Below are 57,671 nucleotides of genomic sequence, written 5' to 3'. Positions count from 1 at the left end.
CAGCGTGTCACCGCCGTACCAGTCCATCCTGCCCGACGGCTCGACCACGTTGTCGCCGGCCAGCGCCGACATCGGAATGGCGGTGACGTCGGCGACACCCAACTCGCCGGCCCGCTCGGTGAACTCGGCGACGATCGCGGTGAAGACGGACTCCCGGTAGTCGACGGCGTCCATCTTGTTGACCGCCAGCACGACGTGCGGCACCCGCAGCAGCGCCGCGATCGCGCAGTGCCGCATGGTCTGTGCGACCACGCCCTTGCGCGCGTCCACCAGGATCACCGCGAGGTCCGCCGTGGAGGCGCCGGTCACCATGTTGCGCGTGTACTGCACGTGCCCCGGTGTGTCCGCCAGGATGAACCGCCGCCGGGGCGTGGCGAAATAGCGGTAGGCCACGTCGATGGTGATGCCCTGCTCCCGCTCCGCCCGCAGGCCGTCGGTGAGCAGCGCCAGGTCGGGGCCGTCCTGCCCGCGCCTGCGCGACACCTCCTCGATGGCCGCCGCCTGGTCGGCGAGGACGGACTTGGTGTCGTACAGCAGCCGTCCGACCAGGGTGGACTTGCCGTCGTCGACCGATCCGCAGGTGGCCAGCCGCAGCAGGCCGCCCGAGAGCCGGCCGGAGGACTCGGTCCGGTCTACCGTTTCCGCGACGCCCGTTGTCATGTCTAGAAGTACCCTTCTCGCTTGCGGTCCTCCATGGCGGCCTCGGACAGCCGGTCGTCGGCCCTGCTCGCGCCGCGCTCGGTCACGCGGCTCGCCGAGATCTCCGCGATCACGGCGGCCACCGTCGAGGCCGACGAGTCGACCGCGCCGGTGCAGGACATGTCGCCGACCGTGCGGTACCGGACCTGGCGCTCGCACACGGTCTCCCCGTCCCGGGGACCGCCCCACTCGCCGGGCGCCAGCCACATGCCGTCCCGCTGGAACACCTTCCGCCGGTGCGCGTAGTAGACCTCGGGCAGTTCGATGCCCTCCTGCTCGATGTACTGCCAGACGTCCAGCTCGGTCCAGTTGGACAGGGGGAAGACGCGAACGTGTTCGCCCGGCTGGTGGTGGCCGTTGTAGAGCTGCCACAGCTCGGGCCGCTGCCGGCGCGGGTCCCAGGCGCCGAACTCGTCCCGCAGGCTGAAGACCCGCTCCTTGGCGCGCGCCTTCTCCTCGTCGCGCCTGCCGCCGCCGAACACCGCGCCGAAGCGGCCGTCCCGGACCGCGTCCAGCAGGGGCAGGGTCTGGAGCGGATTGCGGGTGCCGTCCGGCCGCTCGCGGAGCGTGCCGTTGTCGATGTAGGCCTGCACGGAGGCCACGTCGAGACGGAGGCCGTGCTTCTCGACGATCCGGTCCCGGTAGGCGAGCACCTCGGGGAAGTTGTGGCCGGTGTCCACGTGCAGCAGCGAGAACGGCAGCGGTGCCGGGGCGAACGCCTTGAGCGCGACGTGCAGCATGACGATCGAGTCCTTGCCGCCGGAGAACAGCAGCGCCGACCGGTCGAACTCGCCCGCCACCTCGCGGAAGATGTGCGCCGCCTCGGCTTCCAGCATGTCGAGGTGCGTCAGCGGGGACACCGCCGGGGAGCGCCGCGGGTCGGTGCCTCCGTCCGGAGCGGCGACCGCGGTACGAGTGGCAGCGATCATGACAGACCTCGCTCGGTGAGCAGCGCACGTACCTGCTGGACCGACTCGCCGACGGTCTGCTCCTGCGTGGGGATCCGCAGGTCGGGATCGATCGGCGCCTCGTAGGGGTCGTCAGCGCCGGTGAGGCCGGTGAGCTCGCCGGCCGCCTGCTTGGCGTAGAGGCTCTTCACGTCCCGGTCGGCGCAGACCTCCACCGGGGTCGCCACGTGCACCTCGATGTAGGGCAGGGACCGCGCCGCATGCAGTTCCCGCACTGCCGCGCGGGACACCGCGTACGGGGCGATGACCGGCACCAGCACGGTGACGCCGTGCTCGGCGAGCAGCCCGGCCACGTAACCGATCCGCCGCACGTTGGTGTCCCGGTCCTCCTTCGAGAAGCCCAGTTCGGCGGAGAGGGCCGCCCGGACCTCGTCGCCGTCGAGCACCTGGACCCGGTGTCCCTCGGCCCGCAGTCGCTCGGCGAGGCGCACCGCGATGGTGGACTTGCCCGCGCTCGGCAGCCCGGTCAGCCAGACCGTGCCGCCCTGCCACACGGCTGGTTCCTCGTTCGGCTCGGTCATGTGTGGATCTCCCTTTCACGTGAGCTGTGGACCGGTGCCCCGGCGCAGGAGTGGTGCACCGTGCTGCCGGCCCCCGCGCGTGCTCGGCTGACGGGTTCGGGTACGTCGAGGCGGATGCCCGCGGCGTCAGCGGCCGGATTGCGGCCGCAGGTGACGACGGTCGGCGGATGGGTGGTCACGATCTCTCCAGTCGGCCGGTCTACAGGGGATGGAGCCCGGGGAAGGCCAGGCCGAGGGCCTCGGGTCGGCCCATGCGGATGTTGAGGCACTGGAGGGCGTTGCCGGCGCCGCCTTTGACGAGGTTGTCCAGGGCGGCGATCGTGGTCAGGCGGCCGTTGTCCTCGTCGACCGCGTAGCCGACGTCGCAGTAGTTGGAGCCCAGGAGGATCTTCGGGTCGGGGTAGCGGAAGATGCCGCGTTGGTGCGCGACGATGCGGACGAACGGTTCCGCGGTGTACTGCTCGCGGAAGGCCCGGCGTACGGTCGGCATGTCCACGCCGGGGCGCAGCGTGGCGTGGCAGATGGTCTGGACGCCGCGGACCGCTTCGACGCCGGTGGCGGTCATCGCGGCCGACAGGCCCAGATGCCGGGAGATCTCGGCTTCGTGGCGGTGCCCGGTCGGCGCGAACACGCGCATGGCTCCGCTGCGTTCGGCGTGCAGATTGGCCGGGCCGGCCGTGGCGCCCGAGCCACTGGAACCGGTGCGGGCGTCGAACTGAGCCCCTTGCTCCAGATCGATCAGGCCACGGGCCACCAGGGGGTACAGGGCGAGGACGCCGGCCGTGGCCATGCAGCCGGGCACACTGATCAGGTCCGCGGTACGCAGGCTCTCGCGGTGCAGTTCGGGAAGGCCGGGCACGAAAGCGTCCAGCAGGTGCGGGGCCTGGTGCTCCTCGCCGTAGTAGCGCTCGAAGACGTCGGTGTCATCGAGCCGGAAGTCCCCGGTCAGGTCGATGACGAGCTTGGACCGCTGGGCCCAGTGGTCGATCTGGGTCATCGCCACCCGGTGCGGCAGCGCCAGGAACACCGCGTCGCACTCCCCGACCTCCTCGGCCGAGCAGAAGGTCAGATCGGTGGCGGACCGCAGATTCGGATGCACACCGTCGACCCGTTTCCCCGGGAAACGGGACGAGACCGCGGCCACCACCTCGACCTCGGGATGTCCCAGCAGCAGTCGCAGCAACTCCCCGCCGATATAACCGGCCGCACCGGCCAACGCCACCCGTATCACGAGCACACCCCCCGTACCGAACTCCTCCGGCCCACCACCACGACTCCCTCCAGTCCGGAACAACCACCCATGCGGAAGAAAACTACGAACCCGCCGGCCTCATTCGCGTCCGCGACAAACACATGCCGAGGGAGACACCGGGCTTATATTCCGGTGGCGCGACTAAGTACTTCGATTACTCGATGTGGACCTCACCTGCGCCAGCCTTGAATTCGACCGGTGCCCGGAAATGTGCCGTCACCGATCGGGAAAAACCCGCTCCGTCGAGGCGTGCGCCAGGAGACCGAACGCGTGGCGACCGGGCATCCAGGGCGACCGAAGCACCCGCACTCCGCGACGCCGGCAGGTGTGGCAGATTGATGGCGTCAGCGGCCACCAAGTCACCTAGAGAGACGGACCAGATGAGGGTCACCCAGAATCTCGACTTCCGGCGGCTGCGGGCCGCGCAGGGCGTCAGTCAGATAGGCAGCCAGATAGGCATCCTGGCGCTGCCGCTCGCCGCGCTCCAGGTCCTGCACGCCAGCGCGTTCGAGGTCAGCGTGCTCACCGCCGCGCAGGTCGTGCCCTTTCTGCTGATCGGTCTGCCGGCCGGGGTCTGGGTCGACCGCCTGCCCCGAAGACCCATCCTGATCATCAGCGACCTCATGCGTGCGGTGCTGCTGCTCACCGTCCCGCTGGCCTACGCGCTGGACCTGCTCACGCTCGGCCAGCTCTACGTGGTCGCGTTCGGCCAGGGCGTCGCGACCGTGTTCTTCGACGTGGCCTACCAGTCGTACCTGCCGGACGTCGTCGAGCCCGACCAACTGACGGACGGCAACGCCCAGCTGGAGCTGGCGCGGTCCGCCTCGCAGTTGATCGGCCCGAGCGCGGGCGGCTGGCTGATCTCGGTGCTGAAGGCCCCGGTCGCGCTGTGCGCCGACGCGCTGTCCTTCCTGTTCTCCGCGTTCATGGTGTCGCGCATCCCGCGCGACCGGGAGAAGCCGGTGGCGAGGGGCGGTCCCCGGGCGAGCTGGTCGGTCCTGCGGAAGGAGATCGGCGAGGGACTGGCCTTCGTGCGTCGCCACCGCCTGCTGGCCCCGGTGGCCGGCGTGGGAGCGCTCCTCAACTTCTCCTACGGCATGGTCGCCGCCATCTTCACCACCTATGCGGTGCGTGAACTGGGCTTCTCCGCCGCCAAGCTCGGCACCCTGATGGCGATCGGCGCGCTGGGCGTCGTCCTGGGTGCCTTCGTGGCCCGCGGGTTGTCACAGCGCCTGGGGACCGGGCCGAGCATCGTGCTGGGTGCGCTCCTCAACGGCGTCGGTCCTCTCTGCTCCCCCGCCGCGCCCGCATCGGCCACCGAAGTGGTCATCACCTGCGGTCTGTTCCTGCAGTCGTTCGGCGTGGTGCTGTTCAACGTGAACCAGGTCAGCCTGCGTCAGAGCATCACCCCAAGACCGCTCATGGGCCGCATGACCGCCACGATCCGGTTCGTCATGTGGGGGACGCTGCCCGTCGGGTCGCTGTGCTCCGGTGCGCTGGCCTCCGCTTTCGGCCTGCACCGTGCCTTGTGGATGTCGGCCGCGGTCGGCGCCCTGGCGTTCCTGGGGGTCCTGTTCTCCGACGTCCGGACGGCGGGCACGAGGAATTCTCCGCTGACGCCCGTGACGACCGGCACCGCGGCCGCCGGCGTCCCGAGCATGGCGGACGCCCCGGTGGAGAGCTGACCTCGGCGATTCCGCCGAATTCGGCTCCGGTGGCGAAACGGCAGAACGGCACGGACGCGCCGACACCCCGGGGTACGCGAGAATTGCATTCACGAAGACACATCTCGCTGTCCCCTTCTTCCACGGCTAAGCATTTCGATTACCTCGACGCAACCTCCGCCCGTGCCACTCTCAAGGCTGGTCCAATTTCTGTTGTCAGCCCCGAGTTTCCCTGGAGGTTGCGGCGTGGAATCCGTACTCATCCTCTCCAAATGGAATGCTGGAGCTGTGGCCCTGGCCGCCGAACAGCTGAGATCCCGCGGTCTTCGTTCGGTATTGATCTCCGAACTTCCCGACAACCGCCACCGCGACAAGTGCGATGCCCAGGTCCTGGTGGACTGGGACAGCGAGAACCTGTCCACGCTCATCGACCGGCTCGACCGGCGCGGCGTCGTCCCCGTCGCCGTCGTCAACCTGATCGAGCCGTTGCTCCCCTGGCAGGGCGGCCTTGCCGCGCACTACGGACTGCCGGGTGTCGGCCCCGGCCTCGACGTACTGGCCAGCAAGACGCTGGTCCGCGACCGTATGCGGGCCCTGGGACTGTCCACCATCGGCTTCAGCGACGACCCGGTGGAGGTGGACTTCTTCCCCGCCATCGTCAAGCCGTCGCGGGAATCCACGGCCTCCCGGCTGGTGCGCAAGGTGCACGGCCCGGCCGAGCTCCTCGCCTACCGGCGCCACCTGGCCGAGCGCGGCTTCGGCGACACCGAGATGATCATCGAGGAGTATCTGCCCGGTGTGGAGTTCTCCGTGGACGGCCCCGTCGTGGACGGCCGCTTCCATCCGGTCCTGGCGGTCGAGAAGCCCGACCACGACGAGGTCAGGCATCACGACGCGGGGCTGCGGATCCATCCGCCCCAGCAGGATCACGTGCGTGCCGCGGTGCCGGTCCTGACCGAGATGATCAGCGCGTTCTGTGCCGACCTCCGCCTCGACCAGATCTGGCTGCACGTGGAGGGCCGGGCCGACGAGAACGGCCGGACGGAGCTGGTGGAGATCAATCCCCGGTTCGGTGGCGGCATGTATCCCACAGCGATCCAGGAGGCCGGCGGGATCGACCCGGTGGCGGCGGTCGTCTCCATGTCGCTGGGCGAGTTCACGCCGGCGCAGCTGGGTCCGGTGCGCGACCAGAAGATCATCGGCTGGGTCGATGTGGAGGCGACGGAGCTCGGCCGCGTCGAGATCGACGCCACCGAGGAGGACCTGTGCGCGCTGCCGGGCGTGATCAAGGCGGTGGTCGTCGACGGCTACCAGGTCACCGACCTGGAACAGGAGAACTACTTTCTCCGTTTCGCGCTCACCGCCGATTCCGTGGACCAGTTGCGTGCCCGCGCGGAGCACGTCCTGAACACCGCCGGCAGCTACCGGATCATATGAGAGGACGTTCCGAGGGTGGGGCGTGAGGCCGCTGCCTTCCGCCGGCGGGGCCCGAGAGCGGGTCCCGCCGGCGGCCGTTTCCGGCTCCGTCAGCAGAATTCCAGGAAGAACATGTCACGGTGCCCCTCGGCAGCCGCCGGAGCCACCTGCACGGGAGTGACGGAATGCTTGCTCGTGCGGTCGTCCACGAAGATGTAATCCCCGGGATTTCTGAGGGTGTGGGTCAGCACCGGCGACTCGGCATTGTCGTAGAGCGTGCTGACCCCGCCGGTGATGTCCTTGCGCGCCACCAGCATCATGACGATGTGCTCGACACCGTCCCGGTGGATGCCCTCCGGGGTCGGATTGCCGAGTTCCCGGTCGGTGGCGACGATGCGGTGCTGATGGATGTTGATCCGGCGGACCGGCGCCACGGGTTCACCGTCGGGCGCGTCCGCTGTGATGCGTGCGACGAAATGGGCCAGCATCCGCCGGAACACGGCGGTGTCCAGCAGTGCTTGGTCGACCGGTTCGAAGCGACGGGTGATGCCGCCGTTCAGTCGGTTTATCTCCTCGCTCTGGAGGAAACCGTCCTGGTCGATGACCCGAACGCCGCCGTCGGCCACGTCATAGGAAATCGCGGAGTACTTGCGGCGGCGATACGTACCACCGTCGCCCATGTACGGGTCCAGCGGCAGGTTTTCCCAGAACTGACTGAACTTGTCCCAGTCGTCACCGCCCCGGAGCAGGTCGTCACGGGCATTGCCAAGCGAGAACTTCGGGCCACCCATTCTTTGGTTCTCCTCTGGTCAGGGTCGTCAGGTCACTGGTCGACACGGTGGCGGGACGTGGGGGCGCCACCGTGTTCCTCCACCGCACCCGGGATCGCCGAGGCGGCGCGTACCGTTCCGGCCCCCCAGGTCAGGTACTCGGTTCTTCGGCTGTGGCGGCCGGAGGACGGAGCCGCAGACTGAGCTGGGCACACACCAGTCCCAGCACGCCGACCAGAATCCACAGCAGCCACGGCGCGAACGCGTACAAGGCGCCGCCGATGACCGGCCCGGCGCCCGTACCGACCGCGTATGCGGCGCCGTACGCACCCTGGTACCGCCCGACCATCCCCGGCGGCGTCAGACTCGCCAGGTGGGCCTGGACGATGGAGGAGTACGCCATCTCACCGAACGTCCACATCACCACCAGCGCCGCCAGCAGGACCATCCCGGAGGAGAACCCGGACAGTGCCAGGCCGACGCAGGTGAGCAGGTTGGCGATGGCCAGGACGTGCTCCGGCCGGTACCGGGACATCACGCTGGTGATCGGCAGCTCCAACAGCACCACCAGCAGGCCGTTGAGCGCCATGAGGAAGCCGAAGTCACGCGGGGTCAGGCCCACGTCGTTGACGTGCAGCGGCAGGCCGACGGAGGTCTGGATGTAGGCGAACATGGAGAACACGGTCATCAGCAGGAAGCGCACCAGGGTGCGGTCGCTGAGGACCTGCCGGTACCCGACCCCCCGGCCCGCCGCCGTTTCGGTGGTGTCGGCGTCGGCCTTCGGCAGGGCCGCGTCCCCGCGCAGCAGCACCGCCGCGATCATGCCGAACACCAGCAGGGCGGCGGCCTCCAGCAGGAAGAGCCCCGGATAGGAAATGGTGGCCACCACGCCACCGAGCATGCCGCCCAGGGTGGAGCCGATGTTCTGGGCGAACCGGAGCACTCCGAAGGCGGCGAGCCGCTGCTGGGAGGACGTCACGGAGTCGACCAGCACCGCGGCCATGGCCGGCCGGTAGATCGCCGACATCACGCCGATGAGACCGACCACACCGATGATCAACAGGAGCGGTCCGATGAACGGCACGGTCGCCGTCAGTCCGGCGGTCACCACGACGGACAGCAGGATGGACCAGCGTCGGCCGATGGTGTCGGTGAGGTAGCCACCGATGACGTTGCCCAGCACTCTGCCCAGACCGGACGCGCCCAGCACGAACCCCGCCGCCCCGACGGAATGGCCGCGCTGGGTCACGTAGAGCACGATGAACACCGGGAGGAAGCTGCCGACCTGCAGGACCAGGTTGCCGAGGCTGATGATCCAGACCCGGCGGGGCAGGCCGCGCAGCGCATCGCGGAAGCGCTGCTCGTCGGCGTTCGACCGGTCCGAGGTCGTGGCACTCACGACGCCGGCTCCTGCGGGCGCGCGGCGTAGAGGTGGTCGCGCTCCAGCTCCCGGATCTTCCGGTAGTCGGCGCGGAGCTGCTCCGGGTCCTCGGAGATCAGAATCACGTAGCCCGGCTGGGTCGCGACGTCGACCGTCCGGGGAAGCGGGGTCCCTGCCGGGTGCATCGTGACGGCGTGGGCGTAGGACGGGAGCGCGCGGATGGCGGCCATCGCCTCGTCGGACGGCGCCACGCCGTGCTCGTCCGCGTTGACGAGATGCACGTACCGCACACGCCGCAGCAACTTGTAGGCGGTGGTGGGCAGTCGGTGGAACGCCTCGGGATCCGCCACGGCCAGGGCGATGAGATCGACCTGGTTGGTGCCCAGACACCGATCGATGATGTCCGGCACCTGCCCCCCACCGAAGCGTGCGGCACACTCGACGAGCACCGGGCCTCGGGCGGTCATCATGATCTCGGTGTGACTGGCCCAGTTCCGCACCTCCAGGGCGTCGAGCACCTGGTGGGTGTAGGACTCCAACGCCTTGGCGTCCGGATCGTCCGGCGCCAGGGGCTCGTTGTAGTCGTAGATGATGTTGCCGCCGGGGAGCCGGGTCTTGTAGTACCGCCAGATCTCGACGGTGTGGTGCTCGCCGTCCCGGCTGACCGTGTTGACGAAGTACTCGTCCCCGTCCAGGAACTCCTGCGCGAGCACGACCGTGTTGGGCTTGTCGTGCCGGTCGTTGCTGTTCATGATCTTCTCGTGGACGGCGCGCACCTGTTCCGCGGAGGAACAGGCCACGACGTTGTCGGTGGCGGAGCTGGCCACCGGCTTCAGGACGACCGGGTAACCCGCCGTCTCCTCGGCCCACTCGACGATCTCGTCGGCGTCGGACGAGACGATGGTGGCCGCGTGCGGCACGCCCGCATCGCGCAGGGCCAGGACCATGTCGTACTTGTTGCGACGGGACGTCGGCCGGCTCATCCCGTTGCCGGGGGTGCCGAGTTCGGCGGCGAGCCGGTCGGCCAGCTCGACGCCCGACTCCCCGGAGGAGAGCACCCAGTCGACCCCGAGCTCACGCAGCGCGGACGCCGTGGCCGCCACATCGCCGTGGTGCCGCACATTGGCCACGAAGCCGTCGGGGAACGGCAGCCGGGCCATGTGGACGTCGGGATGCGGCGACTGGACGTGCACGCACTCCAGGCCGAGCCGGCCCAGCGCGGGCAGAAGAAGGCGTCCCATCGAGAACGCGTCGACGAACGCTACGCGCTTGCTTCGCGCTCGGGAACTGCTTGGCATCGTCAGCTACTCCCCTGGAGAGTGGGTTACTTGGCGGCCGAAAGGGCCTGGTCGAGCCGGTGCTCGGAAGGCGAGCCGATCGTAACCGCGGTGCCGGATCCGGCCAGTGCGTGGCTGACCGGCTCCGGCACCCGCCCGTCCGCTATGCAGACCGACGGCACCCCGCCGGTCAACGCCTCCCGTGCCGCGACGAGTTTGAGCGCCATGCCACCACCGGCGAACCCGCCGGGCGCACCGGTCGCGGGTACTTCGTAGGTGCTCAGCACGCTGGTCTCGTCGGTGGGGTCGGCAAGCACCCCGGGTGCGCCGGTCAGCAGCACCAGCCGGTCCGCGCCCAGCGCCGCCGCGAGCGCGGCCGCGACCCGGTCGGCGTCGACGTTCACCGGATGGCCGTGCTCATCGATCGCGGGCGGCGAGACCACCGGCACGAAACCGGACCGCAGCAGGGCTTCGGGGAGTTCGGTGCGTACCTCGCCGAGCCGGCCGCTGTGGTTGTCCCGGACCAGGGTCGTCCGGCCGTCCACGACGGATCGCACGGCGGACTTGCGGCGGGCGCGGAGCATGCCGCCGTCCAGGCCGGTGAGGCCGACCGAGGCCACCCCCAGCCGGGCCAGCTCGGCTACGATCTTCGGTTTGACCCCGCCGGCCAGCGCGAGGACGACCACCTCCAGCGTCGCCGGGTCGGTGTACCGGGTGGACACGTTGTCCGGGGAGACGAGGGTGCGTTGCGGGACACCGAGCCTCCCTGCCAGTCGTGCGATCTCGCCGGAGCCACCGTGCACCAGGAGGACCGACTGTCCTTCACCGGCGAGCCTGGCGACATCGGCGCAGATGCTCGCGGCGTCGACGGACGGGTTGCCGCCGCACTTGATGACCGTCAGCGGTCCGGTGGTCACGGTGTCTCCAGTTCGCCGGGGTGTGAATGGAATGAATGCGACCCGGGGAAGGCCGGCCGCCGTGGGGCGGACCGTGGCCGAACCCCGGTGAATGCCGCGTGCCTGCGTGCGACCGCTACTCTCCCCAGTCCTCTTCGACCTCGGGGGCGCGGGCGAGGACCATCGGGCTCAGCGCCACGATCTCCAGTTCGCTTCGGCAGCCGGCACAATCGATGATCTCGTTGAGCCGTGCCGATTGGCTGATCTGCACCTCGTCCTCGCACTCGGGACAGGCCTGCATGGTGGGCATGTAAGGAATTCCCTTCAATAGGTGGTTCCGGAACGGACCGCCGGTCTGCGTCGGACAGTGACGGTACGACCGGGCCGGCGCCAGGTGCGTCCGCGACGAATGCAATCGCGGGCGCACATGGTGTGCAGATCTCGCTCCCGCGGTTAAGCGGCTCGCTTACCCCGACGCGGCCGAGCACGCCCGACGGCAGCGTAGGAATAGTGCGTAGGAATGGGCCACGACACAGCCGCCGACAGGTCGGGTAAACACCACGCGCAGGCGCACGGGCGAGGAATCCACGCAATATCTCTTCGCGAATGAGTTTGCCGCGGACGCACCCGCTACCGGTGTCTTCGTAGCGTCCTTCTCACACGGCAGACCGGTCGGGGTCGACGCTGTTCGAGCGAGAGGAGAAACAGTCGTGAAGGTGCTGACTGTTCTGCGTTCCCGCATTGCGCGTCGACAGGCTGCTGAAAAACCCGATGGAGTGGACGACCGCTCCGCCTCCTGCCCATGTGCTCCGTGGTCAACGGATGATCCGCAGACGTCAACGGACTGGGCACGGCGCGGATATCCGTCCTCGTGCTGGTCGTGTCGGTGCCCGTGATCGGCACGTTCGTCGGCGTCCCCCGGCGCGCCGGCCGGACGCCCTGAACAGGTAACCCTTGGCCTTCATCGATCGGAGAACCATGCGTACCCCACGCCTCTTCGGCTATCAGCAGCTCCACGAGGGATCCGTCCTGATCACCCGGCAGTGCCGCACCGTCAACGTCGTGCGCGGCAAGGAGCAGGTGTCCGAGCTGCTGTCGGCGCTCGAGAACGAGGACACGCAGGCGGTGCTGTCCCGCTACGCGAGCCGTACGCGCGGGACGAGTACGTCGGGCCGGGCCGGCGCGTGACCCGTACGGGGACGTGACGTGCCGCTGCCGGCCGCCCGCCGCTACGCCTGCGAGCCGGTGCGCGGGTGGCGCGACTCCCGCGCCACCCGCGTACCGACCGATCCGGCCTACGCCTTGCCCGGAGGCCGCAGCCGCAGGCCGTGCATGCCGTTGTCCACGGCGAGCACCGTCCCCACCGAAGCGCTCGACAACGGGCTCGCCAAGTAGGCGATCGCGCCCGCCACCTCGTCGGCCGTCACCAGCCGACCCGTGGGCTGGAACGCGTCGAGCGCGGCCCGGGCGGCCACCGGATCCGGCGCCTGCTCCAGCGACCTGCCGATCCACGGGGTGTCCGCCGAGCCGGGGGCGACGCAGTTGACCCGGATGCCCTCGCGGACATGATCCGCCGCCATGGCCAGCGTCATGGCGTACACCGCCCCCTTGCTGGCGGAGTACAGCACCCGCTTCTCCACGCCGGCCCACGCCACGATGGAGGAGGTGTTGACGATCGCCGCGGCGGGTGAGCGCCGCAGGTGCGGTACCGCGTGCCGGGCGACCCTGACCATCCCGACCACGTTGACGTCCAGTACGCGCGACCACTCCTCGTCACCGTTCACGGTGACGTCCCCGACGGCGCCGATCCCGGCGTTGTTCACCACGACGTCCAGCCTGCCGAACCGCTCGACCACGGCGTCGACGGCGGCTTTGACCTGGACGTCGTCGGTGACGTCGACCTGGACGCCCATGATGTCGTCCGGCAGCCCCTCCGGTTTCAGATCGAGAGCGGCGACCTGGGCTCCCCTGCCGGCGAGCAGTTTCGCCGTGGCCAGACCGATCCCCGACGCACCGCCGGTGACGATCGCGACCAGTCCTGCGAAGTCACTCATGAATTCTCTCCAGTCCACTCGATGGTCAAGTCGGCCCGATGCGGAACGGGGAGGTCGAGGCCGGCGGCTGCGTGCGGTGGGCCCACACGGAACCGCTTCGGCCTCGACCTCCCTTTCCGGCACGGGCGTCGGGCGAGTGCTCGGGTCAGGCCAGCACGTCGGCGATCATGTCGACGCCGAGGTCGATCTCCTCACGGGTGACGACCAGCGGGGGCGCCACTCGAAGGTGCCCCTTGGCCTCCTTGCACAGCAGGCCACGCTCGGCCAGCGCCTCGGTCACCCGACGCCCGGCCACCCGCTCCTCGGAGATCTGCACACCGGCCCACAGGCCCCGCCCACGGACCTCGGTCACGCCGTCCAGCTCGTTGAGGCGGGCGTGCAGGTGCGCACCGAGCTCGCGTGAGCGCTCCTGGAACTCCCCGGTGGCCAGCAGCCGCACCGTCGCGCGGCCGACCGCGCACGCCAGCGGGTTGCCGCCGAAGGTCGAGCCGTGGTCGCCGGGCGTGATCACGCCGAGGACGTCGGCGCGACCGATCACCGCGGACACCGGCAGGAGTCCGCCGCTCAGGCTCTTGCCGAGGGTGTACATGTCCGCGCGGACACCCTCGTGGTCCAGCGCCAGGGTCGTGCCGGCGCGGGCCATCCCGCACTGCACCTCGTCGGCGACGAACAGCGTGTTGGTCTCGTCGCACAGCTCACGGACCTCGCCGAGGTATCCCTTGGGCGGCACCACCACGCCGGCCTCGCCCTGGATCGGTTCCAGCAGGACCGCCGCCGTGTTCTCGGTGATCGCCGAGCGCAGCGCGTCGATGTCCCCGAACGGCACCACCTTGAAGCCGGGCGTGAACGGGCCGAAGCCGGCCTGGTGGTTGGGGTGCGTGGAGAACGAGACGATGGTCATCGTCCGGCCGTGGAAGTTCGCGCCCGCGACGATGATCTCGGCGGCGCCGTCCGGCACGCCCTTGACCTGGTAGGCCCACTTCCTGGCGATCTTCACCGCCGTGTCGACGGCCTCGCCGCCGGAGTTGGAGGGCAGCACCATCTCGGTGCCCGTCAATTCGGCCAGCTCACGGCAGAACGGCGCGTACTGATCGTGGTGGAACGCCCGGGTGCTGAGCGTCAACCGGTCCAACTGCGCCTTCGCCGCAGCAATGAGGTCGGGGTGCTGGTGGCCGAAGTTGACCGCGGAGTAGCCCCCGTGGAAGTCGAGATAACGCCGGCCGTCCAGATCGGTCATCCAGGCGCCTTCCCCATGGGTGAGCACCACGGGGAACGGCACGGAGTCGTGCGCCCCCCAACGCTCGGCGAGGGCCATATGGTCCTGGGCGGAGAGGACGTCCACAGTCATGGCGATGCTCCTTTTACAGGCTCCCTGAAGGGGCCGTTTCGTAGGGACAGTCACGCTCGATCTGCGCAGCTTCAACTGGTCGGCGACGTCGACCTTTCGAATGCCTTGAATTCACTCGGGTCGCTGGGCACACGAATCGATGACGTGGCAGCAACTGGTATGCCATGCGTCGCATTCGACCGGCTGCGCTACGGGCATGTCGCGGGCTGCATGACCTCGGTACGACCGGTCGCACTGTGTACCTCAGGGGCGTCGACCAGCTGGTGGGGGAAGGACTCCACCGTCCCACCCATAGGGAAACTACGAACCCGCCCCCACGCCACGCGTCCGCGCCAAACGCATTCCGTAGGACGCGCCGGGCTGACTTTTCCCCGCGTGGCTGCGCACACCGATTACTCGGCTCGAATCCGCGGCGCCCCGGCCGGGCCGATGCCCACCGGGCCCGCGCCTGCCGGCCACTGCCGACCACGGCCGGCTGCGCGCCGGCGTAAGCGAGCTGCTTAGCCGCAGGTGAGAAAGGTCAACGGAATGTGTCACCGGGACTGACATTGTCGCGGACGTCCCCGGTGTCGGCGTGGTCGTACGGTCCTTCTCGGCGCGGCAGACCGGTTGAGTCGGCCGGTCGATCAGGTCCTACTGGGGAGGTTACGTGTCAGCAGTGTCGACGATTGAGTGGACGGAAGAATTCGCCCGGGCCGTAGACAGGCTCATAGACGTCTCCGTCGATGACTACTACAACCCGTACCGCACCTTCGAGTGGCCCGAATCGATCGCGCCGAACGACCTGTGGATGAGCCGCGAGCTGCTCTCCGTTCACGGCACCGCCGCGGAGAAGGAACTGAGCCACGAACAGCTCGTGGAGCTCTCCCGCTGGGAAAGCGTCAACCTCTACAGTCTGATCGCCCACGGCATCAGGGAGCTGCTCATCGAGGTGATGCGCCGCATCCACACGCCCGGCTATGAGATTCCCACGCCGTACTTCCACCACTTCATCGGTGAAGAGAACGAGCACATGTGGTTCTTCGCCGAATTCTGTCTGCGCTACGCCGGTCGCATCTACCCGGACCGGCGGATGGTGTTCCCGACGGATGAGCGTGCGCCGGAGATGAACAACTTCATCGTCTTCAGCCAGATCCTCATCTTCGAGCAGATCGGTGACTACTTCAACGCCAAGATGGCGGCCGACACGGACCTGCCGGAGACGGTCCGGGCAGTCAACCGCATCCACCACCGCGACGAGTCCCGACACATCGCCTTCGGCGGCAAGCTCGTGAAGGCGCTGTTCGAAGAGGTGCGCCGGACGCACTCCCCCGAAGAAGTCGAAGAGGTCGGCCAGTACCTGCGTGGCTACATCGATCTGATCATCCAGATGCTCTACAGCCGCGACGCCTACCAGGATGCCGGTATTCCGAATCCTACGAAGTTCCGTGCCGCCGTCATAGCCGATCCGGCGAGGGCGCCGATCACGGCCCGCATCACCGAACGCACCAACAACTTCTATCGACGCATCGGCCTGTTCCACTGACGGGAGATCTCATGCCGACATTTGTCGCACCTGGAATAGCGGTCCTCGGATCCGAAGAGGCTGCCCTGTTCGACGCCCTTGAGGGCCGCTTCCAGGACATCGCCGACGCTCTGGGCGGCCGACCGGTGGCCGGCCCGGCATTGCTCCCCGAGACGGACCTGGCGCGCCTCGACTTCTTCCGCAACTTCCCCCACCTCGCGCAGCCGGTGGCCACCCTGACGGACCGGTCCCGGGAGGAACTGGCACAGGGGGAGGCCACGACCCCGTCCCCCGAGCACCCGCTCGTCTCGACCGGCTGCTACCTGCCGACGGCGACGTGCTACGGCCTGCTGGTGTCGCTGCAGGAGCGCAGCATCGAGACGCCCGAGGTCATCACCTCGATCGGCCGCTGCTTCAGGAACGAGGACCACTACGACGGCCTGCGCCGACTCCGCGCCTTCCACATGCGTGAGGTGCTCCACGTCGGCAGCCAGGAGGGCGTGGTGGACCACCTGAGCCGGTCGACCGAGCTCGTGCTGGGCCTGGCCGACCAGCTCGGGATCAAGGTGCGCAAGGAGGGCGCGACCGACCCGTTCTACCTCGGTGACGGCTCGCGGTCGCTCCTCAACCAGTTGGACCCCGTGAAGTTCGAGTTCCTGTCGGACGACGGGACCGCCATCGCGTCGGTCAACCGACACCGCAACTTCTTCGGTGAGCGGCTGGGCATCTCCTTCGCGGCGGAATCCGCCTACAGCGGGTGCCTGGCGTTCGGTGTGGAGCGCTGGGTCCATGCGCTCCTGCAGGTGCACGGCGACGCTCGGCGGGCGCTCGTCGCGATCAACGAATCGGCAGCTTAGGAAGGAATGGGCATGCAGGAAATCATCGACTGGATCCGCTCCAAGAACCCGGAGCTGGAGGGAGAGATCGCCGGGGACACCGACCTCATCGAATCCCGGCTCATCGCGTCGGTCTCGTTCCTGGAATTCATCGGCCTGCTGGAGGAACTGTCCGGAAAGCAGATCGACGTCACGTCGCTGAGCGTCGCCGACTTCCGCACCATCGACCGGATCAACGAGAACTTCCTCGCCCCGGTGGCCTGACCGACCAGCCTGCTCGAAGAGGAACGGAGGAACGTCGTGGACGTGGTGCCCGAGATGCCGGCTGCCCGAGCCGCAGGCTCCGCAGCGGCGAGCGTGGGGGTCTCGGGAGACGTCCTTGTTCCGTACGCGGACATCGACGAGACGAAGGGCCGGACCGCCGGGGGCGGCGCCGGAGCCGGGCCCGGCGATCCGGGCCGCGTGGTGAAGCAGGGCGCCCGTGGCTGACGTCTGGTACGTCGGCGTCGACCAGGTACCCGAATCACTCGCCGTACTCCTGGACGGGCGCGACCGCGCGCGCCGCCGGCAGATCCTGCCCGCGGCGGACCGGAACCGCTTCCTCGCCGCATGGGTGCTGGTACGACTCGTCCTCGGCGAGAAGCTGGGCCGAGACCCGGCCGCCCTGCGCTTCGATCGGTCCTGCACCCACTGCGGCGCCCCGGGGCATGGGAAACCGGTCGTGGAGGCCGGTGCCCCGGGCCTGGACTTCTCGCTCTCGCACGCCGGAGGGCTCGCCGTGGTCGCCGTCTCGGACCGGGCCGTCGGCCTCGACGTGGAGGACAGCACGGCCGGGGAGCAGCCACCGGCCTCGGCGCTCACGGAGCGGGAACGCGCCGCCTGCGGGAGCTACGCCGACTTCGCACGACTGTGGACGCGCAAAGAAGCCGTGCTGAAGGCCGTCGGCAGGGGGCTCGCGATCCATCCGCAGCGCATCGAGGTACTCGGCTCGACGCTCCGTGCGCTTCCCGAGGAACTCGGCCGCCCGGCGGACTACTCCCTCTCGGACCTTCCGCTGCCCGCCCCGTACGTGGGGTCGCTCGCGGTGCTGGGGCCCGAAGCCGCTCCGTCCGTCCGCAGCGGCACGGACCTCGTCGGCGACGCCGCGCGGGTGCTCTCGTCATCGTTCCCCCGCCCCCGAATCCACCGGTAGTACCTCTGCAATTTCATTACTCAATCCGTGAAACACAGGGAGAGTTCGGGTTCATGCTCAGCCGTCACCAGAACGAGGACCGCTATCAGAAGTTCCCGCTGACCGAGATCCAGTACGCGTACTGGGTCGGACGGGGATCCAACTTCGTCCTGGGCAATGTGGCACCGCACGCGTACTTCGAACTCGAAGGCCGCCGCCTCGACCCCGAAGTCCTGTCCCGGGCCTGGCGCCAACTGATCGAGCGCCACGACATGTTGCGCGCGGTCGTGGGAGAGGACGGACAGCAACAGGTCCTTGCGACGGTGCCGGCGTTCCAGGTGCGATGTACCGACCTGCGCTCCGCACCCGAAGAGGAAGCGGAGCGCAGACTCCTGGAGATCCGCGACGAGATGTCGCACCACGTCTACACGGCCGCCGACTGGCCGCTGTTCGACATCCGCCTCTCCCGCCTGCCCGACCACGACCGCCTCCACATCAGCCTCGACCTGCTCATGGTCGACCTGGCCAGCCTCACGCTCCTGTTCAGCGAGTGGAGTGCCCTGTGCCAGGACCCCGACCTCCAGCTCCCGCCCGTCGATCTGACGTTCCGCGACTACGCGCTCGCGCTGGAGCGCGGCTCCCAGGCGCCCCGTCACCGGAAGGCGCTGGAGTACTGGACCTCGCGCGCCACCACCCTCGCGCCGCCGCCGGACCTGCCGCTCGCCAAGTCCCCGGTCAGCGTGCACAAGCCGCGTTTCACGCACCGCGAGTTCCATCTCCCGCAGGACGAGTGGAAGCGGCTCCAGGCACGGTGCGAGGAGCGTGGGCTGACCCCCACCGCGGTCCTCGCGACGATCTTCTCCGAGGTGCTGGCGACCTGGAGCGGCACCCGCCGCTTCACCCTCAACCTCACCCTCTTCAACCGACTGCCGCTGCTCCTGTCGCAGAGCGCGGCCGGAAAGCGGACCGTCCACCCCCACCTGCGCCGCATCGTCGGTGACTTCACCTCCATCTGCCTGCTGGAGATGGATGCCTCCGCCGGCCGGCCGCTGGACGCCCGCGTCGAGGCCACGCAGGCCCAGCTCCAGAAGGACCTGCGGCACCGCCACGTCAGTGCCCTGCAGACCCTGCGCGAGCGGCGCAGGCTCGGCCTGCAGAGCGGTTTCGAGACCATGCCGGTGGTGTTCACCAGCGGGCTCGGCACCGCGGCCGACGTCTCCGGCTCCATGGACTACTTCGGCGACATCTCGTACCGGGTCAGCCAGACCCCGCAGGTGTGGCTCGACCACCAGGTCGTCGACATCACCGGGACGCTCGACCTGACCTGGGACTGCGTGGAGGAGCTCTTCCCCGAAGGGCTGCTCGACGACATGTTCGCCACGTACTGCGGCATGGTCAGCCGGCTCGCGAACGACGACACCATGTGGGGCGAGGACCTCACCGTGCCGCTGCCCGCGCAGCAGCTCAGCGGACGGGAGCGGAGCAACGCCACGGCAGGCACCCGCCCCGCGGGCCTGCTCCACGAGCCGTTCCTCGCACAGGCGGCGAAGACCCCCGACCGGCCCGCCGTCCTGACCGCGACGCGGACCGTGACCTACGGCGAACTGGCCGCACAGGCCGGCGCCATCGGCGCCGCCGTCGCCACGCAGGTCGGCAGCGACCTGCCCTTGCGCGACCGGCTCGTCGGCGTCGTCCTGGACAAGGGACCCGAGCAGGTCGCCGCCGCCTGCGGGGTGATGCTGGCCGGCGGCGCCTACCTCCCGGTCAACACGCAACTTCCCGACCAGCGCAGGACGCGTATCCTGCAGGACGGCGACGCCCTGGCGGCTGTGACCGACCAGACGCTCGACACGGCACTGGGATGGCCCGACGGTCTCCCGCGCATCCTCGCCGACCAGGTGCCGCCCGCGCTCGTCGACCACGGTGCAGGCTCCTCCGGACCGGCGGCGGCCGAGGACCTGGCGTACGTCATCTACACGTCCGGGTCGACCGGCGCGCCCAAGGGCGTGATGATCGAGCACCACGCAGCGCTCAACACCGTCGTCGACATCAACGAGCGCTTCGGCATCGGCGCCGACGACCGGGTCTTCGGCCTCGCCGACCTCGGCTTCGACCTGTCCGTCTACGACATCTTCGGCACCTTCGCCACGGGCGCCGCCCTCGTGCTGCCCGACCCGGACATGCGCTCGGAGCCCGCGCACTGGGCCAAGGTCATGGGCCGACACGGAGTGACCGTGTGGAACTCCGTCCCCGCCCAGATGCAGATGCTGGTGGAACACCTCGAAGCAGGCGGCGACATACCCGAGCAGCTGCGTCTGATCATGCTCAGCGGCGACTGGATCCCGGTCGACCTGCCCGACCGCATCCATGCCCTGTGGCCCGATGCGGAGATCATCAGCCTGGGCGGTGCCACCGAGGCGTCGATCTGGTCCATCCACCACCGCGTCGACGAGGTCCCGCCGGGCGCGAAGAGCATTCCGTACGGCACCCCGCTGCGCAACCAGACCTTCCACGTCCTCGACGAACAGCTCCGGCCGTGCCCGGTGTGGACCGCCGGCGAGCTCTACATCGGCGGCGTGGGCCTGGCCCGCGGCTACTGGGCCGACGAGGAGCGCACCGCCGCGAGCTATGTGACGCATCCGCGCACCGGCGAACGCCTGTACCGCACCGGCGACTACGGCCGCTATACGGCGGACGGCACGATCGAGTTCCTCGGCCGTCGCGACGGCCAGGTCAAGATCAACGGTCATCGCGTGGAGCTCGGCGAGATCGAGGCGACCCTGTCGGGCCACCCCGGTGTCGACGCCGCCGTGGTGGTGAAGTCCACCGACGGCAGTGGCGCCGCCCGCGTCCTGGGCTACGTCGTGCCGGCGAAGGAGGACGACAGCCTCTTCGTGGCCGAGCACGCCGACCCGGACGTGTCCCGCGCCCAGTGGAAGGCGCTGTGCTCGGTGGCGGGCCGACCGGCCGAGGGGCCGACGCCCGACCGGCTGCGGGCCGCGTGGGAAGCGCTCAACGAGGTCTACGTCACGGCGACCGCCGTGGGCTTCCGCGCCCTGGGCATGCCGCACACCACCGGAGCACGGTTCGACTCCGCAGCCCTGCGCGGCGCCGGCGTCGCGCCCCGCTACGAGCGCTGGCTCACCCGCGCCGTGCAGGCCCTCTGCGACGACGGCTATCTGCGCGCCACCGGGGACGACCTGGAAGTGGTGCGCGAGCTGCCCGGAGAGCTGCCCGCCGAGCTCGGGGCGCGCGTGCGTACCGTCCTCGCGGACGTCCTGGAGATTCCCGCGGACGTCAGCGACTGGATGCTCTCCCTGGCCGGAAACCTGGCCGACGTGCTCACCCAGAGCGTCCACTCCGCCGAGCTGTACGCCTCCGACCGCACCCCCGGCGTGTACAAGCAGCTGTTCGGCCCGACCTACGCGGCCGCGACCGATGCGGTGCGCGAGATGGTCGGTCAGTGGCCGGCGGACCGCCCCCTGAAGGTGATCGAGGTCGGCGCGGGCTACGGCTCGCTGACCCGGCACCTGCTGCCGCTGCTCCCGGCGGACCGCACCGAGTACGTCTTCACGGACATCTCGCGCTACTTCATGGACAAGGCGCAGACCGCCTTCGCCGCCCACCCCTTCCTGCGCTACGACCTCTTCGACCTCGATCTGCCGCCGGCCACCCAGGGGTTCGACGGTCAGGCCGCGGACCTGGTCATCGCCGCGAGCGTGATCCATGACATGCGGCAGGTCCGGCGCACCCTGCACAACCTGCGCTCCGTCCTCGCCCCCGGCGGCGTTCTGCTCATGGTCGAGCAGACCACGTTCCACCCCTGGTTCGACCTCGTCATGGGCCTCCAGCAGGGCTTCGACAACTTCGAGGACACCGACCTGCGCACCGGGCACTGTCTGCTCGACCGCGACCAGTGGCACCGGGAGCTCGCCGCCGCGGGCTTCGATGAGGCCGCCGTCCTCACCACCGTCGGCGGCCCGGCCTCCGTCGGCTTCGATGTCATCGTCGCCCAGGCCCCGGGCAGCCGCCGCCGGTTCAACCCCGAGGAACTGCGCGCCTACGCCGCCGAGCACCTGGCCAAGCACATGGTGCCCGCGCACCTCTACGCCCTGGACGAGCTGCCGCTCAGCGCCACCGGCAAGGTGGACCGTGCCGCGCTGGCCAAGGCGGGTGCCCGCGGTTCGACCCGCAGCAGGCCGGCCAAGCCGCCGCGCACCGACCGGCAGCGCAAGCTCGTCGACATCTGGCGCGAGGTGCTCGGCCTGAACAAGGTGGACCTGGCCGACGACTTCCTGGAAGCGGGCGGCGACTCGCTGCTCGCCGCCCGGCTGGTCGCCAAGCTGCAATCCGCGTTCGCCGTGGACATGCCGGTCAGCACGGTCCTGCAGTACACCACCGTGGAGGCGCTCGACGCTCATCTCGAGACGCTCCTCGGCCCGTCCGAACTCATGCCTGCGGAGTAGTGAGCAATGAATCGTGCACCTCAGTCGAGCCATGCCGAGATCGTCGAATGGCTCGTCGACTTCCTGGCCGAGATCCTCGACGTGCCCGCGCACGAGATCGACCCGGCCACCCCGCTGGACGCCCTCGGTGTGGACTCGGCGACCACGTTGGTGATCTGCGCTCGGGTCCGCGACGAACTGCACGTACCGGTTCGCCCGCGGGACGTCCTCGACCATTTCACCGCCGATGCCCTGGCCCGCCATCTGACCGCACCGCTCCCGGCCCGAGTGTGAGGAACCCATGAACGTCGCCACGTCGCCCCGCTGGTTGATCAGCGGGGCGCCGCGGCCTGCCGCCCCCAAGCTCTACTGCTTCGCACACGGGGGCGGCTCCGCCGCTGAATATCTGCGCTGGGCCCGCGACCTGCGCGGCGCCGCACCGCAAGCCGTCCAGCTGCCCGGCCGTGGGTCTCGGGCCGCCGAACCGCCCCTCACCTCGATGGACGAGCTCGTCGAGGCGTTCCTCGCCGGTGTCGCATTCGACAGCGCGCCCTTCGCGTTCTTCGGACACAGCCTCGGCTCGCTCGTCGCATACGAGGTCACCCGCAGACTGCGCGCGACCGGCGGCCCCCTGCCCGCCCGCCTCGTCGTCTCCGGCCTGCCCGCTCCCCACCTGCACAGGGCGGGCGGCGAACTGCATCTGCTGCCGGACGCCGAGCTGCTCGACGCGGTGGCGCAGCGACACGGCGGCATCCCCGCAGAGGTCCTCGCGACGCCGGAGTTGGCGGCGCTCACCATCGGGCCGCTACGGGCCGACTACGCCGTACTCGAAACGTACGAGTGGCGGGCCGAGGAGCCGCTCGACCTGCCCATCACGGTCTTCGGCGGCGCCGACGACCGCGTGACCGCGGAGCAGTTGGCGGCCTGGCAGGAACACACCACGGGTGAAGTGACCGTACGCCAGTTCCCCGGCGGCCACTTCTATCTGCGCGAGCGACCCGCCGTGGTGCTGCGGACGCTGGCGGGCGCCCTCCGCACGCTCGGCGCCCACGAGGGGGCTGCCACGTGCTGACCTTCGCGGCCGCGTCCCTGGTCCTCATCATGATCCCGGGACCGGACCAGGCCCTGATCACCCGGAACTCACTGGTGTCCGGCCGCAGGGCCGGATTGCTCACCATGCTGGGCGGGGTGCTCGGCCTGAGCGTGCACGTCGGCGCCGCGGTGCTCGGCATCTCCGCGGTGCTGCTCGCCTCGGCGACCGCTTTCACCGTGCTGAAGGTCGTCGGCGCGGTCTACCTGGTGTGGATGGGCATCGCCACCCTGCGCAGTGCCCGACACACCATGAAGGAGAGCACGGACGGCGACGCCTGGGACCGCGGGGCGAAGGGCAGGAAGAACCTGCGCCACGGCTTCCTGTCCAACGCGCTCAACCCCAAGGTCGCTCTGTTCTTCGTGACCTTCCTGCCGCAATTCCTGCCGACCAGGGGCAGCGTCATGCTCAAGGCGCTGCTGCTGTCGGCGGTCTTCGCCGCGATCTACCTGATGTGGTTCAGTCTGTACGTCCTCACGGTCGACCGCCTGGGCAGGTGGCTGCGCCGGCCACGCGTACGGGCCCGCATCGAGCAGACGACCGGCCTGCTGCTCATCGGTTTCGCGGCCAGGCTGGCTTTCCAGTCGCCCTGACCCTCGACCGACTTCACAAGAGGCCGGCCGCCGTCGGGTGTCTCCGACGGCGGCCGGCCTCTTGTCTTTCCTGCCCCCCCCGGGCTCAGATCTTGCGACCGACTCCGCCGTAGATGGCCAGGTCGGGTCCGTCCCCTGCCGTCTCCTCGCTGCCGCGCCAGTGAGGTGCGGACACCACACCGGGCGCCACCAGTTGAAAATCGCCGAAGAAACCGGTGACCTGCTCCTGGGTGCGCAGATACATGTCCTCGGTGGCGCGCTTCAGCGTCTCCTCGTCGTTACCGTCTCCCCACGGGATGTCGCTTGCGACGTGGGAGAGGACCAGGTAACTGCCCCGGGGCAGCGCGTCACGCAGCACCGCGGTGATCCTGGCAGGGTCGGCACTTTCCGGCACGAAGTGCAGGACCGCGGCCAGCACACAGGCCACCGGGCGGCCGGACCGGATCAAGGCCTGGACGGCCGGCTGCGCCAGCAGCTCTTCGGGGTTCCGGATGTCGCCCAATACGAAGGAAGCCCCCGCCTGCCCGGCGATGAGCGCGCGCGTGCGCTCCCCCACCGTAGGGTCGACGTCGCAGTAGACGACGGAGCCTGAAGGGGACGCGGACAAGGCGATCTCGTGCGTGTTCGGCGACACCGGAAATCCGGAACCGATATCAATGAACTGGTCGACGCCTTGTCGGGTCAGCCATTGCACCGCGCGTGACAGGAAGGCGCGGTTCGCCTGCATCGCCGCAACCAGACCAGGGGCCTGCATACGGATCCAGGCACCGGCAGCCCTATCGGTCGCCAGGCCGTTCTCGCCACCGATGAAGTTGTCGTAGACGCGTGCCTGGCGCGCATTCGTGCTTTCCGGAACGTCGCTGTCCCCGGCGGGCTGTGAAGTCACGTTTTCGATGGTCATGGTGTGGTGCGCTACCCCTCACGTCCGTGTGTCCACTCACTCACATCACCGTGCCGCCCAATTTCACGCGGCGCCAATATCTTCCAAAGAGTGACACGAACGGGAGCACCCGGACGTAAGCGGGGCGCTTAGCCGCAGGGCGCAAATTGAGCCTGCCGTGTCCCCGCACCTGAACTTGTCGGGGATGCGACTGGCGTCGACGCGATCGTACCGTTCTCATCGGCATGGCAGAACACGCCCTGAACCCGCAGCCTTTTGCTGCAGTGGAAAACCTGCGTGCAGACCGTCGACCAAGGGGATTCGCATGGCAGCATCGCGCACCGTTGATGCCCAGGAAATCGAGGAGTTTTGATGCCACTTCATCCAATAGCTGAGGGTATCAGGAACTTCCGCCTCGCAACAGGCTTCACTCCGCTCTACACCATGTCGGTCGACGAGGCCCGAAAGGCGGACGCCGAGACCGAATCCGCGATCTGGGATTGGATCGAACAGCCCAAGGAGATATTCGAGCTGGACATCCCCGGCCCGGCCGGCCCGCTGTCGCTCCGGGTGTACCGCCCGCCGAGCGAGAGCGACGCGCCGCGGCCCGTGGTGGTCTATTTCTTCGGCGGCGGTTTCGTCGTCGGCTCCCACGAGACGTCACAGGCGTTCTGCCGCGCGCTGTCCACCCTCTCCGACTGCGTCGTCGTCTCCGTGGGTTATCGGCTGGCGCCCGAGCACCCGTTCCCGGCAGCTATCGACGACTGCTATGCCGCCGTGAAATGGATAGCGGAGAATGCGGCGCAGTTCGGTGCCGACGGTGGACGCATCGCCGTCGCGGGCGACAGCAACGGCGGCACGCTGGCTGCGGCGGTCTCCCTGATGGCCAGGGATGACGACGGGCCGCGGATCAGCGCGCAGGTGCTGGTCTACCCGGCGATGCGCTACGGGTCGGACACCGATTCCATGCGGGAGAACAGGGACCCGATGTTCTTCAACGGAATCTCGGTCCCCTGGTTCTGGAACCATTACCTCGCCGATCCCGCCGACGGTGAGTCGCCTTACGCTTCGCCGCTCAACGCGAGCGACCACAGCGGACTTCCTCCCGCTTTCATGATCACGGCCGAGTTCTGTCCGCTGCGTGACGAGGGCGAGGCCTACGCGGAAGCGCTCTCGCGAGCCAATGTACCGGTGGCTTACCACCGTTATGCGGACCTGCCGCACGGATTCCTGTCCATGGCGGCAGTGCTCGACATCGCCAGGGAGGCACTGGATGAAATGGTCGGCTTCCTGCGCCAGCGGTTGAATTGATTCTTCTTCCGCACCACCGGCGAAAGCGCCGGACGCGAGCCGTCGGCTTTCACCAGGCCCGGATCGGCGAGCTGCTGTCGCCGATCCGGGCGGGCCTGGGTGGCGGGTTTTCTGCGGGGCCGTGCCGATGCGCTGCGTGATGCCCGGAACACACGAGACTTCAGGGAAACGTGAGAAGAGTGAGACCTGAGACACCAGTGATCCCCGAGCCCACGATCGGCCTCTCCGGCGCACCCCTCGACGTCGACCTCGCCATCGTCGGTGCCGGCCCCGCCGGCCTGTACGGCGCATACTACGCGGGCTTCCGGGGTCTGAGTACCGCGATCATCGACGCGCTGCCCGAACCGGGCGGACAGGTGGCCGCGATGTATCCCGAGAAGCTGCTCTACGACATCGCCGCGCACCCTGCCGTCGCGGGCCGCGAACTCATCGACAACCTGGTGCGCCAGGTGGCGCCCTTCGAGCCCCGCTACCTGCTCGGCCAGACGGCCACCACCCTTGAGGCGGACGGCCCCCGCTGGCTCCTCGGCACCGACCGGGGTGTGCGAATCAGCGCCGGAGCCGTGCTCGTCGCTGCCGGGCTGGGCAAGGTCACCCCGCGCAAGCTGCCCTGTGCGGTTCCGTACGAGGGGCGAGGCGTCGGGTACCACGTGCCGCGTCTGGAGGAGCACCGGGACCGCGACGTGGTGATCGCCGGAGGCGGGGACAGCGCGGTGGACTGGGCACTGGCACTGGCCCCGATCGCCCGGTCGGTCACCCTTGTCCACCGGCGGGCGTCCTTCCGGGCCCATGAGCACAGTGTGCGGCAGCTCTACCGGTCCCCCGTACGCGTCCTCACCGAGGCCCAGGTGGTCGCCTGCCACGGCGTCGGCCGCCTGGGATCCGTGGACGTCCGCACCGAGAACGGCGACACGCTGAGCCTGCCCGCGCACACGCTGATCACCGCACTGGGCTTCGCCACCAACCTCGGTCCCCTGGCCCGCTGGGGGATGGAGCTGGAGTACCGGCAGATCCGCGTCGACGCCACCATGCGCACCAGCCTGCCCAGGGTGTACGCCGTCGGAGACGGTTGCACCTATGCGGGCCGGGTTCCGCTGATCTCGGTCGGCTTCGGCGAGGCCGCCACCGCCGTCAACCACGCCGCCGTGGCGCTGCACCCCGGCGCCCGCCTCGCCCCCGGCCACTCCTCCGACTCCCACCCCGTACCGGTCCCTGCGTAGGAGCTGACACAGCAGTGCCTCAGAACAAACTCACCCTGATGCCGCACGGCCTGGAGATCCTGCTCCCGGCCGGCGCCCCGCTCACCGACCTGGAGAACGAGACCTCCCACCGGGTGATCCCCTTCGGATGTCAGTCGGGCGCCTGTGGCGCCTGCGTCATCGAGGTCCTGGACGGATCCCACTCGCTCGGGGAGATGGACGCCGACGAGCGCGAGTTCCTGGAGGACCTGGGACGGGCGGACGGCGACTTCCGTCTCGCGTGCCAGTGCCGCCTCACGGACGCCGCGACCGTCCGGGTCGCGGAGGAGGAGTGAGGGCCCTGCGGGGCGGTCGACGGCTCACCGCCCGCCGGACCGGTCCCGCGTTCCGCCGGAGTACGTACCGGCTCGCACCGCCATACCTTCACGTCTTTCGTCCCGAGCATACGGAGGAGTTCCCGTGGCTGTGATCAACTCGTGGGCGCCGAGCGCCCGCCCCACCGGACAGCCGGCGCCCCCGCAGACCGCCTCTCCCGACCCCCGGGAGACCATGCGGCGCCTGCCCCGGCTGCTGCAGTACCCGGCCACGCTGTTCACCGGCAAGGCACTGCCCGGACAGGCGTCCCCGGGCTGGACACCCGGCTTCCACCTGGCCACCGCCACGGTGTCGGTGGTGCTGGGAACGCTGGTCGGCGCACTCGCCCTCACCCTCGGCCACGGCCTGCTCGTACTGCTGCCCGTCGGCTGGGCGGTGACTCTGCACGGGATGCGCAACCTGCGCATGATGATCTACCACCAGTGCTCGCACCGGAACATGTACCGCCGGCGCCGCCTGGACCGGGCCATCGGTCACGCCATTTCCAGCCTGCTCGTCATCCAGAACTTCCAGCGCTACAGCCGGGAACACGTACGCGACCACCACGCGGCGCAGCACATGACGCTCAAGGACCCCACCGTCCAGGCGTTCCTGGTCAGTCTCCAGCTGCACCCCGGCATGACGCGCCGTCAGATGTGGCGAAGGCTGCTGCTGAAGCTCGTCTCGCCGCGGTTCCACTTCAACTTCACGGTCTCGCGCGTCCGCTCCTTCTGGAGCGAGTCGGCCCGCAGCGAGAAGGTGTCGGCGCTCCTGCTGTACGGCACGGCCGTCACCGCCTCGGTACTCACCGGCGCCTGGCCGGCCCTGCTCGTCGTCTGGTTCGTGCCGCTGTTCCCGTTGTTCCAGGTCAGCAACACCCTGCGGCTCTGCGTCAAGCACACCTTCCCGGTGCCGGGCATCCAAACGCGGCACGGCCGCGCATACTTCTCCAGCCTGACCAACGCCATCTTCATCGGTGACGCGCTGCCCTCCCCGGACCTGCCCCTCGCCCGCCGCGCCGGCGCCTGGGCCCGCTGGACACTTCGCCTGGTCTTCCTGCACGCCCCGTCCCGCTACCTGGTCCTGACCGGCGACACCGTCGTGCACGACTTCCACCACCGCTACCCGGCCGCTCCCCAGTGGGCCGACTACCTCTTCGCCCGCCAGCAGGACATCGACGCCGGACACCAGGGCTGGCCGCCGTACCACGAGGTCTGGGGGCTGATCCCGGCGATCTCCTACGCCTTCGACTCGCTGTCGGCCGCCGATGCCGAGGAGTACGACGTGAACCGGCTGAAGGCGGTCAGCAGGCGCGAGCTGTTCGCGGCCTTCGACGACTGACGCACGCGACCCGAACGATGAGGAACTTCTGATGTCTTCGACACCGACCCAGCTGCCCGGCCCGACAGCCACCCGCAAGGTCATCCTCGGCGTGGCGGCGAGCGACAGCCACGCCGTGGCCAACCATCTGATCGCCCTCTCCCTGCGCGGCATCGGCTTCGGCGTCGTGAACCTCGGCACCTGCACCCCGGTCGAGGAGTTCGCCCAGGCATGCGCGGACCATCCGGACGCCGAAGCGGTCATCATCGGCAGCCTCAACGGCCATGTCCACGAGGACCTGCGCGGACTCGCCCAGGCCAAGGCCACCGGGCAGATCCCCGTCCCCGTCGTGGTCGGCGGCAATCTGTCCGTCGGCAGCCACAAGGACGGCACGGCCCACGACCGGCTCTACTCCCTCGGGGTCGACCACATCATGGCCGACCCGGCCGGGCTGCCGGCGCTCCTGGACGAGCTGCGTGCCGCACGCACCTGCTCGCTGGCGGCGTCATGAGAACCAGGCACCGCGCCCTGGCACCGGTCGCCGTGCTCGGGGACGGCGCCGCCGTGCCCTCCCCCGCCGAGTCCGCCGGCTACATCAGGTCGCTGGGCAAACCCACGGCCGCCGAGGTGCTGGCGTCCTGCCGCGCCGCCGGGAGGGTCGCCGTGCAGCCCCGCTGCGGGGTCGGCGGCCATGCGGAGATGAAGGCGCTGCTGACCACTCTTGAGGCCGAGGCCGCGCCGGACATCCTCACCCTCACCATCGATTCGCACACCCGCCTCCTGCGCTTCGAGGAGGCGCTGCGCACCCTCAACGCCCGCCCCACCGACCTCAACGGCTACCCGCTGGTCGCCCACGGTTGGCGGCGCGGCCGGGAGTTGAACGAGGCGGTCGCCGCTCCGCTGGAGATCAGGCACGGCTCCCCCGACGCCCGCGCCCTGTTCGACGTGTCCGTCGCCGCGGGCATGACCTCCTTCGAAGGCGGTGGCATCTCCTACAACCTGCCGTACTGCAAGGCCGTGCCGCTCGTCGAGTCGCTGCGCGCCTGGCAGGACGTCGACCGGCGCTGCGGGGAACTGGCCGAGCACGGCGTGATCATCGACCGCGAGCTGTTCGGCACCCTCACCGCGGTCCTGGTGCCGCCCTCGATCAGTCTGGCGATCAGCGTGATCGAGGCCGTGCTGGCGGCCCGGGCCGGGGTGCGCTGCATCTCCGTGTCGTATCCGCAGGGCGGCCACCTCGCACAGGACGTGGCGGCGCTGCGCTGCATACCGGTCCTGGCCGAACGCTACCTCCCGGCGGACGTCCAGGTGCACGCCGTGCTGCACGAGTTCATGGGCGTCTTCCCGCGCGAGCGCGCCCACGCCGAGGACCTGATCCTCTACGGAGCGCTCGTCTCGCGGCTGGGCGGTGCCTCGAAGCTGATCACCAAGACCTACCAGGAGGCATTCGGCATCCCCGACCCGCAGGCCAACGTGGAAGGGCTGCGGCTGGCGGACCGGGCCAACTCCCCCCTCCTGGGCTTCATGACGGCCGACGCGGACCAGGTCGCCGAGGAGATGGAGTGGATCCTGCGGGAGGTCGCCGAACTCGTCGACCCGCTGCTGGCCCGGCCGGATCTGATCACGGCCGTGGCCGAGGCGTTCGACGACGGCACCCTGGACATCCCGTTCAGCGCCAGCCGCTGCGCCCGGTCCGCGCTGGTCCCCCGGCGCGACGCCCAGGGCGCCATCCGCTACCTGTTCACCGGGTCCCTGCCGTTCTCCCCCGCCGTGCTGCGCCGCAACAAGGAGCTGCTGGGCACGAGCGGTGAACCGGATCTGGAGCTGGGCTCGCTGCTGGGTCAACTCACGGGCGACATCGACTACTTCCGTCATCTCTTCCGCGAGACGGAGTGAGCCACGGCCGATCGGTACTCTCGGGCACCTTTCACCGCACCACACAACCAGGAGCAGCAATGCGCGCAATCGTCGTCGACCGGCACGGCGGACCGGAAGTGCTCGTCCTCGCCGAACGCCCGGACCCGGTTCCGGGGCCGGGGCAGCTCGTCGTCCAACCGGGCGCCGTGGGAGTCAACTTCAAGGACCTGCACGAACGCGCCGGCCGTGGCCCCTTGCCCGTGCCGTTCGTCCCCGGCAGTGAGGGTGCCGGCACCGTCCTGGAAGCCGGTCCCGATGTCGACGGGTTCGCACCCGGCGACCGTGTCGCGTGGTGGGCCGCTCCCGGGAGCTACGCGGAGCGGGTGGTCGTGAACGCGTCCGCCGCCGTACGCGTTCCGGACGACTTGACCGACGAGGACGCGGCCGCCGTTCTCCTCCAGGGACTGACCGCGCACTACCTGACGACCTCGACCTACCCGGCGGCCAAGGGCGAGACCGCTCTGGTGCACGCCGCCGCGGGCGGCCTCGGTCAGCACCTCGTACGGCTGCTGGCACGGCGTGGCGTTCGCGTCATCGGCACGGTGTCCAGCCAGGCCAAGACCGACGCGGCGAGGGCGGCCGGGGCGCACGAGGTGATCGTCCGTGGTGCGCCCGGCACCGTCCCGGCCGCGGAGCTCGCCGGACGCGTCAGGGAGCTGACGGGCGGCCACGGCGTCGATGTCGTCTATGACAGCGTCGGCAAGGACACCGCGGAGGCCGGCCTGCTGGCGCTGCGCCGCCGCGGCATGTTCGTGCTCGTCGGAGCGGCGTCGGGCCCCATGCCGCCGCTCGACCCGCAGTCCCTCGCCGCCCGGGGCTCCCTGTTCCTCACCCGCCCCACCCTCGTCGACCACGCCACCGACCCTGCCGAACTGGCCGAGCGCGCCGGCGACGTCTTCGAGTGGGTGCGCGACGGCACCTTGCAGGTCTCCGTCGGCGGGCGTTACGGCCTGCACGAGGCCGCGAGGGCCCACGCCGACCTGGCCTCCGGCGCCACGAGCGGCAAGCTCCTGCTCCTCCCCTCCCGCTGATCCGACGAGCCGTCGGGTCCGCCCCAGCAGTCGACTGGAGAATCTCATGTGGTCATCCCTGCTCTTCGCCGCCGTGGTGGTGTGTGCCGCCTACACGGTGCGAGGGCTCACCGGGTTCGGGTCAGGACCGATCATGGCGCCGCTGCTCGCCCTGGTGATGGACCTCAAAACCGTCATCGCCGTCTCGGTCTTCCTCCAGTTCGCGGTGGGCGGCTACATGGCGTTCCGGACCCGGCGGTCCGTCGACCGTTCGGTGGTCGCACGCGCTGCGCTGCCCGGCATCGTGGGGGCCGTCGCGGGTGCGTGGCTGCTGTCCTATCTGCCGGTCCGCGCGTTGCTGTTCCTGGTCGGCTTCGGCACCCTCTGGTATGCGGTGCGGATGCTGCGCGGCCAGAAGGCCCGTACGACGGAGCCGTCGGCGGCGGCGGCTCTCGGGGCGGGCGGGCTCAGCGGACTGCTGGAGGGCATGTTCGGTGCCGGCGGACCGCCGTTCGTCGTCTTCCTCAACCGCAACCAGCCGGACAAGTCCCTGCTGCGCGGCACGGTACTGGGCTACTTCATCCTCATCGACGGCTTCCTGACGTTGTGTTACTTCGCGCTGCCCACGCTGGTGTCGTCCGCTCCCGTGCTGGACCGGGCCGGCATGATGACCGCCCTGCTGATGCTGGCGCCGGCGGCCGCCGGCGCCTGGATCGGCGACGTCCTGCACCACCGCGCCTCCCCGGCGGCGTTCCGTACCGGCGTCAGCGCCACGCTCGTCCTGTCCGGCGTGGCCGTGCTCCTCAAGGCGGTGTAGCGCGGACGGAACGCGGAAGCCTCACCGGCCTCGGGCCGGTGAGGCTTCCGCTTCGTGGGGCCGAGGGAACCGGTTGCCTCAGGGGTGGGCGGTACGGTCGCGGACCAGGGCGGCGAGCCGCGCGAGGCCCTCGTCGATCCGTTCGGGGGTGAGCACGCTGAAGGAGAGGCGGATCTGGTGCGTGCCGCCACCCTCGGGATAGAAGTAGCGCATCGGGGTCCACAACACCCCGAACTCGCTCGCCGAGTACTCCAGCATCGCGGCGTCGGCTTCGAAGGGCAGGGTGACCACCGCGAACATGCCGCCGCCCGGGATGTTCCAGGTCGCCCGGGGACGCGAGCCGTCCTCCGGGACGGGGAAGTACGTGTCGAGGCCGGCCAGGACCGCGGCGAGGTTGCGCCGGTAGATCTCCGCCTCGCGCTCGGTGGCCCGGGTCATGCTGCAGTCGGTCTCCAGCAGCTTCCCGCCGATCACGGCCTGGGAGATCGTCGACGTGTTCAGGGTCAGCATGCTCTTGAGCTTGGCGAGCTGGTCGGCCAGCAGCGGGCCTTCTCCGGGGCCGGTGCCCGAGACCCGCTGGTCGGCGACCAGATAGCCCACGCGAGCGCCGGGGAACGCCGTCTTGGCGAAGGAGCCGACGTAGACGACGCGTCGGGTGGTGTCCAGTGACTTCAGCGACGGCAGCCGGCGGCCGTCGGCGTTGAAGAGGGAGTACGGGTTGTCCTCGATGAGGAGGATGCCCTCCCGCTCCGCCACGTCGAGCAGGAGCCGGCGGTCGGCGAGGCTCATGCTGAGCCCACTGGGGTTGGCGAAGTCCGGCACCACGTAGCAGGCGCGCGGGTTCAGTCCCCGCTCCCGGGCCCGGCCCATCTGCACCACCAGGTCCTCGACGTCGATGCCGCCGGAGCCCTCCGCGACGGGGAGGACGGGCATGTCCATCAGGCGGGCAGCGCCGAGGAACCCCACGTACGTCGGTGCCGGCGCCAGGATCACGTCCGCACTGCCCGTACGCAGGGCGCGCAGCAGCAGGATCATGGCCTCCTGGCAGCCGGTGGTGACCACCACGGAATCGGGGTCGGCGTGCACCCCCTCGTCGACGGCCAGATGCCGCACCAGGAGGTCCGTCAGCAGACCCTTGGTGTGGCCGTACTGGAAGAGCGCCGTCCGCACCTCTTCGGAGCCGAGGCCGCGCTCCACTTCGAGGTACTTGCGGAATCGCTCCAGGTGGTCGTGGATCTGCAGCGGGTCGTAGAACTCCTCGTAGGGGCGCCCGGCCGCGAAGGACACGGCATCCGGGAAGCGCCCCGTGATCTCGTTGAGGAGCGTCATGGAACTCAGCACCGGGTCGGACAGGGAGCCGTGCAGTTCTCCGAGGTGGAACGTGGCGCCAGTGGCGCTGCCATTGCTCATGAGTACGCCTTTCCGCGCGGTGCGGGTTCAGATGTGTGGGGTTCTCCGGGGGGTTGTTTCGACGGCGTACGCGGCGGCCAGCCGCCGGATGTCCCGCTCGACTTCCGCGGAGCTCGCGCCGGCCAGGGCGAATTTGCCGGTGTTGGGGAAGACGGCGATGTCGTCGTTGAGCGTCTGGCCGATGTCGGGGATCTCGGACAGCACCACGGAGTCCGGGCACACATCGAGACCCCGGATGCGCTTGACCACGCAGGGCTCGCTCTCCGGCAGGGCGGTGTAGAGCCAGCCGGAGGCGCCGACGCCTTCGTGGTCCAGGATGCTGGTGACCGCCCCGACCTCGGACGGCAGTCCCATGCAGGCCAGCACGGACTCGCGAACCAGGTCCACGCCGTAGACCGCGCGGATCGAATCGCTGATGTAGGCGCCGCCGAAGCGGTTGCCGATCTCCAGGAAGATCAGCTCGTCGTCGGGGGTGCGGAACAGCTCCAGATGGAAGGTGCTGGTGTGCAGCCGTAGCGACTTCAGCACGAGCGCGGTGAGATCGGTGATCCGTGCCAACGTCGAGGCGTCGTCGAAGGTGACGCCCGAAAGGTGCTGCTCGCTGTTCTGGAAGGTCAGGCAGTCGCCGATGTACCGCGAGGCGCTGAGGAAGCGGATCTCACCGTCCCGGACCACGCCGTCGACATGGCACACGTCGCCGTCGATGAACTCCTCGACCTCGTGGTCGTCGGGGATGCCGTGGTCCCGGGCATGCGCGAGGAACTCCGTTCCGTCGCGGAAGACCATGATGCCGAAGCTGCCGGCCTGCCGTTGCGGCTTGAGGACGAGCCGGCCCGGCACCGCAGCCGCGATCTTCTCCAGGTCGGCGTACGGCGTGCTCGCGTCCACCGCCCAGAACGCGGGGACGCGTATCCCGTTGCTCCGCATGACCTCCTTCATGCGGACCTTGTCCCGGCAGAGCAGTGCCGTTTCGGTGTCGACCCCCGGCACACCGAAGTGGTCGCGCAACCGCGCCGCGGGCAGCGTGACCTGCTCGTACATGGCGACGACGGCGGTCGGCGGGCCGAGTTCCGCGGCGAACTCCTCGACCAGTTCGATCATCTGGTCGAGGGCCCGGTCGTAGGCGTCGAAGTCCAGCGTGTGCGGTACGTCGAGCACGCCGATGCGGGCGAAGCGCTGCCGTGCAGCGGGTGACATCTGCTCGGCGAGATGCCGGTTCACCAGCAGGGAGACCTGGTGTTCGCCGAACTCGATCGAGTCGATGTGCTGCTCGGCGAAGCCGACATGGACTACATGGCTGCGCGTGGTGTCCACGGCACTCGTCTCCTTTCGGAATTGTTGAGTCACGGGGCGGGAGGTGATCACGTCAGCACCGGCACACCGGCTGCCGACCGGTCCTCGCGCTCGCCCCTGCCGGGACCGGCGGCCGTGTCGAGGGCGGTACGCACCGTCTTCACCACCCGCTCCGCGGTGAGGTCGTAGTGCGTGACGAGGTGTTCCTGGTTGCCCACCTCGTTGACGAACTGATCGGGCATGCCCAGCCGCAGCACCCTCGTGGGTGCCGCCTCCGCCAGCGCCTCGGCCACCGCGCCGCCGAGGCCGCCGCTGCGCCAGTGCTCTTCGAGCGTGACCACGAGCGAGGCCGGCCGGGCCGCGGCCACCAGCGTCTCCGTGTCGAACGGCCGCAGGGTGTGCAGGTTCAGCACGGTGGCCTCGATGCCCTGCGCGGCAAGGACGTCCGCCGCCGCGAGGCAGGCGAGCACCGGGTACGGCCCGCAGCTCGCGAGCACCACGTCGCCGCCCTGCCGCAGCGTCTGGGCCTGCCCGATGACCGGTGCCGGGGCCGCGGGCAGCGCCGGCGTCGGCTTGCGGCCGAGCCGGACGTACAGCGGCCCGGCCAGGTGCACACTCTGCTCGACGAACGCCTCGGTGGCGGCGGCGTCGGCAGGCACCACCACGGTCATGCCGGGCAGTGCCCGCATCACGGCGAGGTCTTCCAGGGCCTGGTGCGTCGGCCCGAGGTGGCCAGCGGCGAGCCCGCCGTGGGTGGCCATGATGCGGACCGGCAGCCGGTTGTACGCGATGTCGATCTTGATTGCTTCCAGCGCCCGGGACGTGGCGAAGGCGGCCATCGTGTTGACGAACGGGATCCGCCCGCACGCGGCCATCCCGGCGGCCATGCCCATCAGGTTGTGCTCGGCGATGCCGATGTTGAGGTACTGGTCGCCGGCCGCCGCGGCGTGCTCGGCGTTGAACAGGCCGGTGTCGGAGTCCAGGCACATCAGCTCGGGGTGGCGCTCCAGCAGGGAAAGCAGCGTGTCCCGGTACGCCTCCCGCGTTGCGCGGCTCATCCGGCGACCTCCGTGGTGCGTAGGGCGCGCACCGCCCGCGCGTGGTTGCGCGCCGACAGCGTCACGTAATGGCTGGCACTGCGGCCGGCGAGGAACGGGAGCCCCTGGCCCTTGACCGTGCGCGCGATCAGCACGCTCGGCTTGCCCGGCTCCCACGGCGCGGCGTTGAGATGCTCCGCCAGCTGGTTCGGGTCGTGGCCGTCCACGTCGCGGACCGCCCAGCCGAAACTGCGCCAGCGGTCCGCCAGCGGCTCCATCGGCGCGATGCCGTCGGTGGCGCCGGTCAGCTGCAGTCCGTTGCGGTCCACCACCGCGACCAGCCGGTCCAGGCGCAGCGAGGCGGCCGCGATGGCCGCCTCCCACACCGAGCCCTCCTGGAGTTCGCCGTCGCCCAGCAGGACGAAGCTGCGCGCGGCACTGCCGGCGTACCGGGCGGCCAGCGCGAAGCCGCAGCCCAGCGCGAGACCGTGGCCGAGCGAACCGGTCGGCAGCTCCACACCGGGCACCGCGCGCACCGGGTGGCCCATCAGCCGGCTGCCGGGGCGTCCGTATCCGGCGAGCTCCTCGACCGGGAAGAAGCCCCGTTCGGCCAGCGTCGCGTACAGGCCGACTGCGGCGTGGCCCTTGCTGAGCAGGAAGCGGTCGCGATCCGGGTCGTCCGGCCGCTGCGGGTCCACGTTCAGCACCGAGAAGTACAGCGCGGCGAGGACGTCGGCGCAGGAGAACGCGCCGCCGAGGTGGCCGCCTTCGGGCCCCGCGCACATGTCGACGACGTGGGAGCGGATGCGTGCGGCGGCCGTGGCGAGGGTGTCCCGCTCCAGGGCCGTAGTGACTGTCATGAGGCCGCCTTCGCGAGCGTGGCCACCATGTCCTTGTTCGCCCACACCTTCTCGAAGGCGTCCGCGTACATGCCGAGCAGTTCGCCGGCGCCCGGGTGGAGGTGGCGCTTCTGGATGGTCAGGGAGTCGGCGATGACCGCGCGGGTCACCGGGTAGCCCTCCCCCGCGACCGTGCCGGGCGCGCCGGTCACGGACCACGGGTAGCCCGCGCCGAAGCCGACGCGGTCCACGAAGACCTTCTGGTCCGGCAGCGGCATGAGCTGGTACTGCGACATCGGTACGCCCTCGGCGCGCAGCAGCCGCCGCAGTGCCGAGCGCAGCGCCTCCGGCCGCACCCCGTCCAGGCCGAACGCGGCCGCGTCGAACCGGAACCGCAGGATGTGCCAGGCGTGGGTGGTGTCCGGCAGCGCGGTCGGCACCTGCAGGCCGGGCAGGGCCGCGAGTCGCCCGAGGAACGCGGTGACGTTCTGCTGCCGCGCGCGCTCGTAGGCGTCGAACCGGGCGAGCTGCGTGTCGGTGAACGCGGCCTGGAGGGCGTTCATCTTGTAGTTCCAGCCCAGGCCGTAGGAGATGTAGTCGCGGTCGCGACCGCTCTCGATCACCTCGCCGAACTGCCTGCCCTTGCGCATCGCCTCGGCCAGCTCGGCGCTGCGGGTCACCAGCAGGCCGCCTTCGCCACAGGTCGGGATGTTCTTGCTGACCTGGAGGCTGAAGGCGCCGGCGTCGCCGATCCCGCCGACCGGCCGCCCGCGGTGGGTCGCCCCGGGGGCCTGCGCGGCGTCCTCGATCACCGCGAGGCCGTGCTTGCGCGCGATCGCGGTGATCCGGTCCATATCGGCGGGCGCGCCGTGCAGGTGCACGGGGATGATCGCCTTGGTGCGGTCCGTGATCCGGCGCTCCACGTCGGCCGGATCGATGTTGAAGGTGACCGGGTCGATGTCGGCGAACACGGGGACGGCCATCTGGTGCACCGGTGCGAGCCCGGTGGCGATGAAGCTGAGCGCGGGCACGATCACCTCGTCCCCTGGCCCGACGCCCAGCGCGGCCAGCGCGAGGGCCAGTGCCGCGGTGCCGTTGGACACCGCGACACAGTGCTCGAAGCCGAAGCGGCGGGCCCAGTTCTCCTCCAGGGAGGACACCGGGTTCGCGCCGTCCGTGTCGGACACCAGCCGTGCGCCGTCGAGCGCGTCGAGGACGGCCTTGCGGTCCTCCTCCTCGACCAACGGCCACTGCACCCGGCGTCGGTCTCTCGGCACGGCCGCCGTGCCGCCGAACGCTGCCAGCTTGTTCATCACTCTCCACTCCACAGGGCCACGGTGGTCGATGCGTGTGCGGTCACAGCCGCGCCGCCGCCGCGCCGACGGCATCGACAGCACGCTGGTAAGCGCCGCGCAACACCGTGGCGTGATGCGCGATGTCGGAGGCGACCGCGCGCGGGTCCTCAAGTCCGTGTGCGCCGGTGAACCGCAGTCCGGTCCACGCGTGCGCGACGGCCTCGACCGCGCGTCCTGCTCCGGCGAGCGCCGGATCGTCCCATTCGCGGCCGCAGCGGCGCAGCAGTTCACCGTGGAGCGACGCCTGCGCCTGCATGGCCCAGCCGAACGGGTACAGCTCGCGGAGCGCGCCGGCGTCCGCGGCCCGGCAGCGCTCGACCAGTTCCGCGGCGAACTCGTCGTATCCGGCGAGGCCGGTACGGGCGGAGCTGTCCGGGGACGCCGTGGTGAAGCCGGCGGCGTCGATGCGCAGGTATCCGCCGAGCAGTTCGGGCGTCAGGGGCGCCGGCGGGACGTCGAGCCGGACGTCGAGGCAGCGTCGGCCGATCCGCGAGTCGCTGAAGAAGGCGTCCTGGTCGTCGGTCGGGTTCGCCGAACCCCAGCTCGACAGGAACTTCTCGATCGGGACGGCACCGCGGAACGCGGGCGGCATCGCGTCCGAGACGTGGACCACTCCGCGGGTCTCGTCCAGGCCGTAGATCACCACCAGGTGGGCGGCGTGCACGTCCCCGTACGCGGGCCGGAACGGCAGGTGGAAGTTGTCCACGGCAGCGATGACCGGCCGGTCGTCGGCCAGCGACGCGCGCACCTCCCGCCAGACGTCGTTCTCGTCGGCGGGCTGCCACCAGCGCGCGTGCAGGTCGTGGTGCGGTGCCAGTGCGGCACCGAGGTCGGTCCCACCGGACTCGCCGGTGGGGCACGGGTAGTAGAACTCCTCGGACCTGATGTCGCCCGGCAGGTGGAGGAACCGCCAGCCCGCGCCGAGCACGGCCAGCGGGTCGGCCCCCTCCCGTATCAGAAGCGAACCGAACGTGGCCTGGAGGCAGCTGATGAGGTCGCGGTACCACCACTCGGGTTCCGGACCGGTGATCATGTACGTCCGTGCCGTCGCGTCGACGGTCATGTCAGGGCTCCGTCCGCTGGAGGGTGACCGCGAAGACATGCACCGCGACGTTGCGGGGCAGCAGGATGCCGGTCAGGCCGGCCCGCCGGGTGACCGGCACGCGCTGCGCCCACATGACCGCCGGCACGCCTCGTTGCACGTGGTGCGGGTAGTGCATGACGAGGCTCTCGAACGCCTTGACCTCGCCGAACCACGCGGGCGCCGCCCAGAAGTCGGAGATTCGGAGCGGTTCCGTGTCGACCGCGCCGTCGGCGAAGTTCAGCTCGACGGTGTCCTCGCAGCGCCGTTCGGACGCGGCCAGGACATGGATCCAGTCGTACCGGCCCTCGGGGACGCGAATGAACTGCCCGGCACAGCGGACGTTGTCCGGTCCGTCGAGGACCGGAGGGAACTCGAAGGGAACACCGTCCACGTGGACCAGACTCTTGCCCTCGGGCAGGTATTCGGCCGCAAACGAGTTCCGCCATACATTGAATGCCCCCGCTCTGGTCTCCGTCGCCGCGGAGATGGCCGTGTTGTTGCGATGGCCGGAGATATCGACCGTCTCGCACAGCCTGCTTCTGGCGGAGGACACCGAAATGCCCGTCAAGTGACCCACCTCACTGAAACACCATTTTAGGTACCGAACCTAGCCCGGTCATGCACGCTCTTCGTCCGCAATCCGATTACCCTGGTCAGCCGAAACGCTGTCCGACGCATTCGCCGGGTAATCATGTCGACTATTCCGGTCGGCACGGTCACGGTCGGAGCGCGACAGCGCGCAACTTCTCGTAGTACGGCCGGTGGTAATCGCGGTAGGCCCGCAGCGTCGGGTCCGCCTCGACCGCCTCGGCCCCGCCGTCCGAGCTCCGCGCGAAACCGGCGGTCCGGCTGGTCGACCGGTGCCACTTACTGGTCGACTGCCATTCCGGCCGCATGCCGGGTTGCCAGCTCAGCGCGTCGGGCAGGAAGGGAATGCCCACGGCCTCGCAGTATGCCCGCACGGTCTCGACCGGCCGGTCGAGCAGGTCGTCGGAGTCGATCACGACCGGCGTGCTGCCGGTGGCGGCCTGCACGGCGGTGAAGATCTCGTACAGCCGGGCGAAGCCGATCTCGTCGCGGCCGAGGTCCGGGTTGAGCGCATGGTGCGACGCGATGGCCTCGGCCGGGTCCCGGATGATGAAGGTGTGCGTCGCGGCCGAGAGGAAGGCCTCGTCGGCGAGGAGCGCCGGGTAGTGGAAGTCCGTGGTGTCCTTGAAGAACACCGGCTGCTCCGCCGCGAGGGCGCGAAGCGCCGCGAGCACGTCCTGCTCGGTGCGCGCGGTCCGGTCGCCGACCGTCACCTCGCCGAAGTCGACCACCCGGGAAAGCGGTTCGTGCACGACGACGTGATCGCCCCGCTCCGTCATCATCCGCGCGAAAGCGGTGGAGCGGCAGCGCGGCGCGCTCCACAAAGCGAGCACCGGTATCCGCTCCGGTGTGTGTCCCACGTTTTCCCCCTCGTCTCTTGTCTGCAGCGAACTATTGCGCTGACCATTCAAATCCAGACAAGCGTGGCACAGCGGCCGACCGGACCGTGTAATCAGAATTCGCAGCGGCTCGGCGGGAAAGTCAGCGAAATGCGTCCCCGGCAATGAATTTGTCGCGGACGCTCCCGGCGTCGGCGAGCTCGTAGTTTCCTTTCCACGCGGCAGCTCGGGCATGCCGTCCGGTCAACCAGTGGTCCTAATACGGAGGTCACGTGTCAGCGACACCAGAGCGCCCAGGTGACTGCAATATCGCCGTACTCGCCAGCCGGGTCGGTGCGGACGAGAAAAGGCTGTTCGACGCATTCGACCGGCGCGGTGTCCCCTTCGAGCACGTCGACACGCGCCGGCAATGGTTCCTGGCCGGCCGGCGTGACCTGCCCTGGCAGCTCGCCCTGAACCGGGAGATCGGCCAGGTCCGCGCGGCGTACGCGGCCCGCTGCCTCGCCGCGGCGGGCGTCGAGGTGGTCAACAGCGCGGACGCGACCGAGGTGTGCGGCGACAAGTGGCGCACCACCATGGCCCTGGAGGCGGCCGGGGTGCCGACGCCGCGCACCGCGCTCGGCCTCACCCCGGAGGCCGCGCTGGCCGCCCTGGACTCCGTCGGCTACCCGGCGCTGATCAAACCGCTGGTCGGCTCGTGGGGCCGGCTGGTGGTCCCGCTGCCCGACCGCGCCAGCGCGGAAGCTGTGCTGGAGTACGCCGCCGCGCTGCCCGGCCCGCAGTCGCACCTCGGGTACGTGCAGGAGCTGATCGAGAAGCCCGACCGGGACATCAGGGTGATCGTGGTCGGTGGTCAGGTGCTGGGCGCCGTGTACCGGACCGGCGAGTCCTTGCGTACCAATGTGGCGCTCGGCGGGCAGACCCGGCCGTGCGAGGTGACCCCGGAGATCGACAAGCTCTCCCTCACCGCGGCCGCCACCGTCGGCGCCGACATCGCCGGTGTCGATCTGATCGAGGACCGTGACGGCCGGCTGCTGGTCCTGGAGGTCAATCACCGGGTCGAGTTCTCCGGTTTTCAATCCGCACTCGGCGACCGGGTCGATGTCGCGGACCACATCGTCGACCACCTACTGGAACGAGCGCAACGATGAATTGGGCGTTCACTTCTTCGGGCAACGTCACCGAGACGTACGCCGCCGGACTGCTGCGCGAGATGCTGGAGATCCCCTCCTCGTCCTATCAAGAGCGCGCGCTGGCGGACTATTTGGTCGAAGCAATGACGGGTCTGGGCTTCGATGCGCACATCGACGGCGTGGGCAATGTGATCGGCGTGATCGAGCGCGGCGCCGGCCCGACCGTGATGTTGCTGGGGCACATGGACACCGTCTCGGGCCATTTCCCGGTCCGCTCCGAGGACGGCCGGCTCTACGGCCGCGGCGCGGTGGACGCGAAGGGACCGCTCGCGGCGATGATCTGTGCCGCGGCCGGCGCGGTGGACTTCCCCGGCCGGATCGTGGTGGTCGGCGTCGTCGAGGAGGAGACCCCGCGCTCGCGTGGCGCGATGGCGATCCGCGCCACCCACGCCCGGCCGGACGCGCTGATCATCGGCGAACCGAGCGGCTGGTCGAGCGTGGTGCTCGGCTACAAGGGCAAGCTGGACCTCCGCTACACCGTCAAGTGTCCGGCCACCCACCCGAGCAACCCGGTGCCGAAGGCCTCCGAACTGGCCGTCGCCTGCTGGGACGCGCTGGTCGAGCTGCTCGGGCCGGACGCGAGCCACGCCGTGTTCGACCGGCCCGGCGCGACCCTGTGCCAGCTCAACGGCGATCTGACCACGGCGACGGCGGACCTCAGCATCCGCATCCCCCCGGGGTTCGACGTCGAGGCGCTGGTGAACGGGTTGCGTGACCGACTGCCGGCCGGCGACCTCGACGTGTTGAACTCGGTGGCGGCCTGCCGGGTGGGCCGGGCCGACCCCGCGGTGCGCGCGCTGGTGTCCGGCATCCGGCAGCTGCACGCCCGGCCGCGTCTCGTGGTCAAGACGGCCACCTCGGACATGAACACCCTCGCCGAGGTCTGGGACATCCCGATGGCGACCTACGGCCCGGGCGACAGCAGCCTCGACCACGCCGATGACGAGCACATCGTGCTGTCGGACTACCTGCGCGGCATCGACGTGCTGACCCAGGCGCTCTCGGAGTTGGCGCACCTGCCCGTGCGCGCGGACGCCCCGGCGAGCGCCGCGCCGCTGCCCGTGAGGAGCCTCCGGTGACCGACCTGACCCAGCGCCTCGCCGCGCTGCCCGCACAGCGTCGTACGCAGTTCCTCACCCGGCTGCGGGAGCACGCGGAAGCCGTGGCGGGGCGAGGCCCCACATCGCGCGGTGACACGGGCCCGACGCCGCTGTCGCACGCGCAGCAGACCCTCCGGTTCTTCGACCACCCGACGCCGGACGGCCCCGCCTCCGGTACTCCGCTGTGCCTGCGTCTGCAGGGTGCACTGGACGCGGACGCGCTGCGCTCGGCGCTGGCCTCCGTCGTGGCCCGGCACGAGGCGCTGCGCACCGCGATCGTGCCGCGCGAGGGCGGCCCGATGCAGGTCGTCGCCACCGAGGTCCCGGTCGAGCTGCCGGTGATCGAGGCGGCGGGCGACGACCACGAACAGCGGCTGGCCGCCGCGCGGGCACTGGTCGAGCAACGGGCCGCCGAGCCGTTCGACCTGAGCCGGACGCCGATGTGGCGCGCGGCGCTGGTCAGGGTGGCGTCGGAGGATCACCTGTTCCTGCTCGACGTCCCCACCGTCGTCTGCGACGACCGGTCGCGCGAGGTGCTGGTGCGTGACCTCGCCGAGTTCTACCGTGCCGCGCGCGACGGCGACGCACCACGGCTGCCCGACCTGCCCGTGCAGTACCCGGACCACGCGGTGTGGGAGCGCGACCGGCTCGGCAGCGGCGACCTGGACGAGCGCGCCGCCTACTGGCGGGACAAGCTGGCGGGCGCCGAGGTGCTGGAGTTCCCGACCGACCGGCCGCGCGGCGAGGCACGGACCTTCGCCGGCGACAGCGGCAGCTTCGCCGTGGACCACGGCGCCCTGGCGCGGGCGAGGGAACTGGCCCGGGAGGAGGGCGCGAACCCGTCCGACGTCCTCGTCGCCGCGTTCTTCACCCTGCTGCACCGCTACTCCGGCCTGGCCGACCTGGTGATCGGCTCGCCGGACGCGCACCGGCGGTACGACTCCCTGTCCTCGGTGCTCGGCCTCTTCACCGACGTACGGGTGCTGCGCGCCGACCTGACCGGCGACCCGACCTTCCGCGAGCTGGTCCAACGGGTCAAGCGGGTCTCGTCCGAGGCGTACGCGCAGGGCGGCCTGCCGTTCGACAAGCTGGTCGAGGCGGTGGACCCGGTCCTCGACCCGTCCCGCTCCCCGCTCTTCCAGATCGCCTTCGGCGTGCAGAGCGCCGCCACCACGACCGACTTCCCCGGCGTCGCCGCCTCGCGGGAGGACGTCCGGACCCGCACCTCCCGGTTCGACATGAGCTGGAACCTGGCGGAGCAGGCGGCTCCCGGCGCCGACGCGCTCCTCGCCATCGAGTACAACACCGACCTGTTCGACGCCGAGAGCATCGCCCGGTTCGCCCGGCACTACGACGGACTGTTGCACACCCTGACCGCCGCTCCGGACGCTCCGCTGTCCGCCGCCGAGGTACTGAGCCCGGCGGACAAGGCGTTCCTGGCCGAGGTCGGCAGCGGGCCGGTCCGGCCGATACGCGAATCCACGATCGTGGCGGAGTTCGAGGCGCGCGTCCGGGAGGCCCCGGACAGCGTGGCGGTCGTCGTCGCCGGCGTCGAGACCACGTACGCCGAGCTCAACGCCCGGGCGAACCGGCTCGCCGCCCTGCTGCGCGAGCGCGGCGTCGAGCCGGGCGCGCGGGTCGGCCTGTGCCTGCGCCGGAACGCGGACGTGCCGGCCTCGATCCTCGCGGTGCTGAAGGCCGGCGCGGCCTACGTGCCGCTCGACCCGACACATCCCCCCGGGCGGGTCGCGGAGATCGCCGCCGACGCGGAGGTGCGGGTGGTGATCGCCCACGCCGAGGCCGACAAGGCGGTGAGCGAGGTCGCCACGCCCGTCATCACGCTGGACGACGTCCGCGCGGAACTGGCGGCACTGCCCGACCACAATCCCCCGCTCGCCGCGCAGCCCGGTGACGTCGCGTACGTCATCTACACCTCCGGCAGCACCGGCAAGCCGAAGGGCGTGCTGCTCGAACACCGCGGCGTGGTCAACTTCATCGACTCCACGCGGGACCTGTTCGACCTGACCCCGGCCGACCGGGTGCTCGGATTCGCGTCGGTGACCTTCGACGTCTCCGTCTTCGAGACGTTCTCGGCGCTGCTGACCGGGGCACGCCTGTGCCTGGCGACCGACGACGAACGGCTGTCCATCGACCGGCTCCAGTCGCTGATGGAACGGGCCGGCATCACCGTCATCGACCTGCCGCCCACCGTGATGCCGCTGCTGGCGCCCGAGAAGTTCGCCGACCTGCGGATCGCGTTCGTCGGCGGCGAGGCCTTCAGCGGTGAGCTGGTGAACCGGTGGAACCCCGGCCGGCGGCTGTTCAACGGCTACGGGCCCACCGAGTGCACCGTGACGATGATCGTGGAGGAGTGCCCGGGCACCTGGGACGCCTCGCCGCCGATCGGCCTGCCCATGACCAACCACGTGGCGCACGTGCTGGACCGCGACCTGCGCCAGGTGCCGGTCGGCGTGCCCGGCGAGCTGGTGATCGGCGGTGCCGGGCTGGCGCGCGGCTACCTCGGCCGGGACGAGCTGACCGCGGAGAAGTTCGTCGCCGACCCGTTCGGCACCGCGCCCGGTGGGCGGCTGTACCGGACCGGGGATCTGGTGAAACGGCTGGCGGACGGGCGGCTGGTCTTCCTCGGCCGGATCGACCAGCAGGTCAAGATCCGCGGGCTGCGGATCGAACTGGGCGAGGTGGAGTCGGCGTTGACCGGCTTCGACGGCATCGGGCCGGTCAGCGTACAGGCGTGGGCCGACGACAACGGCGACAAGCACCTGGTCGGCTACCTGACCGGCATCGCCGAGCAGCAGGTGCCGGCGGTGCGCGAGCATCTCGGCACGCTCCTGCCGTCGTACATGATCCCGTCGTACTTCGTGGTCCTCGACGAGCTCCCGCTCACCAGCAGCGGCAAGGTCGACCGGCGTCGCCTGCCCGCGCCGGACGTGAGCCGGGCGGGCGACGGGCACCACGACGAGTCGCTCACCGCGACGGAGCGCCGGCTGCTGCGCGACGTGCTCGCTCCCCTGCTGCGCGACGACCGGCTCGGCGTGCACGACGACTTCTTCCTGGCGGGCGGCAACAGTCTCCAGGCCGTCCAGCTGATGTCGGCGATCCACCGCAGGTTCGGGGTGGAGATCGCGCTCGGCGACTTCTTCGTCTCGCCCACCGTCGCCCACCTGGCCGCCACCATCGACACCGCCCGCGCCGCACGGCGCGACGAGGACGACCCGCTCGATGCGCTGGAGAGCCTGTCCGGACGGGAGACCACCCGGACCCCCGCGCCGGGCGACGACCGCGCGCCGGTGGTGATGCGCGCGTCGGGTCCGGCGCAGGCGATCCTGCTGCACCCCTCGGGCGGCGCGCTGTTCTGCTACATCCCGCTGGTCAGGGCGTTGCGCGAGGACATCGGGGTGACCGGCTTCGCCGCCGATCCCCGCGATGCCGCCGTCGCTCCGCAGGACGGGATGGCGGCGACCGCCGCCCGGATCGCGCAGTCCCTGATCGAGAGCGGCCTGCCGGAGTCGTGCTGCCTGGCCGGCTGGTCCTACGGCGGCGTGCTCGCCTTCGAGGTCGCCCGGCAGATCGAGCGGAAGACCGGGGAGCGCCCGCCGGTGGTCCTGTTGGACGCCGCCTACGACGAGGACACCGTCCCCCTCGACGAGCCGACGGTGCGGCAGCGGTTCGTGCACGACGTCGCCCGGCTGACGGGGCGCGACGGCCCGGAGGTGCACGCGGTCCTCGACGACCCGACCGCCGGCGTGGCCGACGTCAGGGAGACCCTGACGCGCCTCGGCGTCGACCTGGAACTCACCGAGGAGGAGCTGGCCGCCCGCTTCGCCACCTTCCGGTCCTGTGCCCTGTCGATGCAGGCGTACCGCCCCCCGACCCCGTACGGCGGACCGGTCACCGTGCTCACCGCCTCGCCCCACCTCGCCATGGAAGAGCAGTGGCGGGCGGTGTGCACGGGCCCGTTCCGGGCCGAGAGCGTGCCCGGAGACCACTACACCCTTTTCACAGAGCCGGCGTTGAGCCGGGTCGTCGCGGCGATCGAGCAGACGCTCGCCACCTGAGGAGACGTACATGCGGTTCGGATTCACCGAGGATCAACAACGGTTCCGGGCGAACGTGCGCAAGGCGCTGCGCTCCGCCGAGGTGCGTGCCGCGGCGGCGGAGGCCACCGGCGCGTACGGTGTCGAACCGGACGCGCGCCCGCTCTACCGCCTGCTCGGAAAGCTGGGCCTGCTCGCCGTGCACTGGCCCGTCGAGTACGGCGGCGAGGGCCGCCCGCCGACCGATGCCGCGATCGTCGCCGAGGAACTGGTGCGCGCGGGAGTGCCGGACACGTTCCACGTCAACACCATCCAGATCGTCGGCCAGTTCCTGCTGATGGCGGGCAGCGACGAGCAGAAGCGCCGGTACCTGCCCGCGCTCGCCCGCGGGGAGAGCTTCGCCTCGGTGCTCTACACCGAACCGGACGCCGGGTCGGACCTCGGCGCGCTGCGGGCCGTCGCCGAACCCGACGGCGACGGCTACCGGATCACCGGCACGAAGGTGTTCAGCCTCAAGACACGCTTCGTCGACCTCGGGCTGTGCGCGGCCCGTACGACGCCGGACGCCGGGAAGTACCAGGGCATCAGCCTGTTCCTGGTCGACATGGGCGCTCCCGGTGTGACGGTGTCGATGATCCCCGGCGTCGGCGACGAGCACTTCCACCGGGTCGACCTCGACGCGGTCCCGGTGTCGGGCGAGGACCTCCTCGGCCCGCGCGACGAGGGATGGCCGCTGCTCAACGAGGCACTGGCCATCGAACGCACCGGGCTCGACTACTACCTCAAGGCGGAGCACTGGTTCGAGGCCGCGCTGGAGGCGCTCATCGAGCGCGCCCCGGACTCCCCGCACGACGACCGCCTCGAACAGATCGGCCGCTGGTACGGCGCGCTCACGGCCGACCACGTCCTCGCCTGGGAGGTGCTCACCGGGCTGGCGTCGGACCGGGTCGACCCGGTCTCGGCAGCCGTCGCCAAGTACCACAGCAGCGAACTCGCCCAGGGCATCGCCGCGTGGGCCGCCGACATCCCCGGCCCCGAGCAGCGCGCGCACGGCACCAGGGCGGCCGTGACCCTGGACTCCGCCTACCGGGAGGCGCCCGGGCTCACGCTGTCGGCGGGGACCTCCGAGGTGATGCTGCAGATCATGGCCGCCGCGTTCGACTCCATCGGACAGGAAGAGCACTGACATGGACCTCACCCCCGACCCGCTCGCCCGCCGGCTGCGCAAGGCGTTGCGTACCGGCCTGGCCGGCGTCCCCGCCCGGACGGACCTGCACGGCGCACCGGTGACCGACGGGCCCGCGGGCCCGACCCGGGCGGTGCTCGACGCGCTGGGTGTGACCGACTACGAACGGCCGGCCGCCGCCGGCGGCCTCGGCCTCGGCCTGACGGCCGGCGTGCTCGTCAGCGAGGAACTCGGCCGCGCGGCATGCGGCAACTCCTACCGGGCCGACGCGCTGGCAGCGGACCTGGGCGGCCCGGCGGGCGCGGCACCGGCCGGACTGGAAGCGCTGCCGGTCGGCGGTGGGGTCACGGCGACCCCGCGCGCGGGCGGCTGGACACTGACCGGCACGGTCACCGTCGACGACGTGGGCCACGGGCCGCTGCTGGTGGCCACCAGGACAGGCGAGGAGCCGGTGCTCGTCGCGGTGGAGCGCGAGGCGGCCGGCGTCACCGTGGCCGACGGGTGCTGGCCCCCGGCCGTCCGGTTCGAGGCCACGCCGGTCACCCCGGCGGACGTGGTCGGGACGCTGGATGACGCACCCACCGGTCCCCTCGCCAGGGCGCGCCTGCGGCAGGCCGCCTACCTGCTGGGCATCGCCGACGGCGCGCACCGGATCGCGGTGGGGTACGGAGGTTTCCGGCGGCAGTTCGGCACCCGGCTGCGTGATCTCCCCGCGGTCTCGTTCCCGCTGGCGCGGGCCATGGTGGCGGTGCGCGCGACCAGGGCCGCGGTGTACCGAGGGGCCTGGTCGGTCGACTCCGCGCCGGACGCCGTCGGCTGCCTGCCGGCCACGGCACTGGCGATGGCCGCCGAGACCGCGCGCGACGTGGTGCGGCTGAGCATGCAGAGCTGCGGGGTGCGCGCCATGACGGCAGAACTGGGCCTGCACCGGTACTTCCGGCTGGCCGCGGCCGAGTCCACCCGGTACGGCGATCCGGCCGCGCTGTGGCGGCTGGTCGGCGCCGACCGGCTCCGGGCAGCCCGGCGCGCCGCGGCCGGCGCGGAGCTTCCGGTCGCGGCGTCGGTCGCCCGGTCGTAGGGGCTCAACTCGCGCGCAGCCCCACCGGCGCCGCGACCCTGTCGTCGCCGAGGGGCTGCCCGACCGAGTGGATGAGGCCGGTCCGGTAGGCCAGTGACACCAGCTCGGCGCGGTCGCGGACGCCGAGCTTGGTGCGCACGCGGTAGAGGTGGGTACGGACCGTGGCTTCGCCGATGATCAGCTCCCGGGCCACCTCCTCCGTGGACATGCCCTGCGCCACCATCCGGGTCACTTCCCGTTCCCGCGGGGTCAGCTCGGTCACCTCCGGGCACGCCTCGGCTTCCTGGGGTTCCGGCTGCGCGCGGAACCACGAGACCAGGCGCTCCGCGATCTTGGGCGCGAGCATGGTCCGGCCGGCGGCCGCCGCCTGGATCGCGGAGATCAGCTCCTGCGGGCTCGCGTCCTTGCCGAGCAGGCAGCTCGCGCCGGCATGCAGCACATCGCTCACCGTCTTGTCGGTGTCGGACGCGGTGAACACGACGACGTTGGGTGGTGCCTCCTCCTTGTCGAGTCTGCGGATCATCTCCAGGCCGGAGATGGTCTGGAGGCTCAGGTCCGTGACCACGACATCGGGACGCATGGTGCGCACGAGAACGATGGCTTCCATGCCGTTGTGGGTCGTACCGATCACATCGATGTCCGACACCGCGTCGAGGAGGGTCTTCAGACCGTCCGCGATGACGGGCAACTGGTCACAGATGAGCACCCGAATCGTCATTGTGTTCCCCCTGGTCAAGAATTGGGCAGAAGCCTCGCTGTGGTGAACGGGACCGCCACACCTCCGACACACGACGCGTGACGCCCCGGTTCGAGGGAGACCATCGTGCTCTCAGGCATTGCAGGACTCGGTACAGGCCTCACTGCAGCGCTCGCGGATCGCGCGAGACTCCCACCGGGCGGCACCTGTTCGGCCTTGACGGCGTGACGTGCATCAAAGGGTGCGATGCGAGGGCGGACCGGACGCGGTCCGCCGCCCGTCGCGGTGTCGAATGTCAGCAGGCCTCAGCCGTTGCCGTTGTTGTCCCCGGTAACGGCCACGTCCGTCATGGGAGCGGAGGCGACGGAGTACTGCTGAACGGTCGCCGGCGCTTCGGCGGCGACGGCAGAGGCCGTGAAACCCCCGAGAAGAGCGAGGACGGTGGCGGCGACAGAGGTGACGCGCATTTTCGGACTCCTTGGAGAAGCTGGGCTGTTCTGACTCCGCAGATGCTCCCGATCCCTCTTCCCGGCCCGTTCCCCTCTGGACACCCGCCCGATCCCCACGCCGTGGGCCCCCCGACGTAACGGACTCACCAGGCGATCTCCGGCACCCTCATCAGGGAGAAGAGGCCCTCCGCCGCCGAGCGGTGCCGCCTGGCCATTTGCAGGCGGCCCTGGGCCTCGACGGTACGAGCGAGACCCCACAACGCGCACGCCTCGTCGTAACGCAACTCCATGCGGCAGGCGATCTCGTGGGCCAGGAGCTGCTGGGCCTGGGCCATGTCCAGGTCCCCCTGCGCGTACCGCACGCGTCCGACCGAGAGGTGCACGGTGGCTCGGTGGATGTCGTCCGTACTGCTGGTGGCCTTGGCGAGGGCGTGCCCGACGCTGTCCGCCGCCTCCTCCAACTCGCCCATCCGGAGCAGCACATCGGCCCTGCGGGCGAGGACGAGCGGCAGCACCGAGGGCATGCTCATGCGCTGGCACCGTTCCAGCGCCGCGTCGGCCCGGGCGAGCGCCTCCTCGAAACGCCCCAGGCCCTCGATCGCCTGGGAGAGATTGCTCAGCGCGTCGACGGAGAGCTGCACCTCCTTGATCGAATCGAAGATGGCCACCGCCCGCTGGGCCGACTCCGCCGCCTCCTCGAACCGCCCGAGCCGCACCTGGATCTGGCTCATCGTGCTCAGCGACGAGCCGTCGAGCCGGGTGAAGTCCAGCTCCTGCGCCCGCGCATTGGCCTCCTGGCACAGCTGCAGCGCGCGTTCCAGCTCCCCCATGCTGTTGTACGCCTGTCCCAGCCGGGCCCGGCACTCCGCCTCGCTGTGCACGTCCTCCATCAGCCGGGACAGGTCCACGGCTTCCTCCAGCCGGGTGACCGCGTCCCGCAACTGCCCCAGCCGCCACTTGCCCATGGCCAGGTTCATCAGGTTCAGCCGGGTCAGAGGCTGGTCGCCGAGCTTCCGGGACGCGCTGACGCCCTTCTCCAAAGCCTCGTTCGCGCTGGCGTCGTAGCCGCGGATGCTGGAGTGGAAGCCCAGCTCACGCGGCAGCCGCGCGGCGTGCCACAGCAACCCACCGTGGTACGCGGCGTCCACCGCCGCCAGCAGGCTGTCGCGGTGCTGGTCGAGCCACTGGAGCGCCTTGTCCTCGTGGTCGAACTCGTCGCACTCCTGCCCTTCCGCGTCGCAGGTCCCGAACCGGCGCCGACCGGGGAACAGCGTGTCGCACGCGGCTTCCGCCGTGCTCAGGTAGTGGTCCAGCAGTCGCCGTACCGCCTGCCCGTCCTCCGGCGCCCGCTCGTCCTGCGCGACCCGTTGCACGAAGCTGCGCACCAAGTCGTGCAGCGCGTAGACCCCCCGCTCCCTGGCCTCCAGCAGCCGTACGTCGACCAGCTCCTCCAGCACGTCCTCGGCCGTCAGGGCGTCCGTGTCCAACAGCGCGGCGGCTTCCTCTGCGTCCAGATAGCGTCCGGGGTGGTGGCCGAGCAGCCGGAAAGCGGTGCGCTGGTCCGGGGGCATGGACTGGTACGACAGCAGCAGTGCGCCCGCGACGCCCCGGCCCTCGCTGGTGAGTTCGTCCAGCCGCCGGTCGTGGTCCCGCAACCGTTCGACCAGTCGCTGGACGGTCCAGTGCGGGCGGTTCGCCAGCCGCGCGGCGGCGATGCGCACCGCCAGCGGGAGCCCGCCGCACAACCGCAGCAGCTCACGGGAGGCGTCGGGCTCTTTCACGACGCGTTCGACACCGAGGGTGTTGCGCAGGAGTTGGTGACCGTCCAGCTCCGGAAGCGCGCCCACGGAGAGCCACTCGGCTCCATCCAGTCCGGTCAGCCGCGGGCGGCTGGTGATCAGCACCAGGCTGTCGGAAGAGGCGGGGATCAGCGCCCGTACCTGCTCGGAGGCGGCGGCGTTGTCCAGGACCAGCACCATGCGACGGCCTCGCATGTAGGACTGCCAGCGCGCGGCGCGGCCCGCCGGCACCGTGGGCACCTCGTCGCTGGGAATGCCGGCGGCGGCCAGCAGGTCGCCCTGCGCGTGGAACGCGCTGAGCGGCGCCTGGCCCGGCGTGAAGCCGTGCAGGTCGATGAAGAGACTGCCGTGCGGATACCGCTCGGCCAGTTGATGGGCGGCGCGGATGGCCAGGGCGGTCTTGCCGCCGCCGCCCATGCCGTCGAGCGCCAGGACCGTCGGCGACCCTTCCGGGGCGCGCCTGGCCGTGTCGCAGATCCACTGCAGCTCGGAGCTGCGGCCCGAGAAGTCGGGCACGTCGAACGGCAGCGCGTGCGGGGCCTCGGCCGCCGGGGGCGGGACACGGGACGCGGTGCGCTCCGGACGGATGAGCGACGGGTCCTGCCGCAGGATGCGTTCGTGCAGTGCGGTCAGCTCCACGCCGGGGTCGATCCCCAGTTCGTCCGCGAGATGGCTCCGCACACGCGCGAACTCGTCCAGTGCGGCGGCCTGTTGACCGGAGTGGTACAGGGCGAGCATGAGCCGGCTGCGCAGCGTCTCGCGCAGCGGATGCTCGTCCACGAGGACCCGCAGCTCGCCGGTGATCTCGGCGGCCTCGCCCGCGTCGATGCACAGGTCGTAGAGCTGCTCGGCGGCGGTGAGCCGCTGCTCCTCCAGGGCCGTCGAGGCGGCGTCGACCACCCGGCCGCCGGAACCGGACAGCACCGGTCCGCGCCACAGCGCCAGCGCCTCCCGCAGCTGCCCGGCGGCCTGCTCCGTCTCCCCCTCCTCCAGCGACTCCCTGGCCCGCCGCAGCAACTGCTGGTAGCGGAGCAGGTCGAGTCGTTCGGTGGCGACGACCGCGCGGTAGCCGGGCCCGTCGGTGACGATGATGTCGGGGCCGTGCGGGAGGCGGCTGCGCAGCTTGGCCACCGTCTTGCGCACCTGGTGCTCGGCGCTGTCCGGCGGTTCCTCATTCCAGGCGGCCGCCACCAGTCGGGAGATGGGTACGACGCGCCCCGCTTCGAGGAGCAGCGTCGCGAGGACACGTCGTTGCAGGGCCCCGTTGACCGGGATGAGAGTGCTGCCGCTACGGATCTCCAGAGATCCCAGAATGGCGAACTCCGGTTGAGGACTTGTGTCGTCTTCAATTTGTCTCGATGTCACGGCCCGCACCCTGACCTCCCCCGTCAGCGATGAGATGGGACACGCCTCCTCGCGAGAGTAGATCATTGCGTGGAGAACCCGCACCCGGCGTGTTCACATCCGCTTGCCGCCGCCGTGCATTCCCTGCTTCAGAAGGAGAACATAACCACCCGGAGCGCGTTATCGGGAGGCCGGTCGGATATCGGCGACAAGATCTTGTCGCGCCTTGGCCACCCGTTCACGGGTGATCTCCGGGGTATCGCCCTCGACGACCACATAGGCGCGCCGGGCGCGCGGGTCGCCGACGGGTGGGATCCGGTCCCCGACGGCGTACGGGAAACGGGCCCCGCGCACCCACGGGGACACGGCGATGTCCTCCGTACCGGTGTACGTCTCCAGCCGCCCTTCCGGCAGCAGGAAGAAGCCGACCTCCGCGTACCGGGAAGCGCTCGGCACGACCGGGGTGCTGCCCAGGAGCCCCGTGAAGACCGCCGCCTCCAGGTCGAACCCGCGCGCGATGTCGACGAGCAGCGGGATACGGTCGGCACCCAGCTGCGCCCGACAGGACACGATCCGCGGCCCGTCGACCTCTAAGGCCACCTCCGTGGTGGCCGGCCCTGAACGGTATCCACTCGCCGTCAGCCGCTCCTCGACCGCCGCCCCGATGATCTTCCGCTCGTCGTCGGTCAACGGCGCCGGATGAAGGTGGCCGGTCACGAAGAAGTGCGGCGGCCCGGTCGTGCGTTGAGCCGTCATGCCCACGACATGGTGGACTCCGTCCACGGTCAGCGTCTCGACACCGACCCTGGGGATCTCGGCGGGAGACAGGTCAGCACCTGCGCAGAGCTGGAGCCGTTCGTACGCTCCCGGGGGATTCGGGGACAGGCCCAGCCGCCAGGCTTCCTGGGCCACCGGCACGACGGTGCTGCCGTGCCCGCAGTGCAGCACCGCGTCGATGCCATGGCGCCGCGCGGTCCGCGTGATGACCTCGCGCAGCCCGGCCTCGTCGGTGAAATCGGTGAGCAGTAGCTGTTCGGAGGCGTCCTCGATACGTGGTGCGAAGTCGGCCTCCAGCTCCGACGGATCCCATACCGACCAGATACGGAACCCCATTTCGACGCCCTTCCGCACCAGTTGGTGGCTGGGCATCACCATCAGCAGCTTGAACTGCGAGCTCCTCGGGGAGTGTGCACACATAACGGCCACTGTGTACTGGGGACTTCCCGCCCTGTTCCCTTTCCCTTCCCCACTCGGGCCCCGGGCGGCCCCGGACCGGTAAGCGAAATACGTAGCCACGACGCATACGCATCAACGCCACGCTTACCCACGGATCAACCTGCCGTGGACGCGCAGGACGCCGGCGCTCCGTAGCGTCCTTCATACTCACCGGGAGGCACCCAAGTCACCCCGCTCGCACCGGTGTTGGTACCCAGATCGCCCTACAGACCCTGGCGGTGAGATGTCCGAAAACCGGTGGAGCAGTGCCGCTGTGTGTCACTACCATGCTGCCGACCCAAGTCGTCCAGCCGAGGACCTGCCGTTGTACACCCTGTGAGACCTCCCGAGCGCTAATGCGTCGCGCGTCGCGCCTGTGCGCCGCGCTCCTTTCTGCTGCGGATTTCTCACTGGAACAGGTGTACTTCTGTGCTCGAAAACTGGGTAGTCGAACCCGTCCGTCTGCCGCTCATTCGCCGCCGTTGCCACGACTGCGCGTCCGAGACCTTCCGGACCAGCGGCAAGTTCCGCGTCAACGCGAACCACAAGCTCCTCGACGTGTGGCTCCTCGCGCTCTGCACCGCGTGCGGTGAGACGACGAAACTCACGGTCATGGAGCGGGTGAACGTTCGCTCCGTACGCTCCGACCTGCTGGACCGGGCGCACGACAACGACCCCGGCCTGGCGGCCGAGCTGCTCCAGGACTCGGTCGTACGGCGCCGCAATCGCATCGCCCTCGACTGGGACAACGCCTGGCGCCTCGACACCGGCGAATCGGACCACGCGGACCGCGAGGTGCGGGACGTCTCCGTCCGCTTCACCGCGCAGATCCCCGTCCGACCGGTACGCCTGATCGCCGAAGGCTGCGGCCTCTCCCGGAGCGAGGTCGAGCGACTGATCGCGGACGGCAAAATCGTGTCGGCAATCCGCCTGAGCGGCAAGGTCTCCAACGACTTCACCTTCACCCTCAAGCCCTGAGTCCTATCCACCCGGGGTCCGTCCGGCAGCGATAACGAAAACCACCGAGGGCCCGACTCAAAAGAGTCGGGCCCCTGCTGGCTTACGCGTACCGCCTGATTAATGTGGCGGCACTCGGCTCGCTATACGTTGAAGCGGAACGTGGGGCGGCCGATTTTGACCTGCGACGGAGGTCCTTCTAGGTAGCTGACCTGGGGTTTCGGCGATTGGTTGCGTTGGTCGTCGGTTGGCGTTTACGGGGGTCCTGCGGACTGTCTGCGGACTGGGCGAGGCGCCCGTCCGCGGGCACCCAGGGCGCGCTGACTGCGTTTGGAGCGTACTGGCGTGCGGCGTCGAATGCCCTGCGGTAGCAGGCGCGCTCTGCGTCACTCGGGTCCGGAATCCGGAGGAACCGGCCTGCCTTCTGTACGTCCGTGGCGCCTGGTCAACCCCTGCCGCCCTTCACCGCAAAAGCTCCAGCACTCTCCGCTTCTGAGACTCTGGCGTGAAGTAGACATCATGCCTGACCTCGTTGGGCCCGACTATCCTCACACAGCCCACTGACAAACCAAGAAGGACGTGAGCATCAACGTCTCGGTCGCAGCGACAACGCGGTCGCCGCGACATCCGCTATGGCCTGTCCCGGAGCACGCGCGTGGCATCAATGGGACGCATATGGCTGCGTGTGCTGGAAAGACGCGATACGAGGAACTCGCGGAGTCGGAGCAGCAGGTCGTTGCCGCGACAAGCCCGACCAATCACACCAACGACCTGCGCACCGCATCGACCAACGAAGCCGCACGCACATCGCCGGAGCCGCTGATGATCTGCCTCATGAGGCCGACTTCCCGCCCTGGCAATCGGTCTACGGCTACTTCGCCAAATGGCAGAGGGACGGCATCTTCGCCCAGCTGGGCGGTCTGCTGCGGGATTGGTGCACCAGCAGGAGGGCAAGCACTGCCACCCCTCGGCCTGCGTGATCGACGCACAGAGCGTGAAGACCTCCACCTCCGTGCCCGCCAGGACGCAGGGCATCGACGCGGGCAAGAAGATCGTGGGCCGCAAACGCAGCATTATCACCGGCACCCTCGGCCTGCTGCGGGATTCACCCCAATCCCGAAACGCTCGACCATCGAGCGGACCTACGGCTGGCTGATGCTCCACCGCCGCCTGGCGTGCGACTACGAAACCCTGCGCGCTCGCTCCGAAGCCATGACCCATCTCGCCATGACCTACCTCATGGCCCGCCGCCTCACCAGCGAGAACACCGTCTCCTGGCGCGACCCGACATCACCCCATTAAATCCGCATTCCGGGATGAAACAACCGGAGAAAACGACCTCTGATAAGGAGTCCAAGGCCGTGTAGAGCGTTTACCTCGCGAGAAACGGCACATCAACGTTTTCCCGCTTTGGAGCCCCTGGCCGACGAAGGCCGGGGAGCGGGGCGACACCCGGTTGG

51 protein-coding genes and 1 pseudogene (1 of these 52 cut by a window edge) are annotated in these 57,671 nt (G+C 70.1%); 28 read left to right on the top strand and 24 right to left on the bottom strand.

The genetic code is table 11. The annotated features are described in order from the left end of the window. The 4 genes from IF20_RS06595 to argC form a co-directional block, all read right to left on the bottom strand. Positions 1–660, bottom strand: the 5' portion of a protein-coding gene (locus tag IF20_RS06595; protein ID WP_052864002.1) for a sulfate adenylyltransferase subunit 1. 654 nt of this gene lie to the left of the window's left edge; 660 of the gene's 1,314 nt are visible here — the first part of the coding sequence; its start codon is at positions 658–660; the stop codon falls past the left edge of the window. A 2-nt stretch (positions 661–662) separates the two neighbouring features. Next, entirely contained in the window at positions 663–1,628 is a 966-nt protein-coding gene (cysD, locus tag IF20_RS06590) for a sulfate adenylyltransferase subunit CysD (protein WP_052863999.1), read from the bottom strand. Beyond that, positions 1,625–2,188 carry an adenylyl-sulfate kinase gene (gene cysC, locus IF20_RS06585; protein ID WP_052863997.1) on the bottom strand — a complete coding sequence of 188 codons (564 nt, stop codon included), beginning with the start codon at positions 2,186–2,188 and terminating at the stop codon, positions 1,625–1,627. Before cysC ends, cysD begins: the two co-directional genes overlap by 4 nt. Before the next feature lie 199 nt (positions 2,189–2,387). Further along, entirely contained in the window at positions 2,388–3,419 is a 1,032-nt protein-coding gene (gene argC, locus IF20_RS06580; RefSeq protein WP_052864079.1) for an N-acetyl-gamma-glutamyl-phosphate reductase, read from the bottom strand. Positions 3,420–3,820: 401 nt separating this feature from the next. Here argC and IF20_RS06575 point away from each other — a divergent pair, with 401 nt between their 5' ends. Both IF20_RS06575 and IF20_RS06570 read left to right on the top strand, forming a co-directional pair. After that, positions 3,821–5,125: an MFS transporter gene (locus IF20_RS06575; RefSeq protein WP_052863995.1), complete on the top strand. Its 1,305-nt coding sequence runs from the start codon at positions 3,821–3,823 to the stop codon at positions 5,123–5,125. 267 nt (positions 5,126–5,392) lie between these two features. Then, the gene (locus IF20_RS06570; protein WP_234426528.1) at positions 5,393–6,541 is read left to right on the top strand and encodes an ATP-grasp domain-containing protein; all 1,149 of its coding nucleotides are present in this window, start codon (positions 5,393–5,395) and stop codon (positions 6,539–6,541) included. Positions 6,542–6,630: 89 nt separating this feature from the next. On the opposite strand, the gene IF20_RS06565 is transcribed toward IF20_RS06570, so the two are convergent. From IF20_RS06565 to IF20_RS06545, 5 genes are all read right to left on the bottom strand, one after another. Further along, complete coding sequence (locus IF20_RS06565; RefSeq protein ID WP_052863993.1) at positions 6,631–7,311, bottom strand: 2OG-Fe dioxygenase family protein; 681 nt, start codon at positions 7,309–7,311, stop codon at positions 6,631–6,633. 130 nt (positions 7,312–7,441) lie between these two features. Further along, a complete protein-coding gene (locus IF20_RS06560; RefSeq protein WP_052863991.1) occupies positions 7,442–8,689 on the bottom strand; it encodes an MDR family MFS transporter in 1,248 nt (415 codons plus the stop codon). After that, on the bottom strand, positions 8,686–9,969 hold the full coding sequence (locus IF20_RS06555; RefSeq protein WP_052863990.1) for an ATP-grasp domain-containing protein: 1,284 nt from the start codon (positions 9,967–9,969) through the stop codon (positions 8,686–8,688). The genes IF20_RS06560 and IF20_RS06555 overlap by 4 nt, the downstream gene beginning before the upstream one ends. Positions 9,970–9,995: 26 nt before the next feature. After that, positions 9,996–10,865 carry a [LysW]-aminoadipate kinase gene (locus IF20_RS06550; protein WP_052863987.1) on the bottom strand — a complete coding sequence of 290 codons (870 nt, stop codon included), beginning with the start codon at positions 10,863–10,865 and terminating at the stop codon, positions 9,996–9,998. A gap of 115 nt (positions 10,866–10,980) precedes the next feature. Beyond that, positions 10,981–11,154 carry a lysine biosynthesis protein LysW gene (locus IF20_RS06545; protein ID WP_234426526.1) on the bottom strand — a complete coding sequence of 58 codons (174 nt, stop codon included), beginning with the start codon at positions 11,152–11,154 and terminating at the stop codon, positions 10,981–10,983. 668 nt (positions 11,155–11,822) lie between these two features. On the opposite strand from IF20_RS06545, the gene IF20_RS06540 reads away from it, so the two are divergent. Then, a complete protein-coding gene (locus IF20_RS06540) occupies positions 11,823–12,032 on the top strand; it encodes a hypothetical protein (protein ID WP_052863986.1) in 210 nt (69 codons plus the stop codon). Between the two features lie 107 nt (positions 12,033–12,139). On the opposite strand, the gene IF20_RS06535 is transcribed toward IF20_RS06540, so the two are convergent. Next, positions 12,140–12,898 carry an SDR family NAD(P)-dependent oxidoreductase gene (locus tag IF20_RS06535; protein ID WP_052863984.1) on the bottom strand — a complete coding sequence of 253 codons (759 nt, stop codon included), beginning with the start codon at positions 12,896–12,898 and terminating at the stop codon, positions 12,140–12,142. Positions 12,899–13,043: 145 nt separating this feature from the next. Continuing rightward, the gene (gene rocD / locus IF20_RS06530; protein WP_052863983.1) at positions 13,044–14,246 is read right to left on the bottom strand and encodes an ornithine--oxo-acid transaminase; all 1,203 of its coding nucleotides are present in this window, start codon (positions 14,244–14,246) and stop codon (positions 13,044–13,046) included. 658 nt (positions 14,247–14,904) lie between these two features. On the opposite strand from rocD, the gene IF20_RS06525 reads away from it, so the two are divergent. From IF20_RS06525 to IF20_RS06485, 9 genes are read left to right on the top strand one after another with little or no spacing between them, the layout of a single operon-like run. Then, entirely contained in the window at positions 14,905–15,771 is an 867-nt protein-coding gene (locus IF20_RS06525; protein ID WP_234426525.1) for a diiron oxygenase, read from the top strand. An 11-nt stretch (positions 15,772–15,782) separates the two neighbouring features. Then, positions 15,783–16,607: an aminoacyl--tRNA ligase-related protein gene (locus IF20_RS06520; protein ID WP_052863981.1), complete on the top strand. Its 825-nt coding sequence runs from the start codon at positions 15,783–15,785 to the stop codon at positions 16,605–16,607. A gap of 12 nt (positions 16,608–16,619) precedes the next feature. Further along, complete coding sequence (locus IF20_RS06515) at positions 16,620–16,850, top strand: hypothetical protein (protein ID WP_052863980.1); 231 nt, start codon at positions 16,620–16,622, stop codon at positions 16,848–16,850. 36 nt (positions 16,851–16,886) lie between these two features. Next, positions 16,887–17,075, top strand: coding sequence for a hypothetical protein (locus IF20_RS06510; RefSeq protein ID WP_052863979.1), 189 nt, complete (start codon positions 16,887–16,889; stop codon positions 17,073–17,075). Beyond that, the gene (locus IF20_RS06505; protein ID WP_052863977.1) at positions 17,068–17,778 is read left to right on the top strand and encodes a 4'-phosphopantetheinyl transferase family protein; all 711 of its coding nucleotides are present in this window, start codon (positions 17,068–17,070) and stop codon (positions 17,776–17,778) included. Before IF20_RS06510 ends, IF20_RS06505 begins: the two co-directional genes overlap by 8 nt. Positions 17,779–17,831: 53 nt before the next feature. Further along, positions 17,832–22,223: a non-ribosomal peptide synthetase gene (locus IF20_RS06500; protein WP_052863976.1), complete on the top strand. Its 4,392-nt coding sequence runs from the start codon at positions 17,832–17,834 to the stop codon at positions 22,221–22,223. A 6-nt stretch (positions 22,224–22,229) separates the two neighbouring features. Continuing rightward, entirely contained in the window at positions 22,230–22,496 is a 267-nt protein-coding gene (locus IF20_RS06495; protein ID WP_052863975.1) for an acyl carrier protein, read from the top strand. Positions 22,497–22,503: 7 nt separating this feature from the next. Beyond that, complete coding sequence (locus IF20_RS06490) at positions 22,504–23,274, top strand: thioesterase II family protein (RefSeq protein ID WP_052863974.1); 771 nt, start codon at positions 22,504–22,506, stop codon at positions 23,272–23,274. Further along, positions 23,268–23,885, top strand: a complete 618-nt coding sequence (locus IF20_RS06485; RefSeq protein ID WP_110943857.1) for a LysE family translocator — start codon at positions 23,268–23,270, stop codon at positions 23,883–23,885. Before IF20_RS06490 ends, IF20_RS06485 begins: the two co-directional genes overlap by 7 nt. Positions 23,886–23,970: 85 nt before the next feature. Here IF20_RS06485 and IF20_RS06480 read toward each other — a convergent pair whose 3' ends face one another. Beyond that, on the bottom strand, positions 23,971–24,786 hold the full coding sequence (locus IF20_RS06480) for an SAM-dependent methyltransferase (RefSeq protein ID WP_052863973.1): 816 nt from the start codon (positions 24,784–24,786) through the stop codon (positions 23,971–23,973). A gap of 423 nt (positions 24,787–25,209) precedes the next feature. Here IF20_RS06480 and IF20_RS06475 point away from each other — a divergent pair, with 423 nt between their 5' ends. The 8 genes from IF20_RS06475 (at position 25,210) to IF20_RS06440 (ending at position 32,693) form a co-directional block, all read left to right on the top strand. Then, positions 25,210–26,076: an alpha/beta hydrolase gene (locus IF20_RS06475; protein ID WP_234426524.1), complete on the top strand. Its 867-nt coding sequence runs from the start codon at positions 25,210–25,212 to the stop codon at positions 26,074–26,076. 179 nt (positions 26,077–26,255) lie between these two features. Continuing rightward, positions 26,256–27,296, top strand: a complete 1,041-nt coding sequence (locus tag IF20_RS06470; RefSeq protein WP_234426523.1) for an NAD(P)/FAD-dependent oxidoreductase — start codon at positions 26,256–26,258, stop codon at positions 27,294–27,296. 14 nt (positions 27,297–27,310) lie between these two features. After that, complete coding sequence (locus IF20_RS06465; protein ID WP_110943856.1) at positions 27,311–27,610, top strand: 2Fe-2S iron-sulfur cluster-binding protein; 300 nt, start codon at positions 27,311–27,313, stop codon at positions 27,608–27,610. 124 nt (positions 27,611–27,734) lie between these two features. After that, positions 27,735–28,970 (top strand): fatty acid desaturase, encoded by a 1,236-nt coding sequence (locus IF20_RS06460; RefSeq protein ID WP_234426522.1) that lies wholly within the window; start codon positions 27,735–27,737, stop codon positions 28,968–28,970. A gap of 31 nt (positions 28,971–29,001) precedes the next feature. Next, the gene (locus IF20_RS06455; RefSeq protein ID WP_052863971.1) at positions 29,002–29,460 is read left to right on the top strand and encodes a cobalamin-dependent protein; all 459 of its coding nucleotides are present in this window, start codon (positions 29,002–29,004) and stop codon (positions 29,458–29,460) included. Beyond that, positions 29,457–30,845 (top strand): methylaspartate mutase, encoded by a 1,389-nt coding sequence (locus IF20_RS06450; protein WP_052863970.1) that lies wholly within the window; start codon positions 29,457–29,459, stop codon positions 30,843–30,845. Before IF20_RS06455 ends, IF20_RS06450 begins: the two co-directional genes overlap by 4 nt. A gap of 59 nt (positions 30,846–30,904) precedes the next feature. Then, on the top strand, positions 30,905–31,897 hold the full coding sequence (locus IF20_RS06445) for a quinone oxidoreductase family protein (RefSeq protein ID WP_052863969.1): 993 nt from the start codon (positions 30,905–30,907) through the stop codon (positions 31,895–31,897). 46 nt (positions 31,898–31,943) lie between these two features. Further along, positions 31,944–32,693, top strand: a complete 750-nt coding sequence (locus tag IF20_RS06440; protein WP_052863968.1) for a sulfite exporter TauE/SafE family protein — start codon at positions 31,944–31,946, stop codon at positions 32,691–32,693. 78 nt (positions 32,694–32,771) lie between these two features. On the opposite strand, the gene IF20_RS06435 is transcribed toward IF20_RS06440, so the two are convergent. The 7 genes from IF20_RS06435 to IF20_RS06405 are packed head-to-tail and all read right to left on the bottom strand — an operon-like array spanning position 32,772 to position 40,102. Beyond that, complete coding sequence (locus IF20_RS06435; protein ID WP_052863967.1) at positions 32,772–34,103, bottom strand: aminotransferase-like domain-containing protein; 1,332 nt, start codon at positions 34,101–34,103, stop codon at positions 32,772–32,774. Between the two features lie 27 nt (positions 34,104–34,130). Further along, the gene (locus tag IF20_RS06430; protein ID WP_052863966.1) at positions 34,131–35,417 is read right to left on the bottom strand and encodes an ATP-grasp domain-containing protein; all 1,287 of its coding nucleotides are present in this window, start codon (positions 35,415–35,417) and stop codon (positions 34,131–34,133) included. A 47-nt stretch (positions 35,418–35,464) separates the two neighbouring features. Then, positions 35,465–36,454 carry a transketolase family protein gene (locus tag IF20_RS06425; protein ID WP_052863965.1) on the bottom strand — a complete coding sequence of 330 codons (990 nt, stop codon included), beginning with the start codon at positions 36,452–36,454 and terminating at the stop codon, positions 35,465–35,467. Then, positions 36,451–37,293, bottom strand: a complete 843-nt coding sequence (locus IF20_RS06420; RefSeq protein WP_110943855.1) for a transketolase — start codon at positions 37,291–37,293, stop codon at positions 36,451–36,453. The genes IF20_RS06425 and IF20_RS06420 overlap by 4 nt, the downstream gene beginning before the upstream one ends. Beyond that, positions 37,290–38,585, bottom strand: a complete 1,296-nt coding sequence (locus IF20_RS06415; RefSeq protein ID WP_052863964.1) for a DegT/DnrJ/EryC1/StrS family aminotransferase — start codon at positions 38,583–38,585, stop codon at positions 37,290–37,292. The genes IF20_RS06420 and IF20_RS06415 overlap by 4 nt, the downstream gene beginning before the upstream one ends. Positions 38,586–38,628: 43 nt before the next feature. Next, complete coding sequence (locus IF20_RS06410) at positions 38,629–39,690, bottom strand: BtrH N-terminal domain-containing protein (protein ID WP_052863963.1); 1,062 nt, start codon at positions 39,688–39,690, stop codon at positions 38,629–38,631. A gap of 1 nt (position 39,691) precedes the next feature. After that, positions 39,692–40,102, bottom strand: a complete 411-nt coding sequence (locus IF20_RS06405; protein ID WP_234426521.1) for a hypothetical protein — start codon at positions 40,100–40,102, stop codon at positions 39,692–39,694. 58 nt (positions 40,103–40,160) lie between these two features. Here IF20_RS06405 and IF20_RS40440 point away from each other — a divergent pair, with 58 nt between their 5' ends. Then, on the top strand, positions 40,161–40,283 hold the full coding sequence (locus tag IF20_RS40440) for a hypothetical protein (protein ID WP_267881121.1): 123 nt from the start codon (positions 40,161–40,163) through the stop codon (positions 40,281–40,283). A gap of 144 nt (positions 40,284–40,427) precedes the next feature. Here IF20_RS40440 and IF20_RS06400 read toward each other — a convergent pair whose 3' ends face one another. After that, positions 40,428–41,159, bottom strand: a complete 732-nt coding sequence (locus IF20_RS06400) for a sulfotransferase-like domain-containing protein (protein ID WP_052863961.1) — start codon at positions 41,157–41,159, stop codon at positions 40,428–40,430. A 251-nt stretch (positions 41,160–41,410) separates the two neighbouring features. Here IF20_RS06400 and IF20_RS06395 point away from each other — a divergent pair, with 251 nt between their 5' ends. Genes IF20_RS06395 through IF20_RS06375 form a run of 5 tightly spaced genes read left to right on the top strand, consistent with a single transcriptional unit; the run spans position 41,411 to position 49,750 of the window. Next, positions 41,411–42,289: a RimK family alpha-L-glutamate ligase gene (locus IF20_RS06395; protein WP_110943854.1), complete on the top strand. Its 879-nt coding sequence runs from the start codon at positions 41,411–41,413 to the stop codon at positions 42,287–42,289. After that, a complete protein-coding gene (locus IF20_RS06390) occupies positions 42,286–43,410 on the top strand; it encodes a M20/M25/M40 family metallo-hydrolase (protein WP_052863960.1) in 1,125 nt (374 codons plus the stop codon). The genes IF20_RS06395 and IF20_RS06390 overlap by 4 nt, the downstream gene beginning before the upstream one ends. After that, a complete protein-coding gene (locus IF20_RS06385; RefSeq protein WP_052863959.1) occupies positions 43,407–47,507 on the top strand; it encodes a non-ribosomal peptide synthetase in 4,101 nt (1,366 codons plus the stop codon). Before IF20_RS06390 ends, IF20_RS06385 begins: the two co-directional genes overlap by 4 nt. A gap of 10 nt (positions 47,508–47,517) precedes the next feature. Then, a complete protein-coding gene (locus tag IF20_RS06380) occupies positions 47,518–48,672 on the top strand; it encodes an acyl-CoA dehydrogenase family protein (RefSeq protein WP_052863958.1) in 1,155 nt (384 codons plus the stop codon). Between the two features lies 1 nt (position 48,673). Continuing rightward, positions 48,674–49,750: an acyl-CoA dehydrogenase family protein gene (locus IF20_RS06375; protein ID WP_052863957.1), complete on the top strand. Its 1,077-nt coding sequence runs from the start codon at positions 48,674–48,676 to the stop codon at positions 49,748–49,750. 4 nt (positions 49,751–49,754) lie between these two features. Here IF20_RS06375 and IF20_RS06370 read toward each other — a convergent pair whose 3' ends face one another. From IF20_RS06370 to IF20_RS06360, 4 genes are all read right to left on the bottom strand, one after another. Continuing rightward, positions 49,755–50,468 carry a response regulator gene (locus IF20_RS06370; protein WP_052863956.1) on the bottom strand — a complete coding sequence of 238 codons (714 nt, stop codon included), beginning with the start codon at positions 50,466–50,468 and terminating at the stop codon, positions 49,755–49,757. Between the two features lie 284 nt (positions 50,469–50,752). Then, on the bottom strand, positions 50,753–50,914 hold the full coding sequence (locus IF20_RS38990) for a hypothetical protein (protein WP_199896506.1): 162 nt from the start codon (positions 50,912–50,914) through the stop codon (positions 50,753–50,755). Between the two features lie 125 nt (positions 50,915–51,039). Then, positions 51,040–54,060 carry an AfsR/SARP family transcriptional regulator gene (locus IF20_RS06365; RefSeq protein WP_234426520.1) on the bottom strand — a complete coding sequence of 1,007 codons (3,021 nt, stop codon included), beginning with the start codon at positions 54,058–54,060 and terminating at the stop codon, positions 51,040–51,042. 159 nt (positions 54,061–54,219) lie between these two features. Continuing rightward, positions 54,220–55,236, bottom strand: coding sequence for a hypothetical protein (locus tag IF20_RS06360; RefSeq protein WP_052863955.1), 1,017 nt, complete (start codon positions 55,234–55,236; stop codon positions 54,220–54,222). 447 nt (positions 55,237–55,683) lie between these two features. Here IF20_RS06360 and IF20_RS06355 point away from each other — a divergent pair, with 447 nt between their 5' ends. Both IF20_RS06355 and IF20_RS37450 read left to right on the top strand, forming a co-directional pair. Further along, positions 55,684–56,232: a DUF1062 domain-containing protein gene (locus tag IF20_RS06355; RefSeq protein WP_052863954.1), complete on the top strand. Its 549-nt coding sequence runs from the start codon at positions 55,684–55,686 to the stop codon at positions 56,230–56,232. A gap of 806 nt (positions 56,233–57,038) precedes the next feature. Beyond that, positions 57,039–57,513: pseudogene (locus IF20_RS37450) on the top strand (IS5 family transposase); the annotation flags it as partial. Positions 57,514–57,671: the final 158 nt, after the last annotated feature.

It is taken from the genome of Streptomyces niger, from assembly GCF_000718305.1.
Classification (GTDB): domain Bacteria; phylum Actinomycetota; class Actinomycetes; order Streptomycetales; family Streptomycetaceae; genus Streptomyces; species Streptomyces niger.
Note: the sequence above shows the minus strand (reverse complement) of the source record. Positions and strands in the feature narration are given on the sequence as shown.

Coding starts and splice junctions, on each gene's coding strand:
- cysD (WP_052863999.1), bottom strand. CDS start 1,628: ATGATCGCTGCCACTCGTACCGCGGTCGCCGCTCCGGACGGAGGCACC.
- cysC (WP_052863997.1), bottom strand. CDS start 2,188: ATGACCGAGCCGAACGAGGAACCAGCCGTGTGGCAGGGCGGCACGGTC.
- IF20_RS06575 (WP_052863995.1), top strand. CDS start 3,821: ATGAGGGTCACCCAGAATCTCGACTTCCGGCGGCTGCGGGCCGCGCAG.
- IF20_RS06565 (WP_052863993.1), bottom strand. CDS start 7,311: ATGGGTGGCCCGAAGTTCTCGCTTGGCAATGCCCGTGACGACCTGCTC.
- IF20_RS06555 (WP_052863990.1), bottom strand. CDS start 9,969: ATGCCAAGCAGTTCCCGAGCGCGAAGCAAGCGCGTAGCGTTCGTCGAC.
- IF20_RS06545 (WP_234426526.1), bottom strand. CDS start 11,154: ATGCCCACCATGCAGGCCTGTCCCGAGTGCGAGGACGAGGTGCAGATC.
- IF20_RS06540 (WP_052863986.1), top strand. CDS start 11,823: ATGCGTACCCCACGCCTCTTCGGCTATCAGCAGCTCCACGAGGGATCC.
- IF20_RS06535 (WP_052863984.1), bottom strand. CDS start 12,898: ATGAGTGACTTCGCAGGACTGGTCGCGATCGTCACCGGCGGTGCGTCG.
- rocD (WP_052863983.1), bottom strand. CDS start 14,246: ATGACTGTGGACGTCCTCTCCGCCCAGGACCATATGGCCCTCGCCGAG.
- IF20_RS06520 (WP_052863981.1), top strand. CDS start 15,783: ATGCCGACATTTGTCGCACCTGGAATAGCGGTCCTCGGATCCGAAGAG.
- IF20_RS06515 (WP_052863980.1), top strand. CDS start 16,620: ATGCAGGAAATCATCGACTGGATCCGCTCCAAGAACCCGGAGCTGGAG.
- IF20_RS06500 (WP_052863976.1), top strand. CDS start 17,832: ATGCTCAGCCGTCACCAGAACGAGGACCGCTATCAGAAGTTCCCGCTG.
- IF20_RS06495 (WP_052863975.1), top strand. CDS start 22,230: ATGAATCGTGCACCTCAGTCGAGCCATGCCGAGATCGTCGAATGGCTC.
- IF20_RS06490 (WP_052863974.1), top strand. CDS start 22,504: ATGAACGTCGCCACGTCGCCCCGCTGGTTGATCAGCGGGGCGCCGCGG.
- IF20_RS06480 (WP_052863973.1), bottom strand. CDS start 24,786: ATGACCATCGAAAACGTGACTTCACAGCCCGCCGGGGACAGCGACGTT.
- IF20_RS06475 (WP_234426524.1), top strand. CDS start 25,210: ATGTCGGTCGACGAGGCCCGAAAGGCGGACGCCGAGACCGAATCCGCG.
- IF20_RS06455 (WP_052863971.1), top strand. CDS start 29,002: ATGTCTTCGACACCGACCCAGCTGCCCGGCCCGACAGCCACCCGCAAG.
- IF20_RS06450 (WP_052863970.1), top strand. CDS start 29,457: ATGAGAACCAGGCACCGCGCCCTGGCACCGGTCGCCGTGCTCGGGGAC.
- IF20_RS06445 (WP_052863969.1), top strand. CDS start 30,905: ATGCGCGCAATCGTCGTCGACCGGCACGGCGGACCGGAAGTGCTCGTC.
- IF20_RS06440 (WP_052863968.1), top strand. CDS start 31,944: ATGTGGTCATCCCTGCTCTTCGCCGCCGTGGTGGTGTGTGCCGCCTAC.
- IF20_RS06435 (WP_052863967.1), bottom strand. CDS start 34,103: ATGAGCAATGGCAGCGCCACTGGCGCCACGTTCCACCTCGGAGAACTG.
- IF20_RS06425 (WP_052863965.1), bottom strand. CDS start 36,454: ATGAGCCGCGCAACGCGGGAGGCGTACCGGGACACGCTGCTTTCCCTG.
- IF20_RS06420 (WP_110943855.1), bottom strand. CDS start 37,293: ATGACAGTCACTACGGCCCTGGAGCGGGACACCCTCGCCACGGCCGCC.
- IF20_RS06415 (WP_052863964.1), bottom strand. CDS start 38,585: ATGAACAAGCTGGCAGCGTTCGGCGGCACGGCGGCCGTGCCGAGAGAC.
- IF20_RS06410 (WP_052863963.1), bottom strand. CDS start 39,690: ATGACCGTCGACGCGACGGCACGGACGTACATGATCACCGGTCCGGAA.
- IF20_RS06390 (WP_052863960.1), top strand. CDS start 42,286: ATGAATTGGGCGTTCACTTCTTCGGGCAACGTCACCGAGACGTACGCC.
- IF20_RS06380 (WP_052863958.1), top strand. CDS start 47,518: ATGCGGTTCGGATTCACCGAGGATCAACAACGGTTCCGGGCGAACGTG.
- IF20_RS06375 (WP_052863957.1), top strand. CDS start 48,674: ATGGACCTCACCCCCGACCCGCTCGCCCGCCGGCTGCGCAAGGCGTTG.
- IF20_RS06370 (WP_052863956.1), bottom strand. CDS start 50,468: ATGACGATTCGGGTGCTCATCTGTGACCAGTTGCCCGTCATCGCGGAC.
- IF20_RS38990 (WP_199896506.1), bottom strand. CDS start 50,914: ATGCGCGTCACCTCTGTCGCCGCCACCGTCCTCGCTCTTCTCGGGGGT.
- IF20_RS06360 (WP_052863955.1), bottom strand. CDS start 55,236: ATGTGTGCACACTCCCCGAGGAGCTCGCAGTTCAAGCTGCTGATGGTG.